Raw genomic sequence first — 57,671 nt, 5'->3', positions numbered from 1 at the left:
ATAGATCAGCATGATCAATAATATAAAGTTTGTGATTTCCCCCGGCAACTTCTTTAAATAGTACGTTTTTCTTCGTCCGATCAAGATTATACAGCCAGTAATCCATAATAATGATTCCTGCAAGCTGTTTGCGATTGATGACATTCGGAGAAGTTAGTTCATGAGCATTTTGGCAATTTGGGATATACTCAGTTGCGAACTGTGTGTTTGTCTCTTCAACAAGCTCTCCATCGGTAAGCTCACTAAAATAGGTTTGCGGGATTTGTACAAAGCGGCTTGGTGGAATTGGAAGTTGTAGATAGCGTGCAATGGAATAGCCAACCCATTCATTAAACAACACCTTTTCTTGGCCTTCCTTTAAAAATTTCACGATGTACTGTTTTCCATTATCAAATGAAAAGAGATGGGCGTTATTCGATTTTCCTTCAAATAATTGATGATACTTAGTTGGTTGGATGCTCATCACCCCCAGTCAATTCCCGAAGTAATCTTACATAGCTTTTCGCACATTTTTCGATGGAGAAGCTTAATTCTACACGTTCGCGGGCATTAGTGGATAATGTTTGATAATACTCAGGTGCATCGATAATTTGATAGATTTTTTTCGCTGCATCTTGTGCATTTTCTTCAATATACAACAATCCTGTCTTCCCATCCTCGACAATTTCAGGAATGGATGAGATGCCTGGAGCGACAACCGGTACACCACAGGCCATTGATTCAATAAAGGTATTTCCGAACGACTCTCCCTTTGTCGTGGCTATTGTGCATCCTTCTGATTGTCGAATCTTTGAGTACATATGTGGCATTTCTTGATAAGCAACCACCGGATACCATTTTATGATATCTGTTAATCCGTGATCTTTCCAATAAGTCTCAAATTCATCTCTTTGTGCACTATTGGCTCCACCAATAATCCAAATTTCAATATCATTCCGTTCACTTTTGATTCGATGTGCAATCTCCATTAAGAGTTTCCAGTTTTTTCGACCATCTAATCTGCCGATATAGGCAACTACCTTTTTCCCTTTTGGAATAATAGGTTCCTTTTCTAAGTGGGTTTCTTCGGGATTAAGTGGTTTGAAAAACTCTGTATCAATTCCGTTATAGATCACCTCATAAGGTGCATTTGAATCGATTAGAATGGATGCGAGACGCTTTTGGTGATGAGAGGGAACGATCATTCGGTCTGGCGTGACCTCGTCAAAATCAGGAAGATGACGAGTTAGCTTAAGAATTTCTGGAGTACGGGCCTCCAGTATCAGAGGCCCCTTATAGTTTGCTTTTCGAATCCATTTATAGCCCTTTTTCGTGTCACAAATAATAATCACGTCATATTTGTTTTTTTGAATAATATCCACAATTTCTTTTTTATCATTTGTTAGATAGACGGTCGCAACATCGTCCATGATGTGCATCCCACCAAGGTCTTTCACATACATAAAATCCGTTTCGATTCCATATTTTTTAAAATAAACGGCTCGATTTCGCCAGCCTGCGTTCACGCCCCCAACAGTTAATAAACGCCATATCACTAAAACCTTCAAGTTTAGCCTCCTTTCTGTACATTTTTTTATTTATATAACTACACTATTTCTTTTGTTTTTTCTTTTTAGAAGATGATGTGTAAATCCTTGTTTTCTTCTTATCTTCCTTATTGGATAAGGAACTTCCCTTTTTGTCCTTCTTATCCTTTCCATAAATATATTCCCGTTCAAGCTCTTTTGCATTTGCCTTAACATGTTCAATGTCTACTCCTCGTGCTGTTAAAGCCTTAATCCATTGCTCTTTGTGAACCTTTCTTACAAGATCTTCAACTTTTGAATCCCACTCTTTTTTGCCTGTTAATAGTATTTTTTCTTCTTTTTTGAGTTTCTTAAGCTTAAAATTTTCTTTAGAAAAGTATTTCTCATGTAATACTGTTGCGTATTTTTCCATCTGGATATATTTCTGCCACTCATCATAAAGTGTGGGGGCCAATTCTTTTACATGTTCTAAAAACATTTCTTGATATTGATTTCCTAAGCTATTTAGTAGTTTTCTGGGATATGGATAGACCCGATTTCTCCACACCGTTGTACCCACATCAAGAACCTTTAGATTTCCATCCTCTTGCACAAAAATATGGCGTTTATGATGATCAATTCTTTCAAGTCCAATTTCCTTATAGGTGGTTAATAAATGAATTAACTTTACAGATAAGTTTTTTGTTAATGGTTGGGATTGTAAATACTCCCGTAGATCGATTCCATAAACCATTTCCATGGCAATATATTTTGCTCCACTACAGAATACCTTTGGGAAAAGATCTGTGTGTTGGCCAAGGTTTAGTGCGTATAGCTCTCGCGAACAAACATCTTCTTCCCCATATACCTTAACACAGACACCCTCATTCACTTGAAATACAGCTCCATGTACACCCTTTCCAATCATTTCAAGTGCTGTATTATTATGGACTGTAACTTCCGCGTTTTCGTGTGCTTGAACAGTAATGCTATTTACATAATTCTCTATTTCCATACAGTCGACTATATGATTCAATTCGATTTCACCTCGTAACGTTTTACGTTGTATTTTATCAAGAATCCTTAATATAGATTTTTATTGAAAAAGACTATCAATATATCATATTCCTAGGATTTCAGCTCGTGTAGGACATATTAATTAGAAAACCCAAATTTTTACGGTACTTTTTAAAAAGCCTCAGTATAATAATTCAGTTCCGTTTACTTTTTGCTTCAAAAAAAACGAAGGCATCGAATTGATACTTTCGTTTTTTTTGTTATGCCTCTTGGGCAATTTAGTAGAATTATTCACGTCTGCTTATTTGATCTAAGACACTTTGAATATCGCTAATGCTAGCGTTTGGGCCAATTGTAATGTTCAAGTCACTCATTTTTATATCCATACCCAATACCTGAATGGATACGCCACCTGGTGCATTCAAATTCAATACATTCTCTGTATTTGAGCGTACTTGATTTAAACTGTTATTATTGTTTTTAGATGATTCACTTTTCCCCATATTCTCACCTCTTTACAGTTCCTAATTCCTACTATATGGAAAATGTCTATCTTCTGTATGGACAGGAGTGTAATTTTAGGAAAATGTGTATTTTACCTAGAAGACTAATTTAATAGTCTCGTAACACAGGTTTCGATGATGGCAGCAAGACCAGCGATTGCGAAAATAACAATAAGCGGTTCTGAAAGGGGGGTATAAAATACGTAAAGAAGATAAAGAAAGCCCGTTGCCCAAATTCCGGTACACCAATAACAACTCAAGAGCTCACCAATCCATCTTCTTAACCCGGTTCCTTTAAGCTGAATATATTCTTCAACAGTTCCATCTGGTAGCTCTTCCTCAATCATCTCGTGAAATGGTCGCCGAATAAATTCTGTAATTTTATCAAACACTAATAATCTTGTCAGGCGAAAACTGGCTAAGCCAAGTAGAATAAACTCAAAAACTGTCAAATGTATCTCCTCCTTTTCAGGTAGAACCGCGATTCAAAACTTATAGAATACCTATATTAATAAAATATGGTCATCATGTTGATTGCATGATGACCATTTTAGGTTATGGCTTTCCAATACCTTCATAATTAAATCCGAATTTGACAAGTTCTTGTTTATTTAGAACATTTCTTCCATCAAAAACGTATGGTTGCTTGACAGTACTTTTCACCTTTTCCCAGTCTAATTTTAAATACTCTTCCCAATCTGTAATTAGTAACACTGCATCCACTCCGGCTACTGCATCAAGTACGTCCTTACACTGCTTCACATAGGGATTAGAGAGTGTCACGATTGGATCATGTACCTTCACGGAACAGCCTTTACTTGTCAGTTCATCAAGTATAACCAAGCTAGGTGATTCCCTTGTATCATCGGTCCCCGGTTTAAAGGCTAATCCCAAAACCGCAATACTTTTATTATCCAAACCGCCTATTACTTTTTCAACCTTTTCCAAAAAGTAAAATGGTTGTGATTGGTTAATCGCTTTCACTTCTTCTAGAATGGATAAATCCATACCCTCTGCCTTTGCTATCGTAATTAACGCACTGACATCCTTAGGAAAGCATGAACCACCATACCCAATTCCCGCTTTCAGGAAATGTGGTCCAATCCGGTGATCGAGACCGATTCCTTTAGATATTTCGTCAATATCCACCTGCATGTTATCACAAAGCCTTGCAAGCTGATTGATAAAAGAAATTTTCAATGCAAGAAAGGAATTCGAAGCATATTTAATGAGTTCTGCTGCACTTGGGGTTGTTTCGATAAATGGAGAGTTTTCCGCTGCATATAATTGTCTCATCATTTCAAGGGCCTTTTTACTAGAACTTCCAATTACCACTCGATCGGGGTGAAGGGCGTCATAGACGGCCGACCCTTCTCTTAAAAATTCAGGATTTGATACAACATCAAACGGGACCTTTCCATTTTCAGCTTCAATGACTGTTGTTACTTTACTTGCTGTTCCAACTGGAACTGTGCTTTTATTGATAACGACCTTATATTTGTTCATATAGGTCCCGATCATTTTTGCTACTGAATATACTGCATTAAGATTTGCACTGCCATCCTCGTTCTTAGGTGTTCCTACACAAATAAAAATAAGGTCATTCTGCTCTATTGCCGTTTTGACATCTGTTGTAAATGAAATATTCTTTTCGGTAAGATGTTTCTTTAATAATTCGGGCAACCCTTTCTCATAAAAATGAAGCCTTCCCGCCGACAATGCCTCTACTTTTTTATCATCAATATCTAAGCCTGTTACAATGTGGCCTTTTTCACATAATACTAAGCCGGTTGTGGTTCCAACATAACCTGTTCCAATTACCAAAACATTCACGTTACTCCCCCTGCTCCCCATGCTTTAATGTATATATCTTTTGTACAAGCTTTATATATTCAGCTTCCTTTGCAATATCAAAACGCTCACTTGCAATCTCAAGGCCATAGGCGGGCTCTGATTGGAGCATGAGCTTTATAGCGTCTGTTAACTGAACTTCCGAACCAACACCTGGTTTGATTTTTTCTAAGCATGAAAAAATGTTAGGCTTTAAAATATATCTTCCTGTTACAGCTAGGTTAGATGGTGGATTATTTTGCGGTTTTTCAACAATATCATAAATTTTATATAGGCGCCCTTTTTCTCTTTTCTCTACCTTAACAATCCCATAACTATTTAGGTGCTTATCAGCAACCTTTTGCAAGGCAATAACATTTTTTTCATAATTTTTATAAAAGTCTATTAACTCTTCTAATGGATTTTCTTTGTTAGAAAGATAGATTTCATCCGGAAGTAAAATGGCAAACGGATCATTACCAACAAATTCCTTTGCTAAGGATACAGCATCCCCTAATCCCTTCGGATAAAGCTGCCTCGTATAATAAATTTTCACCTTTGGAAGTTTCAATGCGTCGAGAAGATGTTCTTTATTTTGCTGTTCTAAAAATGCTTCTAATTCTAAGGATCGATCATAATAATCAACAATTAAGTTTTTTGTACGTGAGACAATCATGAGGATTTGCTCTATACCCGCATTCACAGCTTCTTCAACAATATAGTCAATCGCTGGGCGCCCTCCGATAGGGAGCATTTCTTTAGGAAGTACTTTCGTCATTGGCAATCCCCGTGTACCAAACCCTGCGGCAGGAATAATAGCCTTTTTAATCATTTAGTTGTCTCCCCCCTTCTGTTATTATTCAATTTATTCACGAGTTGTCTTAGAGGAAGTTGTCCAGCTTAGAAAGGGCGAGTAAATGGGTAAATGCATAAGTGGTTTTATTGACAAAAAAACCACGGAATAAGTTCCGTGGTTTAAGATTTAGCCTATTTACTCATTTTTTGGAATAAAGAATCTGTCCGAATCCGCTTAGGCGGTTTAATAAAAAACAAGACAAGAATGGCTGCAAAGGCTGAAATACCTGCGACAGAAAAAAACAAAACATCATGGGAAAGCTTCATTAAAATAGCAAAAACAGGTGGTCCGACAGCAACACCAATAAACCGCGCACTACTATAAATTGAAGTAATTGTACCTCTTTCATCTTTTTCAGTACCATGCGTGATCAATGCGTCTAGGCTTGGAAGTGCAATCCCAATTCCAATGCCACAGAAAACAAGACCAACGAGGAAAACATATAAGTTTTCCGTATAACAAATCGCAAAGACAGCTGCAGTGTCAAGTAAAAATCCAAAGAAGACAATCCATTTTATCGCATTTTTATCATCGCCAAGTTTCTTTCCCGTGATAAATGAGGCGAGGCAAAGAGCTCCAAGTGGAATAGCCAAGATGAGTCCCTTAATAACCCCGTCGATTCCGTATTTATCTTCTAAGATCGATGAAAGGAAAAAAAGCATTCCAAACAGAATATACATACAGATTGCACCGACGATAAATATACAGATCAGCCAACGACCTTCTTCTTTTAATGTTCGCTTTATTTTTTTTAGAAAATATTTAAATTCAGAGGTGTCAACCTCGTTATCCTTTGGCGTATGCACCATAAATTGAATCAATAGGATTGAAATCAAACAAAAAATCGGAAAAGCAAAAAAAGGCATATACCAAATCGTAGCTGCTAAAATGGCACCTAAAATAGGGCTGAGAACCTTTCCAAATGTATTAGATGTTTCGATTAATCCAAGTCCTGTATTCACATCTTTCTCACTTTTACACATATCCCCTACTAATGGTAAAACAATCGGAGAAGCACCCGCAGCTCCGACTCCTTGTAAAAGTCTCCCTATTAAAATTAGGATATAAGGACTTTCAAAAAGCCATGAGGCAAGACCTGCTATTAATCCTCCAATTGCCGCAATGATCAAACTTGGAATAATCACTTTTTTCCTACCAATTCGATCAGAAAGGAAGCCAGCAATCGGGATTAAAATAATGGCAACAACAGAATAAATCGTAATAATCAAGCTGGATTGAAATGATGAAATTTCGAGTTCCTTTTCCATCATTGGTAATACTGGAATCAGCATAGAATTGCCCAAGGTCATGACTAATGGGATGGATGCAAGGGAGAGCACGCCCCATTTTTCTTTTTTACGCATTCTCCTATCTCCTTCGGAATTCTAAATAGGTTATATTACAATTAACTTATCCTTAAACACCTATAACTATGCAAAGAAGAAGAGTATCCTTAAAGGATTTCCCTATCAATTCCTATATCGTATTAGATTTAATTCATTGGGAATTATAAATGTGAGTAAAAACTTCGGATTCATTTCCAGTTTATTTAATGGTTCAATCGTTAACAATTCTGTCACCCAAAGGTCGATTACAACGGAAAAGAAGCAGTCTCTAACTGCCCCTTTGAATTGCTGTTACTCATTTTTCAATCCTTGGCTAATTCCTTTCGGTTTGCAGCCGTTGGTGGTTTTTCTAACCATTCATTTTTTATCATGATGTTTCGTCCATCTTCTGAGAATTTCATAACTTCTGTTAGTAGCCGCGAATAATCAACAATCAAATCGCTTCTTTGGCTCTCCGATATAGATACCCCATAATTCCCTATGCCTGCATATTCCATCAAGCTAAAGTGAAAAAGCATCAGTCTATCAGAAAATGGAGCTTCGGTTGAATCGGTTACCCCTTGATCAATTGTCATCGGCACTGGCAAAGAATTATTCGTTAAATAATCACCAAAAACTTTTATATATGCTTATTTGCAATTTCTTTTCCCCTCAAAATATAGTCACGAACCTTTTTCGAACCAGCACTTGCTATTAGAAAAAGGAATGGCAGTCCGTCCCCCTTATATTCCTTATCCGAAAGAAATTGAATATATTCAAAAACAATATTTTGTTTTAGAGGGACTTGGGAATGGCCGCCCTCCAACAGGCATAGAAATTGCGAATCTATATGGTAATATACAAACGAACCAGTTAGGAGCTGGATTAGCTACTGCTTTTAGCCTTTGTAAAAAATAGTGGCACATCAAAAAAAAGCATCCAGAGCGCTAAAACAGCCCTAAACTCATCATTTTCCATATGAATACGAAAAAGGCTTTGCAACTAATCACAGCAAAATATCTTATATTACATAAAACCACGAGTGGAAAATAACAATCTAGTTGCCCATTGTTATAACAACTTCCAACCCTGTCGGTTTTTCAAATGGTAATTTATATTGTTTAAAAACCAACTTAAGTTCAGAAGGATCGTCGGGTAAGGCTGGTGATACTATGAATGTAAAAGATTCATGCCCCCTGGAGCCCCCACCACCCTCGTTGCGACAATCATAATCAATCGCTGTGCCTTCTATCGAAAGATTAAAGAGATTAGGTTCATGAAGCCTTCTCGGCATATCATCATCAGTATCCTCCCTATCAATATTAAAATGAACGATGCTGGCATTTTCATATTGACGTACGAAAGTTACCGAATAAAACACATCATCTAATTCAAATGATTTTAAAATTGGGATATTCCTAAGGAATCCTTGTGGCTCCACAACAGGTCTAAAAATTTCTTCATTTAGGAAATGGGCAAAAACACTATTTAAAAAGTCATCATAAAAATTATATTTTTCTGCCCAGCTAGAAATTAATTTTTTTGTTGGAAAACCAGGATTATTATTAGAAAGCACTTTCCGTTGTTGCATTAATTTACATATTTGTTCATCGATTTCTTCAATTCGTTTATCATAGTGATCTGTTGGTGGTTCAAATGGTAGTCTTTTCATTTTAAGCCTCCTTGGTAATTTTATTTGAATTCAAAACTTATCTTTTACCTAACTGCACCGGGTTTCTGCACAAGTCAATTTTAACATGTTTTTCCAAATTTAATACTATACATTTAATTGTTATTATAAGCTGAAAATACTCTTGATTTATTATATTTCGGGAGGAATACAAATGAAATATATTGTTGTCGCTATAATTAGTGTTCTTGCTGTTGTATGTAGTTCCTTTTCAACAAGTGCCGCTTCAATAAAGGAACTGCCGGTAACCCAAACCTCTGGCCACTGGAAAGTAACCCTTGGAAAAGCTGAGACGGATCAAGTAAAAGAGGAGAAGGATGTTTTCAACCTATATAGTATTGATATTAAAAATGTCGGCGAAAAGGTATATGATCTAACTTTCGAAGTATATCGTGATGAGCCAAACTCCAAGACGATGCTTGGTTTAAGTTATGTTTCGTCATCAGACCAGGACTTCTATCATCATACAAACCAACCGGTTTCGATAGAAGCAAAGCAAATTGAAGTCATCGTTACCTGGATAGAAAAACCGTATGAACAGTTAACTGATGGTAAAAAAGTAGTTGGACAGAAATATAAAGAATCATTTATATTTTACCAAGAATAGAAACAAAGCCCCTTTATTGGGGCCTTTCGATCTTATAACAAACTGTTAATCTATCTAGCTCTGTTGGGTCATTACATATTTCAACCTATCCTTTAATCCATAAATTCTGATTGATCAGTAGGCTCCCAATTCCATAGTTCTACTTCACCTAATTGTTCCCCTTGAATAAATGATTCCTCTTTTAGTTTTAATAATTCTTTAACAGGACCTGTTACAACAGCACCATATACGGTAAAACCTTCCTCTTGTAAATATTGATATTTTTCCTTTAAATGCCCAAGACCCAGGAACCGCTCATAATAACTTTCTGCCTTCCCTAGGAGTTCTTCCATGTTATCTAACATTAACTGTTTACTTTCCTTTACTGAACTTTCATCTAACCTGTTGATCCTTAGCGTTTGATGAAAATTTTCGTCATGATCAATTCCACCTGTTAACCCAATTACATCTGAAACCATAATCAAATTATTACTACCGCTCCAACCGTATGGCTCGAAATTTACAAATTCCCCTGTGTATAAGGGCATCCACAAAATATGAATATCAAATTCCCGTAAATTCGCAATTAGTTTTTCTGATTCCATAAAACTATCAGTGGAAAATGCTAACTCTCCAACTGTGCCTTCAGGTAACATCTCTAATGGTTCCCACACATGAGGTGATGTATTAGCGTCTAGCTTCCTATTTGTACGTGGGTCTTCAGGGAGAGAAAAGGAAAATTCACTTAATTGTTGTAGACCGGGATGTGAATAGGTAATATTGGAATAATGACTGGAGAGACGCTTTGTTACTTCTGCCTCACCGATAACAAGGTCCTTAATCCCTACCTTTTTAAGTAAATTATAGGACAATCGCTTTGTACCGAATGAAGTCATTTCCTCTTCCTTAATATCGAAGTCCCCACGTACATTTGGAACAGTCCACTCAAGTGCAAGACTTGAATAATACATAGCTTCCTTTCCCACATCCATTTTATCAGCAATTATATTTACAAATATCATATAGATAGCATATATGAACAACACCACTAGCAATATACGGATAATCCGGAACGCTAAGGTGAACCTTGACTTTTTTAATATTCGTTTTTCTAAATCCTTATTCCACCCTGTCATATTCCCACCCTTTCTTTTTAGCAAGAAACGACAAACGCTTTCTTGCTCGATAAAGTGTTACTTTCACTTGTTCTTCTGTAAGTTGTAATGCTTCCATTATTTCTTGATAACTAAATTCCTCAAACTCACGTAAATAAAGGATTGACCTATATTGTTCGGGCAAAAAGGATAACAAATCCTCCAGTTGCTTATGTTGTTCTTGCTTTAATAGAGTTTCTTCCGGTATCCCATACGGACTAACCATTTCTTCTTTCGATGAGAAAATGGATAAAAAAGGAATATACTTCCGTCGATTTTGCTTTCGCCATTCATCCAAATATGCGTTCCGTGCTACCTTAAACAGCCAAGCACGTGCTTCTTCCCCATCATATTTATGTAAAGATATAGTTGCACGAACGAAGGTTTCTTGCGTTAAATCCTCTGCAAGCTGTGCCGATCCACTTAATTTTAAAAGGTAAAAATAAAGAGGCTTTGCATACTGTTTATATAAATTTGATAATTTTAATTGATTTAGCATCTGACCCCCCTCTTTATCCTTACACTATTTACACGTTTACCTCTTGATAATGTTACAGTATTTTTATAAAATTTTAACAAAAATATATTTAACCTGCGATATTTTCCATTTAGAGGAAATTCACCTTTTAATAAAATGATTTTACAGGATCGGAGAGAGAAACTATGTTAGAGGTAAAAACCATCGAACCAGAAATGACCTATCATTTAAGACAAACTGTTTTACGTCCAAATCAATCAATTGATGAATCCAAGTATGATACAGACCATGGGGACTATGCATTTCATATTGGTGCATTTTATCAAGAAGTCCTAATAAGCGTTGCATCCTTTATTCGAGATAGAAATCCGGATTTCCCTATTGAAAGTCAGTATCGTTTAAGGCAAATGGCAACCCTTGAAGAATTTCGGAAGTTGGGAGCAGGAAGAGCAGTTGTTACCTACGCAGAAAATATTATCAAAGAAAGGGGGATTTACTTTTTATGGTGTAAAGGCAGAACAAATGTACAAGAATATTATAGTAAGTTAGGTTTTAAAGCACATGGTGAAGTTTTTGATTATCCGCCAATTGGTCCACATATCGTGATGTACAAAAAAATTACATAACTATCGTTCTACTATCTAGAATGGCGATTGGATCCTTTTATTTATATACACTTTGTTATTTTAAAGTATTTTTTACATTCTCAACTTATATCTTTTGCACACTGAAGGAGAGACAAATGGAAACTATTACTCAAATTTCTTATAAAGTTAATGAACCAATTAAAGCGGAAGAACTCTCAAATATATTCAAAACATCTGGAATAAAAAGACCGACTGATGATTTGAAGCGACTTCAACGAATGATCGAAAATTCTAATCCTCTGATTACCGCTTGGGATAATGGCCAACTAATTGGTGTTGCTAGAGCTATTACCGATTATAGTTATTGTTGTTATCTATCCGATTTAGCCGTTAATAAGAATTATCAAAATAACGGCATAGGTAAAGAAATGGTAAGATTACTACAAGAACACATCGGCGAAGAAGTTGCCTTACTTCTTTTGTCTTCGCCAATTGCAATGGAATACTATCCTAAGATTGGTTTCGAAAAAATAGAAAATGGTTTTAAGATTCCAAGGAAAAACTAGCAACTCAGGAGTGGCGTTTAAGTCACTTCTTTTTTGCTTACTCCTCTTTACTAAATAAAATCTCTCGTATTCAAGAAAAGATTTTTCGCCAAAGACCCCTTATTTTTCGCAGCAGAAAATAAAAGATTTGGTGTCTTCAGCTGCATGTTTAAACTCCCAATCCCCATACACTTGGATATTCGAAAATCCTGCTTGTTGCAATGACTCATAGAATTCTTCCTGTGTTCGGAATTTTAATTGCATTTTTTCATGAATTATTGTTTCGTTTGTATCTGTATTTTTCACAGTTTCATAAAACGTGTAAATACCTTCTACAAACCCCTCGTATTCTGTCCAAATTTCAAGTCGCTCACCAGTCTTCTGATTTTTAGCAATATCAGGCGTCATATCTTTTTCCCATTGTTCCCGCACTCTTGCTAATGGGTTGCGTGTATCAAAAATAAAATATCCTCCGGGTTTTAATGCTAGATATGCGTCAGAAATGACAGATTGCCAACTTTTATCTGTAAGGAATACTTGTGCAACATTTGCGGTCATTATAATAGTATCAAACGTATTTGTATGTAAATTTGAACTATCGCCTACAAGCCAAGTCAAGTCGCCAGGATACTCTTTATTTTTCGCATATTCAATTGCTTCTACATTCGGGTCGATAGCAGTAATACGATAGCCCACTTTCGCAAAATGAGAAGTCAATCTGCCTGTTCCACAGCCCAAATCAGCTATTTTTTTAATAGAGCTAAAAAGAATTCATCGTCTTTACCCCATTGATTAATTTGGTCATATACTAACGGAATCATTAATTTACCTACTTTCTATATCCTAAAAAATTAAAAGAATGAATGGGCTGGCTATCTTTAGTAGTGTAATAATCAAACGCTTCTCTTTTTGCTGCGTCTTCTGGGGTTTCCCCATTCTCGACACCTCCACCAGGAAAAACATAATATGCTGAACCATGCCTAATCCTCTGAATTAATCCAACCTTACCATTTTCAATTATTACATCCGAGCCTCTATTTCTCATATTCCTTCCCTTCTCTACATTCAAGCTTTTTTGAAATCTAGCCCCACCACATTACACAGACAAATACTGACCATAGAGATACAAATATCCCTAACATGCCAAAAATTAATATGTAGAAAGGAATAAATTTATCATCCATTTTTTCAAACTTGATCATCAAATATGCTATTAAAGGGGTAACGAAGTAAATGAGGATACTACTAACCGTAAACGCGGTTAAGTAATACACAGCATTATTGGTATTAGTTATGTTTTCCAAAAAATAGGCAAGTGATTGCCCGTATATACCAAATGTCGTAGCAATAATTATTAAAATCCAAATAACATAATGACCTTTATACAATGCCGACTCCCCCATAATAACCACAAGTTAATTCATTATTAGTGTAATATTACACTAATAATAACAAATAACTCCACAATTGGAAATAGTCTTTTTTAAACTAGCCATCACCATTACTTTAGATGAACGTAAAAAAGACCGCTAATCCAACGGTCTCATAATCTACTAAAAAGCATTATTTTTTTATCCCTTCTGAATTTCAATATTTTTGCTAACAATACATATACAAGTAAAATTGAAAAGTAGGAAGATAAATTCATTAAAGGTAACAGTAAATTGAAAATAGTTAAAGTTGTAATAAAGTAGAACACAAAACTAAACATCAAAATACTGATTACCAGTATAAGATTGTATTTGAAAAACACCCATAATTTGTTGGTGATAATAGAAAGTATACCCATAACAACAAACAAAATTATTGAAGAGATTTCAATTCTCTCTGACCATTTTCCATATTGCATAATACTTTCTATATTTTCTGGAGTTAATGTGTCTGCTTTTGCCATCCAGACATCAGACATTTTTATTCTATAGTTCATTAATAATACATAAGCAGTATAAATAACTAACATTAAGATTAAGTAGATGTGGAAATTTCTATTGACCTTACTTCCAGTTAATTTTTGAATTAAACCCAAGTGAAGCCCCCCTTTTTCCCATTATTGACCATATCTGTTTAATTTTATAATAACATTATTCAATTTTCTGTCAATTATCTTTATTATTCATATCTGTTGAAAAGCAACAATCTTTTAGAAAATATCCTTATTGAAGTAAAAGGAGGTTTACAAGAGAACGAGGTTTCATGGGGCCTTTCATATCCTTACCGCAGTTTAACACCGTAGTGCCTCATCGATTTTGGTATTCCTTTTAACTCAAGGACCCCACTATAAATTAAATGCCGAATTCTATACTCTAAAAAGAAAGCATTGATCGATTCGTTCGTCCCTGAAAGGATTTCTCCAATCACCATTCCCGCCTTGATAAAGTCCTTACTTTCCTGCCCATGATGCAACATTTCAATGGTTTTTATGATCAGTGGATCATAGTTATTTTCATTAACTTCTGCTATTTCATGGTCCCTCCATAGACGCAGGACTTCCTTCGATTGTGACAAGGATATCCATTCCTTATGATATTGATTTATATCCTGATCAGATAAAGATTGGGACTTGCTGTTTTTTTCGTAAAGCCATCTTAAATCTTCAGGTTCGATGTGTCCTGTATGGAGTACCGTTTGACCATTCAAGTTAGGCGCTATATATCTTTCATATAGTTCGGTGGAGTTGATAAGATAAATAACATTTGTTTTATTCCGCAATAAATATAGAAGGAACCTCAGCCCAATTTGTTCATCGGCATTATTGCCATACCAAATGTATATAGGATTTTGCCCGGGAATATCTTCTATCTCGCGCAATGCATTGGCAAATTTATTTTCATATTCATAATCATCCCCTTCATAATTGATATGTTCATATAACCATTCATTTCGAAGCGTTTGTCCCACTTTTTCATCTAACTTCCACAATGGTCCAATCGAAAGGGAGTCAGGTAATCCAATCACAACCTTGGGTCTTTCAAGTCCAACTCTTAAGATTCCTGCTGCTGATTCCGAGGAAACAAGATGTACCGTACTAGTTTTATAACCTGCCTCATCAAAGCCTGCTGAAAAAGTATGTAATTGGCGATATTTTTGTATGTATTTATTAATTTTTTCGACCATGAGGGTCATATCGCTTTGCTGCATAAGATAACCTTTTCCTTCAAGTGGAGCGCTATTTTCATGGGTAAATGTCTCAAACTCATCTTCATGATTTAATTCAAACGTTTGCAACTCCCCACTTTCAATCCAATCCGAAACAGTTAAATAATGATTTGTTTCCATTTTATATACGAACACGACATTAGGTTCCATCAAAAAATAGATAAACGGATAATTAACTTTAGTCTTTATTGCAGCCAGCCCCTTTGAAATCCACTTAGAACAACCAGTATTAAGGCCATCCAAGCAATTGAATTTAATCCAAACAATAAGGTTACTAGTGAAGCACAAAAATGAAGAGTATATCAAAATCTTTCTCATATTCTTTTCAACTTTCACCGAAAACCTCGAACTGATTACTCCACCAAATATCAATCCAAGAAAGAATGCGGTATTAATATAGCCCCACCATGCCTCTGTAACATGTAGCACTTCATTTACAAATCCATAAAGAATAGCTGCCACCCATACTACATTTGCAATAGCTTCAATAAAAAAGATGACATGTATACTGCGAAAGATAGGATTTTTCCAAATTGTATGCCAGCCTTCTTTTAAAGCTTCTCCTGTACTCTGCTTCTCATTTTTAACCCGGAAAGGCGTTTCGTCTACAATTCCTTGCATAACTATTGTAGATATTACAAACAAGGCAAAGGTTAACCAAACATTATTCTACCCCTTTATTATCAGTTTTTAAAATTTTGATAAAAAGGGAATTTTACAATGGACAAGCCCCCTACTTTTTAATTTACTCATAGATATCTAATTCTTTACTAATTCGAAGTTACTTTTAACAAAAGGTTCCAACTCTCTGGGTAGTTATGAAAAGGGAATATTCCAAGCCAATTCGCTATAAGCCATATTAACATTTCAATGATTTCATTGTATCAAATCATCTTCACTACTTGCACCTTTCATCTCCATAAAAAAGAAGTATAGCCAACTTTCTTAATTGAAAGTTGGCTCTGCCCGAAATTAAAGTTAAGGGAAATGCATTGTTTTCCATGGTAAGCTCAATCAAGTAATAATTCCGTCTTCTAAGTTTCTCCACAGATGATGGGCTTCCCTAGCTATATGTTCCAACAAATCAGGTGGAGATGTTGTGGCAATTGCACATCTTTTGATAAGGTCATCCAGTTCTAATTTAAATTCTTCCAGACTTCAGTCTCATAATGGCTAATTTCCCTGTCAAAAAATCGACCATGATCAAAATCATTCTGGCCACTAAAAATTTTATTATCTATGCAAGTTGCCGCGGAAACCCTCTTGGGTTAAAATAAAATTGATTTAATTAGCATCAGATACTAAAACCAGGTATAATAAATAGAGAAGAATTAATTATTGATGCAGTCATGGAGGTAACAATGGAAGATTTAATTCAATTAGATGGAAAAAATATTGTTGTTATGGGCGTAGCCAATGAAAGAAGTATTGCGTGGGGGGTTGCTGAATCACTATATAAAGCTGGAGCAAAAGTTATCTATACTTATCGTCTAGATCGTTCACGCGAAAAGCTTGAAAAACTATTAGAGAAATACAACTACCCGGCTGAAATGATTGTTAGATGTGATGTAAACAGTGATGAAAGCATTTCACAAGCATTTACTGATATCGGTGAAAAAGTAGGGACAATTCACGGACTAGTACACTCTGTTGCATTCGCCAATGCAGATGACCTAAAAGGTGATTTTATTGATACATCACGTGATGGGTATGCATTTGCACAGGATACAAGTGCCTATTCATTAGTAGCTGCCGCAAAAGCTGCTCGTCCATATTTAGCAGATGATGCTTCTATCATCACAATGTCTTACCTAGGTGCTGTGAGAGCTCTTCCTGGTTACAATGTAATGGGAATCGCGAAAGCATCGCTTGAAGCATGTGTCAGATACCTTACATTTGACCTTGGAAAAGATGGTGTTAGAATCAATGCGATTTCAGCTGGTCCAATCCGTACATTAGCTGCCAAGGGTGTACCAGGCTTCAATGACATTATGAAAATGATTGAAGAAAAAGCACCACTTAAGCGAAATGTCACAAAAGAAGATGTTGGTAACATGTCCGTAGCCATGCTAAGCAATCTTTCACGCGGAGTGACTGGCGAAGTGATTTACGTGGATTCAGGATATAATATTGTTGGCTAAACAAATGAGGGCGACCATTTAATTGGTTCGCCCTCTTACTTTTAGAATTCTAAATCCACCTTCAACTCATCCACATACTCCCTAGAGCCGGTCACAATTAATCGGTCACCTAGCAGAAGCTCTGTATCCCCATGTGGAACAATAGAATCTTTGCCTCTAAAGATTCGAACAAAGATGACATCTCCAGTAAACGGGAAATTCCGAAGCATAGTTCCATCATAAAGACCATTGTTCATTTCAATCTGATACAAGGAATTTTCCTGATTTGTCAGGATCGTCATAATACCTGGTGCCTCAATTAGCGCACGAAGTAATGTATTGGTAGACATTAATAACGAAAATACATCAATATTTTGTTCCTTGAGTTCCTCGCCAAGTTCACCCGATTCAATCCGTGCGATAACACGATCAACACCACTTTCCTTCGCGAATCTTGCAATTTCAGCATTTTGTTCATCAGACCCGGTTGTAATAACTAGAATATCCACATCAAACACATTCGAACTTTGAAGACTTTCGATTGAATAATCTTCGAGCCCGACAATATCAAACACTGAATCAGAATGTTTTTTATCAATTTTATCCTGCGTCGTATGATAAATCGTCGTATCATACAGTTTGGAGTTCAACTCTCGAATCACAGGTAATGACATTTGGTTTGCACCAATAAAGGCGACGCGAATAACAGGCTCTTCGTCCAACTGCTTTGGAAAAAGCTTTTTAAACCCAATTGGTGAAACAATACTGGCAATAACCGCAACTAAGATTAATGCACCCGACATTCTATCATCAATGATTCCCATTTTCTCCCCAACAGTTGCTGCTGCAATGACCAGAGACAATGTTGATGTTAACAAAGCACCGGCTCCAATTGTCGTTCGCCAATCATACCAGCGCTTAATATATAGGATTGGAAGCATTTTTGAAATCGCTAAAGCAATAAATAATAATGGGATGAGCAATAAGATTTTTGGATCTTGGAAAAGCGCCCATAGATCGAGCTCAACCCCAATCATTACAAAAAAGATCGGAATTAAAAATCCATAACCAAATGAATCAAGCTGTTGCACCATTTCATGATTTGGTGACAATAATGAGACTAATACACCGGCCAAAAACGCACCTAAAATATTCTCTGCACCAATTGTTTCAGAAAGAGCAACTAAAATCATGATGAGTGCAAAAATCGCTCTTGTTCCAATTTGAACGGTTCCCTTTGACATTGTTTCAAGAAAGGAACGATTCTGAAACCTCTTTCCTACTAAATATAGGAGTACCCCTGCACCAAATAAGATTAACAAGAGCCACATATTGCTCTCTCCGCCTCCGTAAATAGAGGCAAAAACAGCAAGTAAAATCATGGTAACAAGGTCAGCCACTACTGCAATTAGCAGGATAATCTGACCAATATTTGTTTTCATGATTTGGGCATCCTTAAGGGTCGGTACAACAACCCCTAAAGAAATTGTTGATATAATTAATGTCATTAAGAAGGCATTATCCGTAAATCCTGTCCAAACAAAAAGATAGGATAATAGAAGTGATAAAATAAAAATTCCTGCAAATACAATTAAGGAAACGAGAAAAGTACTTGGAGCCTTTTTACCACTTGGCAGGGTTTGTTTCTTTTTGCCTCCTGCAAAAGCAGAAAAGTCAATTTCAACCCCACTTAAAAACATTAAAAAAATGAATCCTAATGTCGATAATGTTTCAAGCCACATATCAGGTTCAACCACGTCAAACCCACTTTTTCCAATAATGATTCCCATGATAATTTCTGCTACAACAACAGGGATTACCCGAAGTTTAAATCTATGTAATAACAGTGGTGTCAAGAAGGCCACCACCATCACTACGACTAATGATGTTAATGAAGCACCATGTTCCATGTTTTACCCCCAATATAATAAATTTTTAAACAAGATAGCCCATAAAAAAGGTGGCTAATCCAAAATAAATTAAAATACTAATAATGTCATTAATTGTCGTAATAAAAGGTCCGGACGCAACTGCAGGGTCTACCTTTAACCGATGCATAAGTAACGGTACAACTGCACCAGCAAGCGTTGCTACAATCAGCGTAATTAAAATTGAAAAACCAACTAATAATCCTAGAAAAAAATCACCTTTCCAAAAATAAACAACGAACATTATTACCGTTCCACAAACAGCCCCAGTTATTACACCTGTCCCGGCTTCTCTCAGAATTAACAGCCATTTATTTTCTTCTTCATCCTCACCAATCGCAATTCGACGAACAGCCACAGCCAATGCCTGTGTTCCAGTATTCCCAGCCATACCTGCAATTAACGGAATAAAAACAGCTAAAATGGCAACTTGATCTAAAGTTGCTTCAAATCGTCCAATAAGGCTTGCTGTCATCATTCCAAGGAAAGATAAAATAATCAACCATGGCAATCTCTTTTTAGCAGATGTAAAAATACTTTTATCAGCAGAATCCACATCTGAAATACCCGCAAGTTTTGAGTAATCATCAGATGCCTCTTCATCAATAACATCAATAATGTCATCTACGGTTATGATCCCTAATAAGTGATTTTGAAAATCGATAACCGGAACTGCTAAGAAATTATAATCCTTCATCCTCCGGGCGACCTCTTCTTGATCTTCGCTAACAGACACAGATACAACACGGTCATTCATAATTTCATGGATCATTGTATCGTCATCACTTATGAGCAAATCACGAATTGAAATGACACCAACAAGCCGTTTCTCTTCATCTATTACATACACGTAATAAATTGTTTCAGCACGTGGAGCTTCCTTTTTTAAGATGTACATAGCTGATTTCACAGTTTGATTGGCGTGTATTGCAATAAATTCGGTAGTCATAATACTACCGGCTGTATATTCCTCATAATGAAGAAGCTGTTTAATTTCACCTGCTGCTTCATCATCCATAATGGTCAAATAACTTGCGACCTGCTCTTTACCTAATTCATTCAATACGTCAACTGCATCGTCCGCATACATTTGTGAAAGCATATCCGCGACAAAAGTTGGGTCCATCTCTGATAAAAGCTCTTCATATTCATTCTCATCGATCTCAAGGTTTTCAAAGACCTCTGCCATTTCTGTTGGTGATAAAAAAAGATATACGCGCATTCTAGCATCTTTCGGTAACTTTGCATAGAATTTTGATCTTTCATATGGGTGAATTTCTAAGAAAACAGCGCGGAATTCGTCGATATTCTCATTTTGAAGAGCCTCCAGCAATTGCTCAGTTTCTAATTGTTGTTGTTCTTTTTCGTTTACTTCATGTTGTAACATGTTCTTCCCCCCCTTACAACTGAAAAACAAAATATTAACATACATTTGGCAAAAATGTAACATACGACCATTTACTTTTTGTGGGAATTTGTATATCATTAAATTTTTAGTTTGCACGATATAATGATTTGCAATCACTCTAAAATAAGCTAAGATAGAATTGGCTCATGAAAAATGCGCTAGGGCGTACATGGAGCTGAACTTTATCTTTTAAAATACAGGATATTGTATAATACCCTGATTTCTATGATATAAAACTCGTGTGAGATTAGAAAGGATTTTTATCCATGAATAAAGACAATACTCCACAAAAAATTGATTATACATTGTTGTTTATTTTATTTCTAATGGCCATCGTTAGTGCCATCGCAATCCAAAGTGCACAGCCTTTTTTGCCAGAAAAGCTTAAAAATATAAATTTCGCAGCCCAACAACTTCAATGGTATGTGATTGGAATTGTCGCCATCATCGGAACAATGGTTATTGATTTTGACCGTTTCAAAATGATTTCCTGGTATTTATATGGATTCGGGATGGTATTATTATTTGGGCTTTTTGTTGAAAAATATATTGTTGACATTCCCTTTGCCTCAAAAGTAAAAGGGGCAACAAGCTGGTACAACTTTGGTTTCGCAAGCTTTCAACCATCTGAGCTAATGAAGATTATTATCATTATTGTATTAAGTAAGATTATTGCGGATCATCGTGAAAATTATCCGATTAATACGGTTAAGGACGACCTTCTTCTCATAGGAAAAATTTTACTAGCGTCTGCCCCACCGATTGGTTTTTTAGTGTTACAGCCGGATATGGGGATGACCATGGTCTTTATGTCAATCATTGCAACAATGATTCTTGTTGCAGGTATTAAATGGAGAATTATTTTTGCAGGCGTATTTTCAGCTGTTTTTGTAATCTCATTAGGTGTTTTCCTATACTTCAACTTTCCAGACTTTTTCTTTAAGTACATTATAGAGGACTACCAGATGAGCCGTTTTTATGGATGGCTCGCTCCTTTTGCTACTGCTAGTAACGAAGGGCATCAGTTGGTTCGCTCCCTTCTCGCCATCGGGTCTGGTCAGTTACACGGCAAAGGTTTTCAGGAATCCGAGGTTTCCATTCCTGAAGGACACACCGATTTTATTTTTGCCGTGGTTGCCGAACAATTTGGATTCATTGGAACAAGTATTATTATTTCCTTATTCTTCTTATTAATCTATCGAATGATTCATATTGCACTCGAAAGTCATGATCCATATGGAAGTTATTTATGTGCGGGTGTAATCGGAATGATCACTTTCCAAGTATTCCAAAACGTTGGGATGACAGTCGGAATTCTACCAATCACTGGCCTTCCACTACCGTTCATTAGCTATGGAGGTAGTTCCCTTGCCACTTATATGATTGCTATTGGAATTGTATTAAATGTTCGTTCGAGAACAAAGAAATTTATGTTCGACTAAAACTAGAAATAAAATCACGTTATTCTTCTTATAATAGTTGGAGGAGTGACGTGATTTTTTTGTAGAGAGGTGCTATTGATGAAAATAGATGTAATCGGTGACATTCATGGTTGTTATCTGGAGTTTAAACAATTAACGACGAAACTTGGGTATTCGTGGGATACTGGGATTCCACTACATAATGACCGACTCCTCGCTTTTGTGGGAGACTTAACAGATCGTGGTCCAGAATCATTAAAGGTAATTGATACTGTGTACAGGCTCGTCGTTCAGGAGAAACAAGCCTATTATGTACCAGGGAATCACTGTAATAAGCTATATCGATTTTTTCTTGGGAATAAAGTCCAAGCTACACATGGATTGGAAACAACCGTGGCTGAATTTGAAGCTTTAGATAAAAAGAAACAAGAATCGGTGCGAAGTCAGTTTATTGAGTTGTATGAAATGGCCCCTCTTTATGAAAGATTGGATGATGGAAAATTGGTCATTGCCCATGCAGGCATTCGTGAGGATTATATTGGGCGCAATGATAAAAAGGTAAAAACCTTTGTGTTATATGGGGATATTACAGGCAAAAGCAACCCTGATGGAACACCGGAAAGACGTGATTGGGCAAAGCTTTACAAGGGTACATCATGGATTGTATATGGACACACGCCAGTAAAGGAACCACGATGGGTCAATCATACAGTGAATATTGATACCGGTTGCGTGTTTGGAGGAAGCTTAACAGCTTTAAAGTATCCGGAGATGGAGACTGTCTCAGTACCTTCGACAATGCCGCTTGTATCGGAGAAGTTTCGGGAAATTGGGTAAGTGGTATGAACTAATATCTGAGTGACATCATCTTCCTCATTTCTGGATTTTCGTGTCACTCCACATTGATTCGAAGGACAACAACTTCCTAATTTCTGGATTTCGATGGCGCTCCAAGTCAATTCGAGGGACACCATTTTCCAATTTCTGGAGTTTGATGGCACTCCAAGTCAATTCGAGGGACATCATTTTCCAATTTCTGGAGTTTGATGGCACTCCAAGTCAATCCGAGGGACACTATTTTCCAATTTCTGGAGTTTGATGGCACTCCAAGTCAATCCGAGGGACATCACTCTCCTAATTTCTGGATTTCGATGGCACTCCAAGTCAATTCGAGGGACACCACTTTCCAATTTCTGGAGTTTGATGGCACTCCAAGTCAATCCGAGGGACTTCACTCTCCTAATTTCTGGATTTTGATGGCACTCCAAGTTCGAGGGACTTCACTCTCCTAATTTTTGGATTTTGATGGCACTCCAAGTCAATTCGAGAGACATCACTCTCCTAATTTCTGGATTTCGATGGCACTCCAAGTCAGTTCGAGGGACACTAACATCCTAATATCTGGATTCGGATGCACTTCCAGGCCGATTCAAGTTACTCAAAAAACCTAATAGAAAGAAATAATGCAACCCCATGAATGCAACCCAACACAAAAGCGACCTCACAAGGTCGCTTTTTCCAATAACTCTCTCATATCTTCCGGCAATTCTGCATAAAAGACTACCTCTTTTTGATACATGGGATGCCAGAAACATAACTCTTGGCAATGAAGTGCCTGTCTTCCAATCTCAACAAGTAATCCCCCATACAAATCATCACCTACAATCGGATGACCTATATGTGAAACATGAACGCGAATCTGGTGGGTTCTCCCAGTCTCTAGCTGAAGCTGTACATGTGTGCAATTTCGAAACTTCTCAATGACCTTAAAATGAGTAACCGCCCTCTGTCCATCCTCGCGCACCTCGCGTTCAATAATGCTATCATCCTTCCGCCCAATTGGGGCATCAATCGTACCAGAATCCATTTCTAGTCCACCATGTACCACGGCTTCGTATGTCCTTTTCAATCTTCCAGCCTTTTGTTGTTCTGATAAGAGATGGTGGATATGACGATGCTTAGCAACGAGCAGCAACCCAGATGTGTCACGATCCAGGCGATTGACTAAATGAACCGTCACATCAAGACCTGTTGATTGGTAATAATACAAGAGCGCATTCGCTAAGCTTCCAGTCGGGCTCTCCCTGGATGGAATTGATTGCTGATATGGTGCTTTGTTCACAACCAATACATATGGATCCTCGTACACAATCTGTAAAGGCAGATTCTCTGGCTTTAACTCTAGGGAAGGTTTTTCAGGTGGAAACACCACTTTCAGAACCTCGCCTTCGATTAAACGATGGCGAACCGTAACAGAACGACCATTTATAAAAATCCCGCCACCTGCGAACTTGATATCCGTAAGAGCCGTTTTTGATATACTCTGCTCCTTTAAAAACTCTCTAACTAGTTTTCCAGTATCTTGTGAAGATACCTTCCATTCCAAAGTAAAAGCATCCACGGTCCTATATCCCTTCCATTTGTCTAGCTATGGCTCGCAGCGATTAGCAAGACTTCACATTTCAACTAATCCGAAATAAACGAATCACGAACCCTTTTCCAAAATGGGAAAGGCCGAAAACGAGCAAAGCGTACTTTTTCAGGAGCTACGCGACATTGAATGGATTTAACATCCTTGTGTAAAAGCGTTAAATGGTCAATGGTAATGTGGAAATCAACATCATTCACTGGTTTCATGACAATCGTATGATGGTTCGGTAATATTAAAGGTGAGCCGACCGTACGAAAGACACGATTATTAATTGAAGCCATTTCTGCAACCTGAATTGCCTCAATCGATGGATGTAAAATCGCGCCACCGAGCGCTTTATTATATGCAGTACTTCCTGATGGTGTCGAAATACATAGTCCATCCCCACGAAATGTTTCAAAAAGCTGTCCCTTGATTTCAAGGTCCATTACAAGTGAGCCCTCTACACTTTTAACCGTACATTCATTTAAAGCAAGATATCTCGATTCCCGTCCCCCGTTGATATAGCGAATATACACCTCAAGTAATGGATACTCAACAACCTGATAAGGGGTTTTGGCAATGGCGATGACGAGTTTCTCTATTTCTTCTGGAACCCAATCTGCATAAAATCCAAGATGGCCTGTGTGGATACCAACAAAAGCTGTTTTATCTAATCGGCTGCGGTAGCGGTGAAAGGCATATAAAAGTGTTCCATCTCCTCCGACAGTTACGACAATATCTGGTTGATCCTCGTCATATGTGAGCCCGAAGTCCATTAAATATGTTCTTATCTTTTGCATTAATGTATTCGAGTTCGAGTCACCTCTCGAAGTTACAGCAAATTTCATATTTTACACCCTATCTATTAAGATTTAGCAGAATCCTTGTTATCCGTTTTTCGAGAAAAAATAGCTTGTGCTTCTTGGATTTCGCCACGTATTTTCGACATCTCCTCGTCAAGAAGAAAAGCAGCCTCGGCCGCACGCTGCAAGCGACGCTCAATTTCTTCAGGAAATCTGCCTTTATATTTGTAGTTCAAAGAATGTTCGATTGTTGCCCAAAAGTTCATTGCAAGTGTGCGAACCTGTATTTCTACTAAAATTTTCTTCTCACCATCAATGGTTTGAACTGGATACTGAATCACAAGATGATACGAGCGGTATCCACTTTCTTTCTTTTGTGTAATATAGTTACGTTCTTCAATAATTTCTAAATCATTTCGCATCCGTAATAATTCAACAACCAGCTTGATATCATCGACAAATTGACACATCATTCGCAAGCCTGCGATGTCTTGCATCTCTTCCTCGATTTTATCGAGCTGAATGTTTTTCTTCATTGCTTTATCCAAAATACTAGGAATGGGCTTTACTCTTCCTGTTACAAATTCAATTGGGGAATGGGTACCTTGCATTTCGAATTGAGTTCTCATTCCTTTAAGCTTTATTTTCAGCTCATCAACAGCTTGCTTGTAAGGAGCCAAAAAAAGATCCCAGTCTTTACTCATGATCGTCCCCCGTTTTTCTAAACTTAGGATAAAAATGTCTTCTCGACAAGTTCGACCATATCATCTCCATAGTTGGCATTACCTTCAATGTTTTGTAAAAGGTACTCCAATTCAGGAATGACATCAATTAGTTCGAGTTCGTTGTCTTCAAGGTGTAAAATAACTTTTTGATTTTCAGTGATAACACTTTTTAATGATGGCCAGACAGCTGATGGCAAACTTACATATATAAATTCCTGCTCATTTTCAAGCTTATAAATGAATGCTAATGAATCGGAATCAACCAGCATTTGACCTGTAGCACTCAATCCAGCCGTGTCAAAATCTGTATGCTCCGCCTTAAGCTCTAACCTGCCGTTAGAATAATTAAATTGACTAATTTCGATATGCTTCTGCATCAGTAATCTCCTTTTCTCATTTCCAAATCCACACCTATTTTATCATATGTACATCAATTCGTTAAAGAAACTGTAACCAATTCTTAAAAAAGGCACACCTCATGATATAATAAAAACAAATTGTTGAAAAGGACGATGACGATGTCACAAGAGCTTGAAATTGAATTTAAAAATTTGCTAGAAGAAAACGAATATCATCGATTACTATCAGCATTCTCAATTGACGATGAGAAAAGAGTAACCCAAGAAAATTTTTATTTTGATACAGCTCAGTTTTCCTTAAAAAACCTGGGGGCTGCCCTCCGTATTCGGGAAAAGAATGGAACATATACACTCACATTAAAACAGCCCACCCGCCGTGGATTACTAGAGACGCATCAAGTTATAACAGAAGAAGAAGCCAAGCAAATGCTTGCTGGTGGTCCTATCATCGATGGTGAAGTTTCTACCATTTTAAATACACTCTCTATTAACCCAATGGATGTTACATTTTTTGGGTCTCTAAAAACGAAAAGAGCTGAATTTGAATATAAAAATGGCTTACTCGTCCTGGATAAGAGTTACTATTTAAACAAATGCGATTTCGAGGTAGAATATGAAGTAACAGATGAAGTAATCGGAAAAGACATTTTTGAAGAATTACTCCAACAACACCATATACCCGTTCGCAAAACAGACAATAAAATTCGCAGATTTTATGATCAAAAAAAACATCTTCTACTAGGAGAGGAACACAGTTGAAAATAGATTTTAAAGTATTGATGGAACTTCAAGCGTTACGAAATGTGTCAACATCCAATTCACCGACAAATAGTAATGATGGATCCATTTTTAAGGACATGCTGTTACAGCTGATATCAAATTCATCTAGTGCACCAACGGAAAGTATTCGTTCGAAGGTTGATCTTTCATCTTTATATAACAACAAGCATTATATGCCTTTAACGATATCGAATCTTCAATCCGCGGCTGTATCCAGCAGCTTTGATGACTTGATACAACAGGCGGCACAAAAACATAATGTGGATCCACGTTTAATTAGCTCTGTGATTAAGCACGAGTCCAATTTCAATCCAAATGCGCAAAGCCATGCCGGAGCCACTGGTCTTATGCAGTTAATGCCTACAACTGCACGTGGATTGGGAGTAACTGATATCACAGATCCAGCCCAAAACATTGAAGCAGGTACGAAATATCTTCGTAATATGCTAGACCGCTATAACGGAAATGTATCACTTGCCTTAGCTGCTTATAATGCTGGACCTGGAAATGTTGATAAATTTGGGGGAATTCCACCCTTTAAAGAAACACAAAACTATGTAAGAAAAGTAACAGAAACCTATCTCGGATAATGAAAAGTTCTCCTGCCCCCCAATAACTGACTCCGATTCAGGGTGCAAAACAATAAATCACAATACGTTTTTAGCGTGAATTCACTTACGAATTCACGCTTTAATTTTCTTGTTATAGTAACGTTATTCTTGTCAGAAGATACCTCAACTTCGGACATCACCGCGTTGTTTTGGCTTTCCCTTGTCTGAAGATGCCTCGACTTCGGACACAACCGCGATGTTTTGGCTTTCCCTTGTCTGAAGATGCCTCGACTTCGGACACAACCGCGATGTTTTGGCTTTCCCTTGTCCGAATATTTACTGATTTTGCCTCTCTAAAGCGTTTGACTATGATTTTTACTGTGATTTAACCTTAGAAACCCTTTGCATTTTAATATGTTAATTAGTCTGTTTGCACCCAAAACGGAACCTGTTAACACCCCAGGGAGAGCTTTTTATTTCGAGCATTTATTTCGATACCATAAATTTCATTTCTCTAAAAAGTGCGCTTTATTTGAGTTAAATCTCGTCCATTGATAAAATGTTAATACATTCAACATTTGATATACACTCCTCGCGGGTAGAAAGGGGGTAAGGTCTTGAAACAAACTGATCAAATGGGATTCAAACATTCATCTGGTAACCGACCGTTGGAAATCTATATGTTTGTTGATCCACTCTGTCCTGATTGTTGGGCATTGGAACCCATTTTAAAAAAGCTGACAATTGAATATGGAAAGTATTTTACGATTCGCCATATTTTAAGTGGCCGCCTTGCTTCCTTGAATATTCAAAAGAGGAAAAAACCAGCTGACATGGCGCAAGTGTGGGAACGCACTGCTAGTCGATCAGGAATGTCGTGCGACGGAACCCTATGGCTTGAAAATCCAATTTCTGCTCCTCATTCTGTTTCCATTGCGATTAAAGCTGCAGAACTACAAGGCAAAAAAGCAGGAATTCGTTTTTTACGAAAGCTTCAAGAAAACCTTTTCCTTGAAAAACGGGATATTTCAGATGCGGATGTACTTTATGCATGTGCAGATGAGGTTGGTCTGGATGTTAACGAATTTAAAAGCGATCTTCATTCATCAAGTGCTGCAAAAGCATTCCAATGCGATTTAAAAATCACATCTGAAATGGACGTTGAGGAAATTCCGACACTTGTTTTCTTTAATGAGAACATTGAAGAGGAAGGTCTAAAAATCACTGGCTGCTATCCATATGAAATGTATGTTCATATTATTTACGATATGCTCGGTGAAAGAATAGAACCCACGCCTCCACCGCCATTGGAGGATTTCTTAAAATATTTTAAATTCGTTGCTTCAAAAGAAATTTCCGTTCTGTACGATTTGCCTATACCAGAAGTGGAACGCGAAATGAAAAAGCTCATTTTAAAGCAAAAAGTTGAACAAGTTCCCGTGAAATACGGAACGTTTTGGAGATATATAGAATAAAAACGCAAGCGCATTGGGGTGAACGTCTATTAAATACTGCCACGTCCTGTGGCAAACATAGACGTCAGCACTTCCTGTGCAAGCGCTAGAGCTAGATATATAGAATAACGAAAAAGACTTGGAATCCAATTGAATCCAAGCCTTTTTACTATATATATCAATAAAGGGGATGGGAGAAATTTCACTTCAAACAAAGGGGTGTTGTTTGTGTGATTACTTCTTGATTACATAATAGCAAGGTTGATAACCATTTTCAACTATTTGTACATTTTTTCACAAAGTTGTCAAATTCCTATTCTTAAAATGGATGCTTGGACATAAGTATAATGTATAGAAACAACACGGTAAAAATTCATTCATTTGTATGGAGGATATAAAGATGAGGAAAATCGGACTGATTATTGGAACCTTCATGATCATCATCACTTTTGGACTAAATATATTGGGATTAATGAAATTAATACCCCTTTATATCACAACCCCTCTTTTATTTCTTTCATTACTTGTCACATTCGTTATTTATAATAATCGAAATCGTTTCAAGGGGTTTCGTTGATAGCAAAGGGCATCCAAATTGGATGCCCCCTCTTATTTTAATTACTTATTTAATAATTTTTCCATTTCTGTTAGTTTTGCTTCGAATACTTTACATGCTTCTTTAATTGGATCTGCAGAAGTCATGTCCACACCTGCATTTTTCAGTACTTCAATTGGGTAGTTAGAGCTTCCCGCTTTTAGGAAGTTGTTAATATAACGGTCAACAGCAGGCTTGCCCTCTTCTAAGATTTGCTTACTCAATGCTGTAGCAGCACTAAAACCTGTTGCATACTGGTACACATAATAATTGTAATAGAAATGTGGAATACGTGACCATTCTAAACCAATTTCCTCATCTACGACAATATTTGGACCAAAGTATTTTTTGTTAAGGTCATAATACATTTCGGTAAACAAATCAGGTGTTAACGCAACCCCCTCTTGTGCTTTCATATGAATCATATGTTCAAATTCAGCAAACATGGTCTGACGGAATACAGTTCCTCTAAAGCCCTCTAACTGGTGATTTAAAATATATAATCTCTTTTGGTCATCATCAAGAGTTTTTAATAAATAGTCCCCTAAGAGTGCTTCATTACAAGTAGACGCCACTTCGGCAACAAAGATAGAATAATTTCCATACGTATATGGCTGATTATTTCTTGTATAGTAGCTATGAACGGAGTGTCCAAATTCATGTGCTAATGTAAATAGATTGTTGACATTGTCCTGCCAGTTCATAAGAATATAAGGATTTGTACCATAGGTTCCTGATGAATATGCACCACTTCGTTTTCCTTTGTTCTCGTGAATGTCCACCCAACGGTTTTCAAAGCCTTCTCTTAAAACATTTAAATAATCCTCACCTAATGGCGCAAGCCCTTTTAGGATATAATCCTTTGCTTCCTCATAGGGAACCTCCATTTTTACATCTTTTACAAGTGGCGTATAGAGATCATACATATGAAGCTCATCCACACCAAGTGCCTTTTTGCGAAGGTCAACATAGCGATGTAACAATGGTAAATGTTCATTGATGGTATTCACAAGATTATCATAAACGGTTTCAGGAATATTATTGCTGCTCAGAGCTGCTTCGCGAGCAGACTTATAATTACGAACACGCGCATTAAAGTTATCCTTTTTAACAGTTCCACTTAACGTGCTGCCAAACGTATTTTTAAATTTGCCATATGTGTCATAGACAGACTTAAATGCTTCTTCTCTGACGCGTCGGTCTGAACTTTCAAGGAAGTTAATATAACGACCATGCGTAATTTCAACCTCTTCCCCGTTCTCATCTTTGATGGTCGGGAAAGTTAAATCAGCGTTGTTTAGCATTCCAAAGGTATTGCTTGAAGAATCCATTACCTCATAGGCTTGTGCAAGCAATGCTTCTTCTTTTGCAGATAAAACATGCGGGCGTTCACGGTTGATATCGTTTAATGCATGCTCGTAGACCTTCAATTCTTCCTTTTCGGATAGGAAAGATTTAATTGTTTCCTCATCGATTGTTAGGATTTCAGGCACGATGAAAGAAAGTGCACTACCTACTTGTGTATATAGATTTGTTGCACGATCATATAAGCCTTGATATAACGAATTTGATGTATCTTGGTCATTACGCATATGTGCATATGTATAAAGTTTACCCATTCGTAAAGAAATGGCATCCTGATAAGCTAAAGCCTCAAAAAGCTTATCCGCAGATTCACCAAGCTTTCCCTGGAATTCTTCAATTCCTGAAATCATCTCTTTTACTTCAGTAAATTCCTTTTCCCACTCAGCATCTGAAGCAAAAATATCTTCTAATCTCCATGTATCCTGTTCGGCAATTTCATTGCGATTCGGGAGTTTCTTTACATTTGATTGTTCCGCCATTTTATAAAACCTCCTATTTCCTATTACACTAAAAAGTATTCGATACTTTATTGATTATCTCCTTTTTTATTCAAAAAGTTCAAGTTTTTTGAATTCAACCTTCACTTAGATCTCTACCAATATTAGGATGTACCAATCCAATTTCTTCATGCTTTCCAACACTTGCCAGCATTTTTTCGTCCATCATACTCGCTTCATCTAAGCTTGTTGGAATTGTAAAATCCTTTATTTTTTCATATTTGGTTTTAGACATTTTTTTTAGATTTCCTGCTTTCACCAATACATGTAGGTACTCCTCAACCGCAAGTGAATATTGTGTATGAAACACCAAAGGCAACTGTCTAATTTCAATCTCTTTTGAAGCAATTCGATTTGAAATAACCTCCATTATGGATGAAAAAAAGAAAGGATCCCCTTTCCTAAGGCGAAGCAAAAGATCAAGCAAAATCCACATTTGCCAAATCATCGAAGGTGTGTGAAACCAGTAACCTGATCGTACAGGTAATCCCACTTCACCTGGTAAATGGGCAGGCGGGATTCTGTTTTGATAAAGCGTGGTCAAAAATGAGGACAACTGGGTAGAGTTATAAAAGGAGTAGCTTGCTCTCCACTTTTGTTTTTTTCTAGCCCATATAGGATGCAAAGTAAAAATACGATTGTCCGGATTCAATAGTTCTGAAAAGGATATTTCTTTTTCTTTATAAAAATACATCGAGCAAAAAGCTTCGGCTGTTGTAAATGGTTGAAGATTAGAGAGTTTAACAAATGTAGACGTATCTGGGCAGTAATAAAGGATGCTAGGGTGGACAGGTTGGTTGAAGGAGGTGGCAAAAAGCCATTGAAATGGTGAAAGTTTTACAGAATGGGTAGACACCCGCTTAAACCATTTTGCACCCAAAATCCAAATAGGTACAATACCTTCCGTCTTATAAGAATGGGATCTCTTTTTAAATAAGGAATAATCAAGTTGAGAGCATTGGTACTCAATTGCGAAGCGTGTATAAGGTGTGGTGACCAAGAGGTCTGGACGTTGTGAGATTTCCGGTAAAAATGGTTCGAGCTTGACATCATACCCTTGGGCTTGGAACCATTGGAAGAGCTGTCGTTTCCCCTCAAGGTGATACTCAGACTCTGGTTCTGTTTTAACCGTACATTCTACTCCTTTTAAATGTGCAAAATGGTGGGTCTTTTTCAAGCCCGCCTTCAGTTGGACTTTGCTTTGGCAAGCCGGACAATAAAATAGCTCATGGCTGCGAAGCTCAAGCAAATCGGAACGTTTCCATTTTTCCACGAGTGATATGTATGTACCGTTTTCACGTAATGCAACAAACACGGCATCATCTCCTTTTTCAATTAGTTTGCTTCTTTAAAATAGCATAGAAAATCTGGTTGTACAATTTAAAAATTATGAACATTTTTCCAAAAAAAAAAGCCGATTCCAAAAATGGAATTCGACTTAGATTATAGCGAGAAATATTTAACCAATTCATTTAATGCATTCTCATGGATAATCTTTTTACCATACTCTTCAATTCTATGAATCGACATTGCCGACTCTTGCCCATATTCCAACACAATGCTAAGCATATCTTCAAGTTGATCTTCAGTGTAGATTTCCTCGTTGAAATCGATAAATAAGTAGTACTTATTTTCGAAGGTGTACAAGGAATTGCTTAATCCTTCAAGCTGGATACGATGTGCTAGTGAAATGACATCCTCAAAATCTTGGAACCGAATTAAAAATTGGAAGGTTTCTTCCTCAAATTCTTCAATAAAGTCTTTGTCCTCGTATTTTGAATGAAATTGTTGATCAAGTAAAGATTCAATCTTCTCATCAACTGGAATTTTATCGTCACCCACAGGAAGTTCATATTTATTCCCATCTTTTGAAAGCTGTGCTCGTGTCACAAGAACTTCTAACCCTTTTTCTAACGCCTGGACTTGGATCCATAGTGGACCATCAATCGTGAATTCTTCTTCCTGATGAATTTCATCCATCATTTCCCAAAAGAGCTCTTCGCTTCGCTCACGGTTATACCAAATTTCTTCACGTTCAAACCCGCGCTGTTCTATGTCATTATATGAAATATAGAATTTCACTGTATATTCGTTGATACGTTCGATTTCCATTACAGAACCTCTCCCTTCTTGCTCAGATTTTGAAGGGACGTTATACCCCCGAGCCAGATGCTCTTTTATTCACTTTTCCCATAAATGTTGTAGAATAACCTACAGATAAGAAAAAAGTCTATATCTTGTACTTTTATTTTATGTTAAAAGATATGAGAATGGAAATAAAAAAGGTTAATTTTTAAAAAACAGTTGTTTTGCCCGGTTTTTCATGCAATATGAGCATGAATTTAGGTTAAGTCATTTCAGTAGCTTCTGTTTTATGTACCATTATAATATGAAACGCGTCAGAAAACGAGTAAAATGTCCTAATAAACAAAAAAACTTCTACGTTTTAACAGTAGAAGTTTCTAGATGTTAGTTTACTAAGCGTTGTGCTTCTTTTAGTTGGAAGGTACGAACCTTTCTTGGTAAGAACCTACGGATTTCGTCCTCATTATATCCTACCTGTAATCTCTTCTCATCAATGATAATTGGTCGACGAAGAAGACCAGGATTTTCTTGAATTAACTTGTATAAATCCTGAAGAGGCATTGTCTCCAGATTTACATTCAATTTTTGGAAAACTTTGGAACGAGTTGAAATAATCTCGTCTGTTCCATCTTCCGTCATACGTAAAATTTCTTTGATCTCCTCGATTGAAAGAGAATCTGAAATAATATTTCTTTCTTGATATGGAATTTGATTTTCCTCTAACCATGACTTCGCTTTACGGCAAGAAGTACAGCTTGGAGAAGTATAAAGAGTAACCATTAACCTTATCACTCCCTTAAAAAGTAGATTATTACTTAACAATCAGCATGATTGGTCATGGATGTATATACTAAATTAAAATTAGTTTAATTAAGTAATTTCTTTAATTATTATACCTCAAATTTTCTGAGAAAGATAGACAATTTTAAAGAAAACTTTTAAATCAGTAAGACCTTGATACACCTATAGTTCTAAATAGAAAAACAATAGGAGTAATCAGTTCCCAATGCTTAAAAAATCACACATCTTTTAAGATGTCCCGATTATCATTATTGTCGTTAAATGATAATACTTGATTAACATCCTGGTAAGATTCCCCATAAAATTCTTTATCTTTATATTTGTGAATTTCTTCATATGTTTTTTTCATGGCTTCATAAATAAGTTCTTCAGATTGATTTGTTGGAGACCAGTATAATATTTCCATCTGGTTTTGTTCATTTGTTGCCAATGATTTGCGCTCGTAACCAATTGAGGTAGCATGTTCAAAACCTTCCCGTTTATAGAACTTTAGTCTTTTCTCGGTATCTGAGTCTTCATAGTTCACAGGTTCGACTTCAAGGATAATTGGCTTACCCTTTTTCTTTAATTTTTCGATGAGTTTATGTCCTAACCCTTGTCCTCGGGATTCTTTTGAAACAAAAAGGTAATCAATAAAAATAAATCTATCTAACTCAGCATACATCAGAACATGGTAAGGACCCTCATCTTTGTAGTAAATATCTCCTTTTTCCTTCAATAAAGTTTCCATATGTTCTTTTGATTTCATTTCTTCAATTGGAAAATACTGATTTAGTTTCTCGTACCAGTTCATACAACTACTCCTTGTATTTTTTATTGGACATCCTTAGTGTATGCAAATGAAAAGAGATTGTTCTCCTTTTTCATTATTCCCTCTTTTAATCATACTTCACTTGGAATAGAATAGAAGTAGGAATACGTTTTCATTTGAGGGGGATATTCATGGCAAGCTACATAATGGATTTAGGTCTAATTGCTGTTTTGGTCATTGGAATTACTGCTTTAATGGGTGTTATGGCAAATGGTGTTGGAGAACGAGTTTTTGGCGGTAAGGCTGGATCAGATATCGTCAATCGTGATTCCCGTGTGAAGACTGGTTGGAAAAACGTAGGTGGACGAAAAAAATAACAAACTATAGGCTGGTCCCAAAGGTGATGGGACCGGCCAGTTTTTTTCTATGGTGTGTAATCCACACCCTTTGTATAGGTGTTTGCAGCGTTCCAAAGTAAGAATTCATGAATACCTTGGTCTTGCAACCCTTTTATTTGTGCTTCTATTTCATCCTTGCCGTATACCGTATAATTTCCTTTTCCAAGCCAACTTGCAGTAAAGTCCTGTAGCCAGGGTCTTGAAATAGGTCTATTTTCAATTTGGCCCAGTTTGTGGTTTTCAACTTTTGCATATTCTGAAACTAAACGATATGGTTCTAAGTCAGGGCGTGCAATACCAAAATAGGATGTCCAGTGACTCGGGTAAATCATGGAAGAAATGACATCGACATTCTCAGATATCTTGGAGAAATTTTGACCAATTCCTGGTGCTTCAGGCAATGTTGCTGTATATCCAAAAATATCAACTGAAACCTTAATATGATATGGATCTAATTTTTCTTTTGCATATGCTACGAAATCCGTGACAGCAGCCACACGTTTTTGTACATTATCTATATTCGCCTTCTCATATTCCCCCATGCCATAGGTTAAGGAACCATCTCGTTTCTCAAATCCTTCTGGAAAACGAACATAGTCAAATTGAATCTCTTGGAATCCAAGCTTTGCCGCTTCAATTGCAATCCCGACATTGTGATCCCAAACTTCTTTTAAAAATGGGTTCACGAATGCTTCCCCTCGTCCATTTGTCCAAACCTTATCGCCTACTTTAAAGGATAAATCGGGTCTTTGCTTTGCTAATACAGAATCTTTAAATACGACAACCCTGGCGATTGGATAGATTTGCTTCTCCTCAAGCTTTTTAAGTAAGGCAGTCGGATCTCTAATATAATCCTTACTTATCCCTTGATATTTCGAGCCCTTTGGTGGGACGTAAGTCAAATATCCGAAATCGTCCTTAACATCAATGACCATCGCATTTAGATCCGTTTCATCAATAAATTGGACAAGTCGTGGAAAACGGTCTCCACCCGCTGAATGTGCTGATACATAAATACCTCTAATAGCATCAGGATATTCGAATTGATAGCCTGAATTAAATTCAAACCGGTTCACCAGCTCTGGGATTTCTTTTTTAGTTATAACCGATTTACTCATAGAATGAGATTCCATCGTCAATATTTTATTTTCTGCAAATCCTGTATCTTTTACATAAAACACACCGAATCCAATTAAAGCGATAACTAATAGAAAAGAGATAAATTTTTTCATACTTTCCTCCTTCCTTCCACTCTTTACTTCCAGTTTATATGAATTTTTCAGAAAGTCCTACAAAATTAGACAATCTTTTCATAATTTTAATATTTATTCAATTGTATGAACTAGGTTGTCTTTATATTATATTCTTCTAAGAAACCCTTCTGATATTAATGGTAAATCTAATCAAAATAAAAAATGGCCCATTAGGCCATTTAGCTGTACTTTGCTTTATATTCTTTGTATTCTTTTTCCGAGCAGGCGACTAGATGTCCTGGTCTAATTTCACGGAGTTTTACCTCTTCATTTTCTGAGTATCCATGTTCTTTTGGATCGTAAATCAGTCTTTTACGATTTCGTTCATAATCTGGATCAGGCAGCGGAATTGCTGATAACAATGATTTTGTATATGGATGTATCGGGTTTGAATATAAATCGTTCGCATCTGCAAGCTCAACGATTTTCCCGAAATACATCACTCCTATTCGGTCACTTATATATTTGACCATTGACAAATCATGTGCAATAAACAAGTACGTCAATCCTTTTTCTTTTTGGAGCCTCTTCATCAGATTAACAACCTGTGCTTGAATCGAAACGTCTAAGGCTGAGATGGGCTCATCTGCAATAATAAAGTCTGGTTTAACTGCAAGTGCACGTGCAATTCCAATCCGCTGCCGCTGCCCTCCTGAGAATTCATGTGGATACCGATTTGCATGCTCACGGTTTAGCCCAACAGTTTCCAATAGTGAATAAACCTGTTCCATTCGCTCATTATTATTTTTAGCAAGCCCATGAATATCAATACCTTCAGCCACAATATCCGCTACAGTCATTCTCGGATTTAAGGAAGCGTATGGATCTTGGAAGATCATTTGCATTTTCCGGTTAAACTTTTTCAACTCTTTTTTCGACTTTTTCCCATGAACATTTTCACCGTTAAAAATAACCTCTCCACCGGTAGCGTTATATAAACGGATAATGGTCCTTCCCGTGGTTGACTTTCCGCAGCCTGACTCTCCCACAAGACCTAGTGTTTCTCCCTTGTAAATATCAAAGGTAATCCCATCCACCGCTTTGACCATATTTGGTTTTCCAACATTAAAATATTGCTTTAAATTTCTGATCTCAACTAGTTTTTGCTTTTCAGCCATTTCATTCATCATCCTTTCTGTGTTGCCTTTCGGATGAGAAGTTTTTCATTCGACGTTTTACAGCTTCAGGAGGCTCTACTTTAGGTGAATCAGGGTGAAGGAGCCATGTTGCTGCATAATGAGTATCCGTAACCTTAAACATTGGGGGTTCCATTTCATAATCAATTTTCATCGCGAAACGATTTCTTGGCGCAAACGCATCCCCTTTCGGAGGATTTGTAAGGTCTGGCGGTGACCCCGGAATAGCCATAAGCTCGGTTTGATTATCACTATCTAGACTTGGCATTGACGACAATAATCCCCATGTATAGGGATGTTTTGGGTTATAAAAAATTTCATCAACCGTCCCATATTCAACGATTTTCCCAGCATACATTACGGCAACTCGATCTGCGACATTGGCAACGACGCCTAAATCATGGGTGATAAAAATAATCGATGTTTCCAACTTCTTTTGGAGGTCCTTCATTAATTCCAAAATTTGCGCCTGGATCGTTACGTCCAAAGCCGTGGTTGGTTCGTCAGCAATCAATAATTTTGGGCTGGAAGCCAATGCAATAGCAATCATCGCACGCTGTCTCATCCCCCCACTAAATTCATGGGGATACTGATTCACCCGCTTCTCTGGGCTTGGGATTCCAACTAGTCTTAGAAGCTCGATTGCACGATCTTTTGCGTTTCCCTTAGACATATTTTGATGCTTAATCAAAACCTCCATAATTTGCATGCCAACCCTCATCGTCGGGTTAAGGGAGGTCATAGGGTCCTGAAAGATCATACCAATATCTTTTCCGCGAATCTTCTCCATTTCCTTATTGGTTTTTGGAACAAGATCCTCACCATCAAAAAGGATTTGACCTTTTGTAATTTTTCCAGGTGGCATTGGAATAAGCTTCATAATTGTTTGAGAGGTTACACTTTTACCTGACCCTGATTCCCCAACTATGGCAAGTGTTTCACCCTTATATAAATCAAAATTCACACCGCGGACTGCTTTTACTTCACCCGCATAGGTTTGAAAAGAGACTTCAAGGTCTTTTACTTCTAATAATTTTTCCATTCACTCACTCCCTTACTTGCGCAGCCTTGGGTCTAATGCATCTCGCATTCCATCGCCTATTACGTTGAAAGCAAAGATCGTGATACAGATTAACGTAGCCGGGAAAAACAAACGCCATGGATAATATTCAAAAGCCGGCAAGCCTTCTGAGGCCATTGTTCCCCAGCTGGCAAGTGGAACTTGTACACCTAAGCCAAGATAACTTAGAAAGGATTCAGTAAAAATTGCATTTGGAATCGTCAACGTCATCGTAACTAGAATGGGCCCCATGGAATTCGGAATCAAGTGCTTAAACATAATGCGCTTAACGTCAGCCCCTAAGGTTTGAGCCGCAAGAACATATTCCTGGTACTTTAACTGCAAGACTTGTCCTCTCACAATCCGCGCCATATTGATCCAACCGGTTATCGTCATCGCAAGAATCATAGTACCGAGCCCTTGTTCAAGAATTACCATGAGTAGAATCACTAATAACAAATAAGGTACCCCGTACAAAATATCTGCTAATCTCATCATAAATTCATCGACTTTTCCCCCCATATAGCCGGATATACCGCCCCATAAAACCCCAATTACTAGGTCAATAACAGCAGCTGCAAGTCCAATAAATAAAGAGATTCGCGCCCCTTGCCATGTTCTTGTAAAGACATCTCTTCCAAGTTCATCTGTTCCAAACCAATGCACGCTAGATGGTGCCTCATTGGCATGGGCAAGATCTGTTGTTCGATAATCAAATTCATTCATCATTGGCCCAAAAATCGCCATAATGAGTAAAAGGATTAATAATACGACTCCTGCTAATGAGAGTTTATTTTTCTTAAATCTTGAAGTGACATCCTTCCAAAAGGATAAACTTGGTTTCGAAATTTTTTCGGCTTCATTCTCATTTATAGTTGCGGGCGTAAACATTTCCTTAGGAATATTCTGCATACGTTACTCCCCTTTCTTTGCTCCAGATAACTTGATACGAGGATCAATAAATCCGTACAAAATATCGACAAGGAGAACAGAAATCAAGAGTAAGATACTATAAAAAACTGTGACTCCCATTATGACGGTATAATCACGGTTTGTGATACTCGTTACAAATTCGTCCCCTAATCCAGGTATTCCAAAGATTTTTTCAATCACAAAGCTTCCTGTTAAGATTCCAGCTGTTAATGGCCCCATGTAGGAGACTACAGGTAGCATTGCATTACGTATCGTATGCTTTATCGTAATCGTCCATTGAGCCAATCCTTTAGCACGAGCTGTTTTTATGTAATCATTGGCCAATACCTCGAGCATACTTGAACGTGTTAATCTTGCAATAAAGGCCATTGGTGAAGAGGCTAGAGCAATGGCAGGTAAAATCGTATGCATAAACGATTCCCATCTTGCAACTGGAAAAAGGTCTAGTTTTATAGCGAATACATATTGCAATACTGTTGCTAAAATGAAACTTGGAACAGAAATACCTAATACGGCAACAATCATCGCTGAATAATCCTGCCATTTGTTATGATAAAGGGCTGCAATCACACCTAAAACAACGCCAAATGCAATAGCCAATAAAATCGACTCAATCCCCAAGAAAAGGGAAATTGGAAATCCATTATTGATAATTTCATTTACTGTCATAGCTTTATATTTAAAGGATGGACCAAAATCCCATCTAGCCACATCATATAAATAATCAAAATACTGTTTATATAAGGGTTGATCCAAACCATAATGCGCATTTAGAGCCGCTTCAATTTCTGGAGGGACATCTTTCTCTTTCGTAAATGGACCACCTGGAGCCGCCTGCATTAAGAAAAATGTGGCCGTCACAATCAAGATGAGAGAAACGATCATGTAGATTAATCTCTTAATGATATACTTTGCCACTTCGTACACCTCCCATTGAATCACTTTTGATCTGTTCAAAAAGTAAGGTATATAGGTCAACTATATACCTTACTTTTATGTTTTATTTGAGAGGACCTATTTTGAATTATTCAAAATACGCCCACTTATATTGAACATCTCCTAATGGAGAAATAACCACACCTTTTAAATTCTCATTCTGAACCCAGTTGTTCGTATAGAAATAAATAGGTGCAATCGGCATTTCTCCGATGACCACTTGCTCAGCTTCTTTTAGTAAACCCAGTCGCTTATCTTTATCTGTTTCTTTTGCTGCTTGAGCAAGCAGGTTATTAAACTTCTCGCTTGTCCACCCGGTATCATTATTTCCTTGTGGGACTGTAAAAATTTCAAGGAAGTTTACAGGATCATTAAAATCAGCCAACCAGCCAGCACGACCAATTTGGAAATTACCTTGGTCAATATTATCAAGATACACGTTCCACTCAGCGTTATTAAGGGTTACATTGACCCCTAAATTCTTTCTCCACATATCTTGAACCGCTTGTGCAACTTTTTGGTGTCCTTCTGAAGTATTATAGGAAAGAGCAATCTCAGGAAGTTCAGATACATCTGCTAATCCAAGCTCATCTAATGCTTTTTGTAAATGTTCCTTTGCAGCATCCACGTCATTGTCTTTAAAATAGCCCTTTTCATTTTCCTTAAGAATTGCCGATGGAACTAAGGCCATTGCTGGTATTTGCCCACCTTGCGTAATATTTTCAACAATCGCTTTTCGATCGATTGCGTAAGATAAAGCTTTTCGAAGATTTTCATTCTGAAACGGTTCCTTATTAATATTAAACTTGTACCAATAGGTGCCAGCAATAGCGCTCTTTTGTAACGTACCTTCTTTGTCTAATGTGGGAATAACATCTGTCGGCAATGCTGATGTTGGAGCACCAGCCCAGTCCAACTCTCCTTTTTTGAAGCTTTGATATTCAGTATTTGGATCATTAATCATATCCATTGTGATTTTCTCAAGCTTGACTGAATCAGCATCCCAATAGTCTTTATTTTTATTGAGAGTAATACTTGCTGACTTATCTGCAATGACAAACGGTCCATTGGAAACATAGGATTCATCCACTCGATTTGCCCAATCCGGATTATCCTTTGCAATCTTACTATTTACGGGAAAATACGTATAAAAGGCCGTTAATTCTAAGAAATAAGCAGTTGGATTGACCAATTTTACCTCAAGTGTTTTATCATCAATTGCCTTAATACCAACACTGTCCATTTTTTCGATTGAAATATCTGGCGTGTTATAAGCGTCTTTTGCACCCTCAATATAATTGTATATTTGTGATGCATAATCTGATTGGTTTCCAGGCACCAATACCCATTTCCATGCATATTCAAAATCATGGGCTGTTACAGGATCGCCATTAGACCATTTAGCATCACGAAGCGTAAAAGTATACGTTTTGCCATCCTCAGAAACATCAATTTTTTCAGCCATCGCTTCTTCTGGTTCTCCATTTTTATTAATGCGAGTTAATCCTTCAAAAGCATGGGTCAATACGACCCCGGATGTTGAATCCGTTGCTAAGCCTGGATGTAATGTTGGAGGCTCTGAACTAATATTGATTCTTAGTTCTTGCTTTGTACCTTCGCCCTCAGCTCCGCCACCTTCTTTGTTCCCATTATCAAATGTGCCACAGGCTGAAAGTACGATCGTACTTGCAAAAAGTATACTTAATATCAACGACATTTTTTTCAAATAGATGACCTCCTAAATATGTAGTTTCCTTTTTTTGTTACCAAAGATATACGCTACTTATGTTGTTTCAAAACTGTTTAACTTATGCGTATGAGGCTTATATGTTTTCCATCGTTTTTTTGCTCCACTACTTGCAATTCGACATGAAAAGATTATAATAAAAATAATACGAATAACGGGCTATGAAGAAGAGTAGTACATATGATGACCATTATGAGGGAAATTCCTCTACCAGAGAGTCTGTGGTTGGTGTGAACAGGCAATGGAACATATGGAATGGACTTTTGAGCATCTTTGCTGAAAATTAGTAGTAGGCTTAGACGTGTTCCTTACGTTACAAGGATACGAGAGATTTTACTCAGTCGTTTGGGTAAAATAACTAGGGTGGCAACGCGGTAACCATTCGTCCCTAACATTTAATTGTTAGGTGCGGGTGGTTTTTTATTTTTGACTTAAACTACTCTTTATCATCCATATTTTAAAAGGAGCGAAACAAATGCAAACTATTTTTTCAGGGATTCAACCAAGTGGATCTGTAACATTAGGAAACTATATCGGGGCAATGAAACAATTTATTGAATTGCAAAATGAATATAATTGCTTCTATTGTATTGTGGACCAACACGCGATTACCGTACCACAAGACGCAAAAAAACTGCGCGAAAATATTAGAAGCTTAGCCGCACTTTATCTCGCAATAGGGCTTGACCCAGAAAAAGCAACACTATTCATTCAGTCAGAGGTTCCAGCACATGCTCAAGCAGGCTGGATGTTACAATGTGTCTCCTATATCGGGGAACTTGAGAGAATGACTCAATTTAAAGATAAATCACAAGGGAAAGAAGCCGTTGTCGCTGGATTATTAACATACCCACCTTTAATGGCTGGAGATATTCTTCTATATAATGCTGACCTTGTTCCTGTCGGTGAAGACCAAAAGCAACATATTGAATTAACTCGTGATCTCGCGGAAAGATTCAACAAAAAATATCGCGAAATCTTCACAATTCCAGATGCAAGGATACCTAAAGAAGGCGCAAGAATAATGTCGTTACAAGATCCTACAAAAAAAATGAGTAAGTCAGATCCAAATCCAAAAAGCTACATAGCCTTACTTGATGACCCGAAACAAATCGAGAAAAAAATCAAAAGTGCTGTAACCGATTCAGAGGGAATTGTGAAATTTGATAAGGAAAATAAACCGGGTATTTCTAACCTTCTTACCATTTATTCGAATTTCAGCAACAAATCCATTGAAGAAATCGAAACTTTTTATGAAGGTAAAGGTTACGGAGACTTTAAAGCCGACCTTGCTGAGGTTGTATTAAACGAAATTCGTCCCATTCAAGAAAGATATTACGACTTTCTAAATTCACCAAAATTAGACGAAATCCTTGACGCTGGTGCTGAAAAAGCCAATAAAGTAGCAAGTAAAACCGTCAAAAAAATGGAAAATGCCATGGGATTAGGAAGAAAAAGAAAATAATGAATACGAAAAAAAGGATTTGTTCCCGGACAAATCCTTTTTCTAATTAATTTTCATGCATTTACACTTTTGATTCATGTTCAATTTCCCAAAGCTTCTCAAAAAAAGGTTGGCCTTTAATTAGATTTTCGCATAATTGAACGTGCTTGCTTGTCCATCCATTTCTGGTTTCTTCATAGAGGTTTTGCCATACTTCTTCAAATTGCATTTCCTGAATTTCTTGATACCTCGAAGGATTCCATTCCGTATACCAATACCTAATCTCCGCTACATTTTTGGTGGAAGCTAACTGATCTAAAGCCATAAATAAAAGCTGCTTTAATTGCCTTTCCTTACGGGTTAGGCCCGCCATTTCAATTGGTGATGGAGACAAAATATGATATTCCTTTTCCATTGTGCTATCCTTACTATCAAAGGTATAAGGAATTGCTTCATGACCATTCACCATTTCATAAACGAGCTGTTCTTGCCGTGGAATCAATCGGCTTTTCCGAATCGGGATGTTATAGCCTATTGTGTCGATCGCCATAATCCCTTGGCCATCTGTTACAACAAAACAATAATCGAGTTGAATCCGTTCGTGATTTTTACGAACATACGCTTTTTGGTGAACATCCATAAGAAGTTGTTGTGGTAATTCCATTAAATCATTTTCAATGTAGTTAAACAACGGAGACTCAATTTTTAGCAAAGGTACCTGGTCTAACAGTTCAACACTATCTTCCTTGCGCCATTCATGGAAGTGACAAACGTTGTAACCATTTTCTTCACCTTCAAACCAATTTACCCAAATATCATGAAGAAACAACATTTTTTACCCCTCACTTCAAAGCTGTTTGTCAACAGTATAGGCAGATTGAGGAAGTTTTATTCCAAAATATTCTTGTATTGTTAGAAAATACGTGCACATGCTTATTCCTTTTTTGGAGGCTTTGCTGGAAAATAAATACTAATCCAAATCATCACTAAGCCCACTACAATTAGATAGCATTCGATTTTTTTACTAATGAATTGGAAGTATTCCAAAAAAGATAGACCTGTCGTAGTTAAATTTAAATAAGCAATGGTAGAAATTCCTCCATAAACCGCTAATACATACCCAACTAAAAAGAAAAAAGCCCTAACCATCTGTAAACCATACAATAAGAAAGTGATAATAATGGATTCTCAATTAAATCACCTGCTCGTCCTAATTTCTTACTATAATCTATGGTACGAGCTTGAAAAAGATGTCTAATGTAGAGTTATGTTCAAAAGAAAAAGCCAAGATCGCATCTTGGCTATTTTTTACTCATTTATTTTTGGATCCAATGCATCTCGTAGGCCATCACCTACAAAGTTAAAGCAAAGTACTGTAATTAATATCATTAACCCTGGTGCAGTTGGAACCCACCACTGGTTAAGCATGATTGTAATACTCTGCGCACCTTGAAGCATATTCCCCCAGCTTGGTGTTGGCGGCATAATACCTAATCCAAGGTAACTAAGAGCAGACTCTGCTAAGATAACTCCCCCAACGGCTAAGGTAGCCGCAACGATAATTGGCCCCATTGCATTAGGCAGAATTTCTCTAAAGATAATCGTAAAGCTTCTTGTACCAATTGTCTTTGAAGCCAATACAAACTCTCGACTTCGTAGGGATAAAAACTCACCGCGTACTAATCTGGCTGTCGTCATCCACCCTGTAAGGGCAAAAATAATGATTAACTTATCTACACCTGGCTTAAAAAGTGTAACAAGTGTGATTAACAAGAAAATTTGTGGAATTGATAACATGATATCTACAAATCTCATGACCAATGCATCAACAATACCACCAAAATATCCTGCTATAGCTCCAAGGGCTGTACCAATCGTGATTGCACCCGCAACTGAAGCAAAACCAACTAATAATGAAATTCTAGCCCCAAACAATAATCGTGTTAAGATATCTCGACCAAATGTATCTGTACCTAAAAGGTGTTCCTTACTTGGGTCTGCAAGTCTCTTAAACAAGTCTTGTTTATCCGGGTCATGTGGTGTTAATAATGGTGCAAATACTGCTGATAAAATAATCAGAATCAATAAGACTGCACCGATGACTGCAAGCTTATTTTTAAAAAACTTTCGTACCATGATTTTCGTTAATGTATCTGCTTTTGAAGATAAACCTTGTAACTCTATATCGTTTCCATGTGCTAAATTCGGTTGTGCCATCTTGCTTCCCCCCTTTTAGTATTCGATTCTCGGATCAAAGATAGCGTACAGAATATCGGCTATAAGATTTCCTGCTACTACTAAGACGGAGGAAATTACTGTTATTGCCATTACAATCGGATAGTCACGTTGGAATGCTGAATCAACGAATAATTTACCGAGGCCTGGCCATCCAAATACAGATTCAACAATAACTGAACCACCAATAAAGCTTGGTATCATAATTCCAAATATTGTAATAACTGGAATTAGCCCATTTCGCAATCCATGCTTTGCAATAACCTTGCCTTCTCTAAAACCTTTTGCCCTTGCAGTCCTCATATAGTCTTGATTAACAACCTCTATCATACTTGAACGAGTATATCTCGTTAAGCTCGCCATATCTGCTGTGGCTAAAACAAAGGCCGGTAAGATTAAATGGTGAATGCGATCCCAAATGCTGAAAGGAGCATTTAGTGTAGATGTACCCGAAGCCGGGAACCAGTGTAAATGAACTGAGAACACCATAATTAACACTAAACCAAACCAGAAATTTGGAATAGCAAGTCCTAAAAATGACGAAACGGTAACAGTATAGTCTACCTTAGAATACGGTCGTACAGCTGAAATTACACCAAAAGGTACTGCAATTGCGATGGCTAATATCGTAGATACTCCCATCAACAACAAGGTGTTCGGCAATCGATTCCAAATCAATTCAGAAACATCTCTTCCTTTATTAATAACGGAATCTCCAAAGTCACCTTGGAGCATATTGCCTAACCATTTAAAATACTGTATATGGACTGGGTCATTGAAGCCATATTTCTCCATAACCACTTCTCTATCTGCTGGACTAATATTAGGATCCATCATAAGTGCAGTCGGGTCACCTGGGGCCATATGCATGATCGCAAATGAGACGATGGTAATTCCTAATAATAGGGGAATAGCCATTAATGTTCGACGGATGATATAAGAGACCATAGCTATTTCTCCTTCACTTTTTAATAAATTCATATTCTATGTTCGATCTAGATACAGGTATCCAGTTATTTTCAGTATTTAAAAAGAAGGAAGGGAAAATTTACCCTTCCCTCTGCAACTATCATGTTTGTCTTTTATTATTCAGCAGTTTGTAACCACCATTTGTGTGCATTAAATAATTGATTTTTCGCATGGAACTCATAACCTTGTAATTCTTCTGGCATTGCACGGTACTCAATTGGGTAATACAAGAATGTGTAAGCTTGGTCTTCAACAAGAATTTGATATAGATCTTTGTGAATTTCTACGTAACGATCTCTATCAGTTGTTTGTCTTGCTTCTTCCATTAACTTGTCAGCTTCTTCGTTTTTATACCATACGAAGTTTAAGCCTTCAGCTGCTTGTGAAGAGTGGAAGATATCATATTGGTCAGGGAATGTTGATAGTGACCAACCAAGAATCATAGCCTCATAATCCCAGTTTGGAGCAGAGATAGCTTCAATAAACGCAGACCATTCAACGATTTCTGGTTTAGCTTCAACACCAATTTCTTTAAATTGTTGTTGTAACACTACAGCAATGTCTTCACGGACTTTGTTACCTTGGTTTGTTTTGATAGAGAATGACATTTCTTCGCCATCTTTATCTACGATACCGTTACCGTTTGTATCTTTCCAACCAGCTTCTTCAAGTAATTGTTTTGCTTTTTCTAAATCATATTCAAACTTTGGAACATCATCATTGTATGTCCACATTAATGGGCTATCAGGAGCATCAGCAGGTTGACCTGCACCATTCATAATGCTTTCAACAATTGCTTCTTTATTTACAGCGTGAGTGAACGCTTGACGAACTTTTTTATCTTGGAATCTTTTATCCTGTTGATTGAATGCAAGGAATGTATAAGATAATGCTAGATCTTCTTCAATCTTAACACCATCAATTGCTTTTACAGTATCAATCTCTGTACCAGGGAATGCATTGTACATATCAATTTCCCCAGCTTGTAATGCTGCGATTAATGCATTAGCATCTGCAACATACTTAGTTGTGATTGTATCTAAGTATGGACGACCTTCAAAGTAATCTTCATTAGCTTCTACCTTTACGTACTCACCATCTTTCCATTCTACAAATTTGAATGGACCAGTACCAATAGGATTTTTCGTATTAAATTCATTTTCATGTAATGTAGCAGGATCAACATCACCTAAGATGTGCTCAGGTAGTGGACCATATGATCCCAATGTAGTTGGATAGAAAGTTACATCTACTTTATTCAAAGTAAACTTAACAGTGTAATCATCAATTTTTTCAATTTTTTCTAAGCTTTCGAAGTTTGATTTACGCTCAGAAACTACATCTGGATTTTTCATCATGCTGTATGCAAATACTAAATCGTCGGCATTCATTTCTTCACCATCATGCCATTTTACGCCTTCTCTTAACTTAACAGTATAAACTAATCCATCATCTGAAACGTCAATCTTTTCAGCTAAGTCTAACTCAGTTTCAAGATTTTTATTTGTTTTAACAAGTGCGTTATAGATTAACCCCTCAATATCACTTGAAGCTGTATCAGTTGAGAAATATGGGTTAAACAAAGTTGGGCTACCAGCAGAACCAATTACTAAATCTCCACCAGTTACAGGATCAGTGTTTTTTGGTTCTTCTTTTGGTGTTTCTTCTTTCGGTGTTTCTTCTTTTTCAGTGTCAGTACCAGCTTTTTCGCCACCGGAACAAGCTGCTAAGAAAAGTGACATTACAAGTGTTAGGACTAAAAATAGCCATAAGCTTTTTCTTAACTTCACGTTTTTTCCCCCTATCATTTTGTTAGAATTTTTAGTTTTTACTACTTAGAATGATCCCTCTTAGGTGGCATCTCCTCCCTTCAAAGAATCTATATATTTTCTGTGCAGCCACCTTTACTCAAAAAGGTGACATGCAACAAAATGCCCTTGTTTAACTTCTTTAAATTCCGGTACCAGTTGGCGGCAAATATCTGTTGCTGCTGGACATCTTGTGTGGAACACACAGCCGCTTGGTGGATTTGAAGGGCTTGGAAGCTCTCCTTTAAGAACAATTCGTTCTCTTTTAATTGCCCCTACTTTTTTAGGGACTGGAACCGCTGATAATAATGCTTGTGTATATGGATGAAGTGGCTCAGCATATAAATCTTCTTTATTTGCTAATTCCATCATTCTACCTAAATACATAACTCCCACTCTATCACTTATATGTCTTACAACACTTAAGTCATGCGAGATAAAAATATACGTTAAGCCAAATTCTTCTTGAAGATCTTCCATTAAGTTTATTACTTGTGCTTGAATTGAAACGTCAAGTGCCGAAACAGGTTCATCAGCGATAATCAATTCAGGATTTAAAGCAAGTGCTCTTGCAATCCCGATTCTTTGACGCTGTCCTCCCGAGAATTCATGAGGATATCTATTGATATATGATGCGTTCAATCCAACTGTTTCCATTAATTCTTTTACTTTTTCTTCACGTTCTTTTGCCGTGTATAATTTATGTGTAATTAATGGTTCTTTGATGATTGAACGTAATGTTTTTCTAGGATTAAGGGTTGCGAAAGGATCCTGAAATACCATTTGAATGTCTCTTCTAACTGATTTCCTAAGTTCGCTTTCAGACATATGTGTGATGTCTTTACCCTTAAAGATGATTTTCCCATCGGTTGGTTCGTACAATCTGATTATGGTTCTTCCAGTTGTAGACTTTCCACATCCTGATTCCCCAACTAGTCCAATTGTTTCCCCTTTTTTAATTTGTAGGCTAATGCCGTCAACCGCCTTAACATTACCTACATTTCGCTGCAGAAGACCTGCTTTGATGGGGAAATATTTTTTTACATCTTGTAGCTCAAGTATGATATTACTATTTTCCTGTGATGAACCGACCGTCTTATCTAAATTTGTTGTAGTCATGCTTTAGCCCCCTCATCTTCATATAGGAAACAGCGAACTGCTCGGTCTTTACCCATTTGCTTTAACTGAGGAGCTTCTGCAAAACAGCGGTCAAATGCTTTTGTACACCGCGGAGCAAACCTGCATCCTTTTGGCATATTTTCTGGTGAAGGTACGTTTCCTTCTATAGATTGAAGGCGTTCAATCTCTCCTTCTATTGCAGGTATTGAGTTCATCAGTCCAACAGTGTATGGATGTAATGGTTCATCAAATAACTCATCTACCGGTGATTGCTCAACAACTTGCCCGCCATACATAACTACGATATTATCAGCAACCTCTGACACTACTCCCAAATCATGTGTAATTAAAAGAATGGAAGTATCAAATTTGCGACTAAGATCCTTCATTAAGTCAAGAATTTGAGCTTGGATTGTAACATCGAGTGCAGTGGTAGGTTCATCCGCAATTAGAAGCTTTGGATTACAGCTCATGGCAATCGCGATCATAACCCTCTGGCGCATACCACCCGAAAGACGATGTGGGTAATCATTTATTAATTCCGCAGCCCTTGAGAACCCTACCAATTCCAACATTTCAATTGCCTTTTTTGTTGCTTCTACTTTGGACAATTTTTGGTGATACATCAAAACCTCTATGATTTGTTCACCAACAGTAAGAACAGGGTTAAGAGAAGTCATTGGTTCTTGGAAAATCATTGACACTTCATTTCCGCGGACCTTACACATTTCAGCTTCTGATAAATCAACAAGATTTCTACCATCAAGAATGATTTCACCTTCAACGATTTTTCCAGCTGGGCTAGGTACGAGTTTCATAATTGAAAGTGAGGTAATACTTTTACCTGATCCTGACTCACCAACTATAGCTAAGGTTTCACCTTTTTTTATTTTCAAATCAACGCCATCTACGGCAGGTATTACTGTTTTCTTTTTATAGAAATATGTTTTAAGATTTTTTACTTCTAGTAATGTAGCCATAAATTAGGTTCACCTTCCTTATCGGAACTATATATAAGTTCACTCATTATTCAAAATATAATATATTTACAGAAATATCAACCAAATTTTCTAGCATTCTCTTGTTTTATCAAACTAAGGCTTTAAAGCGAGAAAGGTACTAAATTATCTGACAAAAGAATCACCTAAATTTTATTACAAAAAGATTACAAAAACAAGTCAATTTTTAAAATAGAGTTAATTTACATTAAAGAGTGAAAAATCCATTTTCTCTTAATCTATTTAAAATTCTATTAAAACTATGTCAAAATTGCAAGATAATTTTTATTATTGTCATTATTTTTTCTTGAATCATTTGATTTAATAGGGTTTACAAACGAAACATTTGTAATAACCTTTTGTAAAAATGAGGTTTTTTTGTTTTCTCGATATAATACTTTATCGCAAAAAAGCGTTGAATCAGTAAAATTTTTGACAAAAAAAAGATCCATCACACTTTGTGATAGATCTGCTAACGGTTGGATTTTGGATTTAGTGCATCCTTTAACCCTTCGCCTATGAAATTAATTGATAAAATCGTTAATGTAATGGCTATTGCTGGAGGAGCCCACATCCAAGTAATATTACGTAAAACATCGGCATCCCTAGCTTCTGCTAACATATTCCCCCAGCTTGGTGTATTCGTTGGTACCCCAAAGCCTAGAAAACTTAGACCTGATTCAGCAACAATCATAACTGCCAAGATTAACGTCGCTTGTACGATGATTGTGGAGGAAACGTTTGGCAATAGATGTTTAATGATGATTTTCGATGGCCTTGTCCCTATCGATTTTGCAGCAAGAATATATTCATTTTCTTTTTCTGCTAAAACTTTACTTCGAACAATACGGGCAACCCCACCCCAACTCAGTAAGCTCATCACAATAATCAGAGTCCATGCTCCCGTTACCTTGCCGGTAAGAATACTGTTTAAAACAATAACAAAGATCATGAATGGGAATACTAAAACAAAGTCTGTAAAACGCATTAACATTTGGTCTATTTTCCCACCATTATAGCCTGCTACAGAACCAACTATTGTTCCGATTAAAGTAATAAAGAGGGTACACGAAAATCCGATCATCAAAGATGTTCTCGCACCGTGTAACATTCTAGCAAATACGTCACGTCCATTTGTATCTGTACCAAGCCAGTTCTCACCTGAAGGCTCTTTCCTCATGTTCATGAAATCAACACGAACAATATCTTGCTTATTAAATATCGGTCCAAAAATAGCAACCAACACAATACAGATTAGAAAAACTAAACTGATCATAGCTAGTTTGTTTTTCATGAATTTCCTTCTGGCTATCGCCCAAGGAGAAAGGCTTTTTGTTTCATTTTTTGGTGAATTTACATTTGTATTCGTAACTACTTCCATTTATTCTCCTCCTTAATCCAATCGAATGCGCGGATCCACAATTCCATACAGTAAATCTGCGATAAGATTTCCGAAAAGTGTTAAAAATGAAAGTAACATTGTGATCGTCATCATAACAGCATAATCCCTTGTATTAACGGATTCTAAGAAAAGTTGTCCGATTCCTGGATATGTGAAAATAGTTTCAGTTATAACCGCACCACCTATTAAGGTAGCAATATCGAATCCTAAAAATGTTACTAACGGAATAATAGAATTACGTAGAATGTGCTTATTATAGATTGTTGATTCTTTTGTTCCTTTTGCCCTTGCTGTTCTTACAAAGTCTTTTCGACTATTTTCGATAATATCATTTCGTAAGAATTGCGTGTATGAAGCAGTACCCATTAATCCTAAAACGAGTGCTGGTAACATCACATGGTGAAATTTACTTGCATAATATTGAAACGTTCCTTCATCGAGTCCAACTTCAACTGATCCACTGAATGGGAACCAATTAAGCTGAAACGAAAAGAAATAGATTGCCACAATACCCGCAACAAACGATGGAACAGCTAATCCTATATAGTTATAACTTGCAATCAGATTATCTCCAAGTTTATACGGTTTTCGTCCTGCATACATTCCCATTAAGAATGAAAAAATGTACGTAAAAAATAAAGATACAAGTGCTAAAAATAAGGTGTTTGGAATTTTTTGAGCGATTAGCTTTGAAACATCCATTTTATGTGTAGTAGATTTGCCAAAATCACCCTGTGCGAAATCAGTTACCCATCTCCAATACTGTACATAGATTGGGTCGTTATAGCCCAATTTTTCTCGCATTTCTTCAATGTATTTTGGATCAGTATTTGATGGATCAATTTCTCCTCCAAACGGGTCACCCGGCATTATTTTCGCCAAGGAAAAAACCACAATTGAGGCAAGGAGTAATAATGGAATCATGCCTAGTATTCTTCTAATTGAGTATTGGAGCATGTTAATTTCTCCTTAATCTAAAAAATTCATACTTAAAATTGAAGTTCAAAAAGCCACAAGTCGTGACTTTTTGAACTCTACTAACCTATGATCAGTCAGTTACATACCACTTATGAACATTGTCTTGGAATCCAACAGCATTTACATGTACACCTTGTAGGCGATCATTAATTCCATAAAGGTCCATGTTCTCCCATAATGGAAGTGCTGGCAATTCTTCGTTGAACAGTTTTTGCCACTCAACATAAACTTGTCCACGGTATTCTTTATCAAACGCTTTTTCACTTAAACCTTCATCAAGAAGTCTTTGGCTATCTTCATTTACCCAACGACCATAGTTCCACTCAGCATCATTTGCCCATAGACCAGATGGATCTGGGTCAGAACCAGTTCCCCAAGAACCGAAGAATGCTTCTAATTCTTTATCGTCGTTGTCTTTCATTTCATTGTATAGGTTGAACTCAATTAGACTACCAGTAGCTAATTCAGTTTTGACACCGATATCATTCCAGCTTTGGATGATTGCTTGTGAACGACCTTCAAATGTTGCATTTCCTGCATAGTGACCAAATTTGATAGTGAATGGCTTACCTTCTGGATCTTCTACAAATCCATCACCATCTACATCTTTGTAACCAGCAGAAGCTAATAATTCTTTTGCTTTTTCTTGATTAAATTCATATTGGTTTAGTTCTGAATCATCAGCAGCCATCCAGAAAGCTGAAGGAATAACTGTATTGAATACTTTCCCTTTACCAGATAAGAAACCATCAATCATTGCTTGACGATCAATTGCATATAATAAAGCTTGACGTAATTCTTTAGACTTAAACTTATCAAAATCTGCTACGTTCGTACGTGTAGCTTGATCACGATGACCAAAACGAAGACCGATATAAGAGTATACAGTTCCAGTAGCTTCTTCTACGCGAACATGATCCATTTTTTCTAATTCTTTAACAGAAGCAGGAGCAATGTTCATAATGTCAATTTCGCCATTTTGGAACGCACCGTTTGCTAATGAAGGATCAATAACTTTGATAACTACTCCATCAAGAAGTGGTTTTCCTTCCCAATAATCATCAAAACGTTCTAATTCAACATATTCACCAGGTACAACTTTTTTCACTTTGAATGGTCCAAGACCTACTGGGTTTAGACGAACTTGATCAGATTCTCCAAGTTCAGCAACAGGAACGCCTTCATAATGTTTCTTAGGCATTGGATCTGACCAAAGATTTTCTAAGTTGTTGATTTTTACTTCTTTAAAAGTGACTGCAACTGTGTATTTATCAATTACATTAACACCTTCAATATGGTCTGCTTTTCCTTCTTTTTTCTCAGTAGCACCTTTGATTCCTTCAACATAGTTGAAACGTGAACCATCATAATCTGGGTCTGCGATTGTTTCAAGAGCAAATGCATAGTCATCAGCTGTTAACTCTTCCCCATTGTGCCATTTAACGCCTTCTTTAAATTTAAAAGTATACGTTAATTTGTCATCGCTGATTGTCCATTCAGCAAGATTAGGTACATATTCAAGGTCATCATTTACTTTGTAAATACTACCACCAGTAAAACCTAGAATTTGTGCATCAATAACACTTCTATAATATGCAGATTCAAAAACACCTTCAGGAGCTTGGTCAACTGCTAAAGTGATTGTTCCGCCTTCTTTTGGTTCAGCTGTTTCTGAGCCAGTGTTTTCATTTTCTTTTTCAGCTTTTTCTTCATTGCCACCGCATGCTGCTAGAAATAATGACATAACTAGCAAAAGTACGATTGTCCACAATGCTGACTTTTTCATGTAGGTTTTCCCCCTTTAAGTATGTTGGTAAAAATTTTCTGCCATTTATTTGTGTAAATGACAAGCCACCTTATGTCCTGGCTTCACCTCCTTTAATTGTGGTTTAACTTTAGAACATTCCTCCATTGCCATTGGACATCTTGGATGGAATGGGCAACCACTTGGTGGATTTGCTGGACTTGGAACATCACCTTGAAGAACAATTCTTTCCTTTTTCTTTCTTGGATCAGGCTCCGGAATCGCAGAAATCAATGCCTGTGTATATGGATGAAGTGGTTCAGCATATAAGTCATCCTTTTCTGCAATTTCAACAATACCACCCAGATACATAACTCCAATTCTGTCACTCATGTGTTTTACAACACTTAAGTCATGAGCGATGAAAAGAAATGTCAATCCGAACTCTTCTTGTAATTCTTTTAATAAATTTAATACTTGCGATTGAACCGATACATCAAGCGCTGAAACGGGTTCATCTGCGATAATTAATTTTGGCTTAAGCGCTAAAGCACGCGCAATTCCGATTCTTTGACGTTGTCCCCCGGAGAACTCATGAGCGTATTTATAAAAAGCATCTTCAGGAAGGCCAACCCTTTTTAATAAATCTATTACTTCATTTTTTAATGCTTTTAGTGATTTTCCAGTGTAGTTCATGATTGGTTCCGCTACGATATCCCCAACCATCTGCATTGGATTTAGTGATGCGTATGGATCTTGGAACACCATTTGGAAATCCTTTCTGATATCCCTCAAGCGTTTTCCCTTTAGGTTCGTAATATCTTCACCATCTAAAAGAATCTGACCCTCTGTTGGTTCAAGTAAGCGAAGAATGGTTCTTCCGGTTGTAGATTTCCCACATCCTGATTCACCAACAAGACCTAAAGTTTCACCATGTTTAATTTCAAATGAAACACCATCAACCGCTTTTACATTTCCGATGGTCTTTCTCATAAACCCACCTTTGATTGGATAGTAGGTTTTTAGATTTTTAACTTCTAATATAAGATTGTCTTTTTTCTCTAGTGTTGGATTAGTCATTCTTATTTCACCTCTTCTACAGGTCGACTACTCTTATACAATAGACAGGAAACATCATGTCCATCTTCAACTTCCGCTAATACCGGTGTAATGGTCTTACATTCAGGCATTGCTGCTGGGCAGCGGTCAGCAAAACGGCAACCCGTTTTAGGCATATTTTTTAAGGATGGTACAATTCCTTCAATCGAACCTAATGTTTCAACTTCCTCATGAAGTTTTGGAATAGATTCCATCAAGAGTTTTGTATATGGATGTTTTGGATTATAGAAAAGTGTATCAACATCTGTTCTTTCAACAATTTTACCCGCGTACATGACAATTACTTCATCACACATCTCCGCTACAACACCAAGGTCATGTGTAATTAAAATAACTGACATATCATTCTTTTCTTGAATCGTTTTTAAGAGTTCGAGTATTTGCGCCTGAACTGTAACATCAAGAGCGGTTGTCGGCTCGTCAGCGATTAATAGTTTTGGTTGACATGCAATAGCCATTGCAATCATTACACGCTGCCTCATCCCACCAGATAGCTGGTGAGGATATTCATCTACAATACTATCAGGACGAGAAATTCCCACTTGAGTTAGAAGTTCAATACTTATTTTTCTTGCTCTTTGCTTTGAGATATTTTGGTGGTTTAATAGAACCTCATCTAATTGAAACCCAATTGTGAAAACTGGATTAAGAGCTGTCATTGGTTCCTGGAAGATCATTGAAATGTCTTTCCCACGAATTTTATTCATTTCAGTTTCTGTTAGATGTTCAATATTATTTCCTTGAAAAACTACTTCTCCGTCGGTAATTTCTCCGATTCCTATAGGTAATAGTTTCATAACGGACATTGACATTACACTTTTTCCACAGCCGGATTCTCCAACAATTCCGACAATTTGACGCGGATTAACTTTAAAAGAAACATCATCCACTGCATGATAGATTTCTCCATCTATGTTAAACCCTGTTTTTAATCCCTTTACCTCTAGCAAAGGTGCCCCATTATTTGGCTGTTGCATAAAAACACCCCAAATTCTTCTAGATTAGCCACATTTATTTCGTAAATAAAATAATATTACTATAATGTTAAAATTGCAAGACAATTTTATATATTTAAAGATGAAAATGGAAGAATCCTTGTTATAT

At 37.0% G+C, this 57,671-nt stretch carries 57 protein-coding genes, 1 pseudogene and 1 other annotated feature (1 of these 59 running past the window's edge); of the genes and pseudogenes, 13 read left to right on the top strand and 45 right to left on the bottom strand.

Annotated features, from left to right (window positions below; all coding sequences use genetic code 11):
- The 9 genes from E1I69_RS12815 to E1I69_RS24960 form a co-directional block, all read right to left on the bottom strand.
- Positions 1-463 carry the 5' portion of a HipA family kinase gene (locus E1I69_RS12815; protein WP_136379989.1) on the bottom strand. 314 nt of this gene lie to the left of the window's left edge, so only the first 463 of its 777 coding nucleotides appear in the window; its start codon is at positions 461-463; its stop codon lies off the left edge, out of view.
- Positions 444-1,547: a glycosyltransferase family 4 protein gene (locus E1I69_RS12810; RefSeq protein WP_136379988.1), complete on the bottom strand. Its 1,104-nt coding sequence runs from the start codon at positions 1,545-1,547 to the stop codon at positions 444-446. Before E1I69_RS12810 ends, E1I69_RS12815 begins: the two co-directional genes overlap by 20 nt.
- A 43-nt stretch (positions 1,548-1,590) precedes the next feature.
- A complete protein-coding gene (locus tag E1I69_RS12805; protein WP_136379987.1) occupies positions 1,591-2,541 on the bottom strand; it encodes a hypothetical protein in 951 nt (316 codons plus the stop codon).
- A gap of 268 nt (positions 2,542-2,809) precedes the next feature.
- A complete protein-coding gene (locus E1I69_RS12800) occupies positions 2,810-3,025 on the bottom strand; it encodes a hypothetical protein (RefSeq protein WP_136379986.1) in 216 nt (71 codons plus the stop codon).
- Between the two features lie 104 nt (positions 3,026-3,129).
- Positions 3,130-3,477: a DUF1360 domain-containing protein gene (locus E1I69_RS12795; RefSeq protein ID WP_136379985.1), complete on the bottom strand. Its 348-nt coding sequence runs from the start codon at positions 3,475-3,477 to the stop codon at positions 3,130-3,132.
- A 103-nt stretch (positions 3,478-3,580) separates the two neighbouring features.
- On the bottom strand, positions 3,581-4,858 hold the full coding sequence (locus E1I69_RS12790; RefSeq protein ID WP_207308546.1) for a UDP-glucose dehydrogenase family protein: 1,278 nt from the start codon (positions 4,856-4,858) through the stop codon (positions 3,581-3,583).
- Position 4,859: 1 nt separating this feature from the next.
- Positions 4,860-5,687: a UTP--glucose-1-phosphate uridylyltransferase gene (locus tag E1I69_RS12785; protein WP_136379983.1), complete on the bottom strand. Its 828-nt coding sequence runs from the start codon at positions 5,685-5,687 to the stop codon at positions 4,860-4,862.
- A gap of 155 nt (positions 5,688-5,842) precedes the next feature.
- Positions 5,843-7,075, bottom strand: coding sequence for an MFS transporter (locus E1I69_RS12780; protein ID WP_136379982.1), 1,233 nt, complete (start codon positions 7,073-7,075; stop codon positions 5,843-5,845).
- A 284-nt stretch (positions 7,076-7,359) separates the two neighbouring features.
- Entirely contained in the window at positions 7,360-7,638 is a 279-nt protein-coding gene (locus tag E1I69_RS24960) for a DUF3231 family protein (RefSeq protein WP_242634590.1), read from the bottom strand.
- Between the two features lie 124 nt (positions 7,639-7,762).
- Here E1I69_RS24960 and E1I69_RS24955 point away from each other — a divergent pair, with 124 nt between their 5' ends.
- A complete protein-coding gene (locus E1I69_RS24955; RefSeq protein WP_242634589.1) occupies positions 7,763-7,954 on the top strand; it encodes a hypothetical protein in 192 nt (63 codons plus the stop codon).
- Positions 7,955-8,093: 139 nt separating this feature from the next.
- Here the strand turns inward: E1I69_RS24955 and E1I69_RS12770 are convergent, their stop codons facing one another.
- The gene (locus E1I69_RS12770) at positions 8,094-8,708 is read right to left on the bottom strand and encodes a hypothetical protein (protein ID WP_136379981.1); all 615 of its coding nucleotides are present in this window, start codon (positions 8,706-8,708) and stop codon (positions 8,094-8,096) included.
- Positions 8,709-8,880: 172 nt separating this feature from the next.
- Here E1I69_RS12770 and E1I69_RS12765 point away from each other — a divergent pair, with 172 nt between their 5' ends.
- Complete coding sequence (locus E1I69_RS12765) at positions 8,881-9,333, top strand: hypothetical protein (protein ID WP_136379980.1); 453 nt, start codon at positions 8,881-8,883, stop codon at positions 9,331-9,333.
- 92 nt (positions 9,334-9,425) lie between these two features.
- Here the strand turns inward: E1I69_RS12765 and E1I69_RS12760 are convergent, their stop codons facing one another.
- Together E1I69_RS12760 and E1I69_RS12755 are read right to left on the bottom strand one after the other, a co-directional pair.
- Positions 9,426-10,448: an anti-sigma factor gene (locus E1I69_RS12760; protein WP_136379979.1), complete on the bottom strand. Its 1,023-nt coding sequence runs from the start codon at positions 10,446-10,448 to the stop codon at positions 9,426-9,428.
- Positions 10,432-10,965, bottom strand: coding sequence for a sigma-70 family RNA polymerase sigma factor (locus E1I69_RS12755; RefSeq protein WP_136379978.1), 534 nt, complete (start codon positions 10,963-10,965; stop codon positions 10,432-10,434). The genes E1I69_RS12760 and E1I69_RS12755 overlap by 17 nt, the downstream gene beginning before the upstream one ends.
- A 164-nt stretch (positions 10,966-11,129) precedes the next feature.
- On the opposite strand from E1I69_RS12755, the gene E1I69_RS12750 reads away from it, so the two are divergent.
- The gene (locus E1I69_RS12750; RefSeq protein WP_136379977.1) at positions 11,130-11,570 is read left to right on the top strand and encodes a GNAT family N-acetyltransferase; all 441 of its coding nucleotides are present in this window, start codon (positions 11,130-11,132) and stop codon (positions 11,568-11,570) included.
- 116 nt (positions 11,571-11,686) lie between these two features.
- Complete coding sequence (locus E1I69_RS12745) at positions 11,687-12,097, top strand: GNAT family N-acetyltransferase (protein ID WP_136379976.1); 411 nt, start codon at positions 11,687-11,689, stop codon at positions 12,095-12,097.
- A gap of 99 nt (positions 12,098-12,196) precedes the next feature.
- Here E1I69_RS12745 and E1I69_RS12740 read toward each other — a convergent pair whose 3' ends face one another.
- From E1I69_RS12740 to E1I69_RS25405, 5 genes and pseudogenes are all read right to left on the bottom strand, one after another.
- Positions 12,197-12,793, bottom strand: a complete 597-nt coding sequence (locus E1I69_RS12740) for a class I SAM-dependent methyltransferase (RefSeq protein WP_242634588.1) — start codon at positions 12,791-12,793, stop codon at positions 12,197-12,199.
- A 175-nt stretch (positions 12,794-12,968) separates the two neighbouring features.
- Positions 12,969-13,121 (bottom strand): annotated as a pseudogene (locus E1I69_RS12735) (NUDIX domain-containing protein); the annotation flags it as partial.
- 498 nt (positions 13,122-13,619) lie between these two features.
- Complete coding sequence (locus E1I69_RS12730) at positions 13,620-14,102, bottom strand: hypothetical protein (RefSeq protein ID WP_136379975.1); 483 nt, start codon at positions 14,100-14,102, stop codon at positions 13,620-13,622.
- Between the two features lie 185 nt (positions 14,103-14,287).
- Positions 14,288-15,877, bottom strand: a complete 1,590-nt coding sequence (locus tag E1I69_RS12725) for a DUF1835 domain-containing protein (RefSeq protein WP_242634587.1) — start codon at positions 15,875-15,877, stop codon at positions 14,288-14,290.
- Between the two features lie 369 nt (positions 15,878-16,246).
- Positions 16,247-16,387: a DUF2935 domain-containing protein gene (locus E1I69_RS25405; protein WP_347561815.1), complete on the bottom strand. Its 141-nt coding sequence runs from the start codon at positions 16,385-16,387 to the stop codon at positions 16,247-16,249.
- Between the two features lie 206 nt (positions 16,388-16,593).
- Here E1I69_RS25405 and fabI point away from each other — a divergent pair, with 206 nt between their 5' ends.
- Entirely contained in the window at positions 16,594-17,373 is a 780-nt protein-coding gene (gene fabI / locus E1I69_RS12715) for an enoyl-ACP reductase FabI (RefSeq protein WP_136379974.1), read from the top strand.
- Between the two features lie 41 nt (positions 17,374-17,414).
- Here the strand turns inward: fabI and E1I69_RS12710 are convergent, their stop codons facing one another.
- Positions 17,415-19,262 (bottom strand): monovalent cation:proton antiporter family protein, encoded by a 1,848-nt coding sequence (locus E1I69_RS12710; protein WP_136379973.1) that lies wholly within the window; start codon positions 19,260-19,262, stop codon positions 17,415-17,417.
- Positions 19,263-19,287: 25 nt separating this feature from the next.
- The gene (mgtE, locus tag E1I69_RS12705; RefSeq protein WP_136379972.1) at positions 19,288-20,667 is read right to left on the bottom strand and encodes a magnesium transporter; all 1,380 of its coding nucleotides are present in this window, start codon (positions 20,665-20,667) and stop codon (positions 19,288-19,290) included.
- Positions 20,668-20,954: 287 nt separating this feature from the next.
- On the opposite strand from mgtE, the gene E1I69_RS12700 reads away from it, so the two are divergent.
- On the top strand, positions 20,955-22,130 hold the full coding sequence (locus E1I69_RS12700; protein WP_136379971.1) for an FtsW/RodA/SpoVE family cell cycle protein: 1,176 nt from the start codon (positions 20,955-20,957) through the stop codon (positions 22,128-22,130).
- A 78-nt stretch (positions 22,131-22,208) separates the two neighbouring features.
- Entirely contained in the window at positions 22,209-22,946 is a 738-nt protein-coding gene (gene prpE, locus E1I69_RS12695; protein WP_136379970.1) for a bis(5'-nucleosyl)-tetraphosphatase PrpE, read from the top strand.
- A gap of 664 nt (positions 22,947-23,610) precedes the next feature.
- Here prpE and E1I69_RS12690 read toward each other — a convergent pair.
- From E1I69_RS12690 to E1I69_RS12675, 4 genes are all read right to left on the bottom strand, one after another.
- Positions 23,611-24,510: an RluA family pseudouridine synthase gene (locus E1I69_RS12690; RefSeq protein ID WP_136379969.1), complete on the bottom strand. Its 900-nt coding sequence runs from the start codon at positions 24,508-24,510 to the stop codon at positions 23,611-23,613.
- Between the two features lie 65 nt (positions 24,511-24,575).
- Positions 24,576-25,370: an NAD kinase gene (locus tag E1I69_RS12685; RefSeq protein WP_136379968.1), complete on the bottom strand. Its 795-nt coding sequence runs from the start codon at positions 25,368-25,370 to the stop codon at positions 24,576-24,578.
- Positions 25,371-25,387: 17 nt separating this feature from the next.
- Complete coding sequence (locus E1I69_RS12680) at positions 25,388-26,029, bottom strand: GTP pyrophosphokinase (RefSeq protein ID WP_136379967.1); 642 nt, start codon at positions 26,027-26,029, stop codon at positions 25,388-25,390.
- A gap of 23 nt (positions 26,030-26,052) precedes the next feature.
- Positions 26,053-26,427 carry a hypothetical protein gene (locus tag E1I69_RS12675; protein ID WP_136379966.1) on the bottom strand — a complete coding sequence of 125 codons (375 nt, stop codon included), beginning with the start codon at positions 26,425-26,427 and terminating at the stop codon, positions 26,053-26,055.
- A gap of 141 nt (positions 26,428-26,568) precedes the next feature.
- Here E1I69_RS12675 and E1I69_RS12670 point away from each other — a divergent pair, with 141 nt between their 5' ends.
- From E1I69_RS12670 to E1I69_RS24715, 4 genes are all read left to right on the top strand, one after another.
- Positions 26,569-27,168 (top strand): CYTH domain-containing protein, encoded by a 600-nt coding sequence (locus tag E1I69_RS12670; protein ID WP_136379965.1) that lies wholly within the window; start codon positions 26,569-26,571, stop codon positions 27,166-27,168.
- Complete coding sequence (locus E1I69_RS12665) at positions 27,165-27,779, top strand: lytic transglycosylase domain-containing protein (protein WP_136379964.1); 615 nt, start codon at positions 27,165-27,167, stop codon at positions 27,777-27,779. Before E1I69_RS12670 ends, E1I69_RS12665 begins: the two co-directional genes overlap by 4 nt.
- A 596-nt stretch (positions 27,780-28,375) precedes the next feature.
- Complete coding sequence (locus tag E1I69_RS12660) at positions 28,376-29,215, top strand: ClpXP adapter SpxH family protein (protein ID WP_153206449.1); 840 nt, start codon at positions 28,376-28,378, stop codon at positions 29,213-29,215.
- Between the two features lie 379 nt (positions 29,216-29,594).
- Complete coding sequence (locus E1I69_RS24715) at positions 29,595-29,771, top strand: hypothetical protein (protein ID WP_165439162.1); 177 nt, start codon at positions 29,595-29,597, stop codon at positions 29,769-29,771.
- 41 nt (positions 29,772-29,812) lie between these two features.
- Here E1I69_RS24715 and pepF read toward each other — a convergent pair whose 3' ends face one another.
- The 5 genes from pepF to E1I69_RS12635 form a co-directional block, all read right to left on the bottom strand.
- Positions 29,813-31,633 carry an oligoendopeptidase F gene (gene pepF / locus E1I69_RS12655; protein WP_136379962.1) on the bottom strand — a complete coding sequence of 607 codons (1,821 nt, stop codon included), beginning with the start codon at positions 31,631-31,633 and terminating at the stop codon, positions 29,813-29,815.
- A gap of 94 nt (positions 31,634-31,727) precedes the next feature.
- Positions 31,728-32,966 (bottom strand): competence protein CoiA, encoded by a 1,239-nt coding sequence (locus E1I69_RS12650; RefSeq protein ID WP_161974887.1) that lies wholly within the window; start codon positions 32,964-32,966, stop codon positions 31,728-31,730.
- Positions 32,967-33,094: 128 nt separating this feature from the next.
- Positions 33,095-33,763: an adaptor protein MecA gene (mecA, locus tag E1I69_RS12645; protein ID WP_136379960.1), complete on the bottom strand. Its 669-nt coding sequence runs from the start codon at positions 33,761-33,763 to the stop codon at positions 33,095-33,097.
- A 357-nt stretch (positions 33,764-34,120) separates the two neighbouring features.
- Complete coding sequence (gene spxA, locus E1I69_RS12640) at positions 34,121-34,516, bottom strand: transcriptional regulator SpxA (protein ID WP_099354197.1); 396 nt, start codon at positions 34,514-34,516, stop codon at positions 34,121-34,123.
- A 238-nt stretch (positions 34,517-34,754) separates the two neighbouring features.
- Positions 34,755-35,330 (bottom strand): GNAT family N-acetyltransferase, encoded by a 576-nt coding sequence (locus E1I69_RS12635; RefSeq protein ID WP_136379959.1) that lies wholly within the window; start codon positions 35,328-35,330, stop codon positions 34,755-34,757.
- 149 nt (positions 35,331-35,479) lie between these two features.
- Here E1I69_RS12635 and E1I69_RS12630 point away from each other — a divergent pair, with 149 nt between their 5' ends.
- A complete protein-coding gene (locus E1I69_RS12630; protein ID WP_136379958.1) occupies positions 35,480-35,665 on the top strand; it encodes a hypothetical protein in 186 nt (61 codons plus the stop codon).
- Positions 35,666-35,712: 47 nt separating this feature from the next.
- On the opposite strand, the gene E1I69_RS12625 is transcribed toward E1I69_RS12630, so the two are convergent.
- From E1I69_RS12625 to E1I69_RS12600, 6 genes are all read right to left on the bottom strand, one after another.
- Positions 35,713-36,918, bottom strand: coding sequence for a putative glycoside hydrolase (locus tag E1I69_RS12625; RefSeq protein ID WP_136379957.1), 1,206 nt, complete (start codon positions 36,916-36,918; stop codon positions 35,713-35,715).
- 200 nt (positions 36,919-37,118) lie between these two features.
- Positions 37,119-38,057, bottom strand: coding sequence for an ABC transporter ATP-binding protein (locus tag E1I69_RS12620; RefSeq protein WP_136379956.1), 939 nt, complete (start codon positions 38,055-38,057; stop codon positions 37,119-37,121).
- Position 38,058: 1 nt separating this feature from the next.
- Positions 38,059-39,117, bottom strand: a complete 1,059-nt coding sequence (locus tag E1I69_RS12615) for an ABC transporter ATP-binding protein (protein WP_136379955.1) — start codon at positions 39,115-39,117, stop codon at positions 38,059-38,061.
- A 12-nt stretch (positions 39,118-39,129) separates the two neighbouring features.
- On the bottom strand, positions 39,130-40,047 hold the full coding sequence (locus E1I69_RS12610) for an ABC transporter permease (protein WP_136379954.1): 918 nt from the start codon (positions 40,045-40,047) through the stop codon (positions 39,130-39,132).
- 3 nt (positions 40,048-40,050) lie between these two features.
- The gene (locus tag E1I69_RS12605) at positions 40,051-40,986 is read right to left on the bottom strand and encodes an ABC transporter permease (protein ID WP_136379953.1); all 936 of its coding nucleotides are present in this window, start codon (positions 40,984-40,986) and stop codon (positions 40,051-40,053) included.
- A gap of 106 nt (positions 40,987-41,092) precedes the next feature.
- Positions 41,093-42,721 carry a peptide ABC transporter substrate-binding protein gene (locus E1I69_RS12600; protein WP_136380003.1) on the bottom strand — a complete coding sequence of 543 codons (1,629 nt, stop codon included), beginning with the start codon at positions 42,719-42,721 and terminating at the stop codon, positions 41,093-41,095.
- A 182-nt stretch (positions 42,722-42,903) separates the two neighbouring features.
- Positions 42,904-43,144 (top strand) — a binding site (T-box leader).
- 82 nt (positions 43,145-43,226) lie between these two features.
- Between E1I69_RS12600 and trpS the strand changes: the two genes are divergently transcribed.
- Positions 43,227-44,216, top strand: a complete 990-nt coding sequence (trpS, locus tag E1I69_RS12595) for a tryptophan--tRNA ligase (protein WP_136379952.1) — start codon at positions 43,227-43,229, stop codon at positions 44,214-44,216.
- A gap of 61 nt (positions 44,217-44,277) precedes the next feature.
- On the opposite strand, the gene E1I69_RS12590 is transcribed toward trpS, so the two are convergent.
- The 11 genes from E1I69_RS12590 to E1I69_RS12535 form a co-directional block, all read right to left on the bottom strand.
- Complete coding sequence (locus E1I69_RS12590) at positions 44,278-45,027, bottom strand: YjbA family protein (protein WP_136379951.1); 750 nt, start codon at positions 45,025-45,027, stop codon at positions 44,278-44,280.
- A 476-nt stretch (positions 45,028-45,503) separates the two neighbouring features.
- Positions 45,504-46,412, bottom strand: coding sequence for an oligopeptide ABC transporter permease (opp4C, locus tag E1I69_RS12580; RefSeq protein WP_136379950.1), 909 nt, complete (start codon positions 46,410-46,412; stop codon positions 45,504-45,506).
- A gap of 15 nt (positions 46,413-46,427) precedes the next feature.
- Positions 46,428-47,378, bottom strand: coding sequence for an ABC transporter permease (locus E1I69_RS12575; RefSeq protein ID WP_136379949.1), 951 nt, complete (start codon positions 47,376-47,378; stop codon positions 46,428-46,430).
- 137 nt (positions 47,379-47,515) lie between these two features.
- A complete protein-coding gene (locus tag E1I69_RS12570; protein WP_136379948.1) occupies positions 47,516-49,189 on the bottom strand; it encodes a peptide-binding protein in 1,674 nt (557 codons plus the stop codon).
- Positions 49,190-49,303: 114 nt separating this feature from the next.
- On the bottom strand, positions 49,304-50,326 hold the full coding sequence (locus E1I69_RS12565; protein ID WP_136379947.1) for an ABC transporter ATP-binding protein: 1,023 nt from the start codon (positions 50,324-50,326) through the stop codon (positions 49,304-49,306).
- Complete coding sequence (locus tag E1I69_RS12560; RefSeq protein WP_136379946.1) at positions 50,323-51,306, bottom strand: ABC transporter ATP-binding protein; 984 nt, start codon at positions 51,304-51,306, stop codon at positions 50,323-50,325. Before E1I69_RS12560 ends, E1I69_RS12565 begins: the two co-directional genes overlap by 4 nt.
- Before the next feature lie 490 nt (positions 51,307-51,796).
- Positions 51,797-52,705: an oligopeptide ABC transporter permease gene (gene opp4C / locus E1I69_RS12555; RefSeq protein WP_136379945.1), complete on the bottom strand. Its 909-nt coding sequence runs from the start codon at positions 52,703-52,705 to the stop codon at positions 51,797-51,799.
- A gap of 12 nt (positions 52,706-52,717) precedes the next feature.
- Positions 52,718-53,683 carry an oligopeptide ABC transporter permease gene (opp4B, locus tag E1I69_RS12550; RefSeq protein WP_136379944.1) on the bottom strand — a complete coding sequence of 322 codons (966 nt, stop codon included), beginning with the start codon at positions 53,681-53,683 and terminating at the stop codon, positions 52,718-52,720.
- A 91-nt stretch (positions 53,684-53,774) separates the two neighbouring features.
- The gene (gene opp4A / locus E1I69_RS12545) at positions 53,775-55,490 is read right to left on the bottom strand and encodes an oligopeptide ABC transporter substrate-binding protein (protein WP_136379943.1); all 1,716 of its coding nucleotides are present in this window, start codon (positions 55,488-55,490) and stop codon (positions 53,775-53,777) included.
- Positions 55,491-55,535: 45 nt separating this feature from the next.
- Complete coding sequence (locus E1I69_RS12540) at positions 55,536-56,528, bottom strand: ABC transporter ATP-binding protein (protein WP_136379942.1); 993 nt, start codon at positions 56,526-56,528, stop codon at positions 55,536-55,538.
- Between the two features lie 2 nt (positions 56,529-56,530).
- The gene (locus tag E1I69_RS12535) at positions 56,531-57,544 is read right to left on the bottom strand and encodes an ABC transporter ATP-binding protein (protein ID WP_136379941.1); all 1,014 of its coding nucleotides are present in this window, start codon (positions 57,542-57,544) and stop codon (positions 56,531-56,533) included.
- Positions 57,545-57,671 lie beyond the last annotated feature (127 nt).

It is taken from the genome of Bacillus timonensis (assembly GCF_004799755.1).
Taxonomy (GTDB): domain Bacteria; phylum Bacillota; class Bacilli; order Bacillales; family Bacillaceae_L; genus Ferdinandcohnia; species Ferdinandcohnia timonensis_A.
This window is presented reverse-complemented; position numbering and strand designations above follow the sequence as displayed.

What these genes read in the sequence shown, in the direction of transcription:
- E1I69_RS12800 (WP_136379986.1), bottom strand. Translation starts at nt 3,025, where the DNA reads ATGGGGAAAAGTGAATCATCTAAAAACAATAATAACAGTTTAAATCAA.
- E1I69_RS12785 (WP_136379983.1), bottom strand. Translation starts at nt 5,687, where the DNA reads ATGATTAAAAAGGCTATTATTCCTGCCGCAGGGTTTGGTACACGGGGA.
- E1I69_RS12780 (WP_136379982.1), bottom strand. Translation starts at nt 7,075, where the DNA reads ATGCGTAAAAAAGAAAAATGGGGCGTGCTCTCCCTTGCATCCATCCCA.
- E1I69_RS24955 (WP_242634589.1), top strand. Translation starts at nt 7,763, where the DNA reads ATGGCAGTCCGTCCCCCTTATATTCCTTATCCGAAAGAAATTGAATAT.
- E1I69_RS12770 (WP_136379981.1), bottom strand. Translation starts at nt 8,708, where the DNA reads ATGAAAAGACTACCATTTGAACCACCAACAGATCACTATGATAAACGA.
- E1I69_RS12765 (WP_136379980.1), top strand. Translation starts at nt 8,881, where the DNA reads ATGAAATATATTGTTGTCGCTATAATTAGTGTTCTTGCTGTTGTATGT.
- E1I69_RS12760 (WP_136379979.1), bottom strand. Translation starts at nt 10,448, where the DNA reads ATGACAGGGTGGAATAAGGATTTAGAAAAACGAATATTAAAAAAGTCA.
- E1I69_RS12755 (WP_136379978.1), bottom strand. Translation starts at nt 10,965, where the DNA reads ATGCTAAATCAATTAAAATTATCAAATTTATATAAACAGTATGCAAAG.
- E1I69_RS12750 (WP_136379977.1), top strand. Translation starts at nt 11,130, where the DNA reads ATGTTAGAGGTAAAAACCATCGAACCAGAAATGACCTATCATTTAAGA.
- E1I69_RS12745 (WP_136379976.1), top strand. Translation starts at nt 11,687, where the DNA reads ATGGAAACTATTACTCAAATTTCTTATAAAGTTAATGAACCAATTAAA.
- fabI (WP_136379974.1), top strand. Translation starts at nt 16,594, where the DNA reads ATGGAAGATTTAATTCAATTAGATGGAAAAAATATTGTTGTTATGGGC.
- E1I69_RS12710 (WP_136379973.1), bottom strand. Translation starts at nt 19,262, where the DNA reads ATGGAACATGGTGCTTCATTAACATCATTAGTCGTAGTGATGGTGGTG.
- mgtE (WP_136379972.1), bottom strand. Translation starts at nt 20,667, where the DNA reads ATGTTACAACATGAAGTAAACGAAAAAGAACAACAACAATTAGAAACT.
- E1I69_RS12700 (WP_136379971.1), top strand. Translation starts at nt 20,955, where the DNA reads ATGAATAAAGACAATACTCCACAAAAAATTGATTATACATTGTTGTTT.
- prpE (WP_136379970.1), top strand. Translation starts at nt 22,209, where the DNA reads ATGAAAATAGATGTAATCGGTGACATTCATGGTTGTTATCTGGAGTTT.
- E1I69_RS12685 (WP_136379968.1), bottom strand. Translation starts at nt 25,370, where the DNA reads ATGAAATTTGCTGTAACTTCGAGAGGTGACTCGAACTCGAATACATTA.
- E1I69_RS12680 (WP_136379967.1), bottom strand. Translation starts at nt 26,029, where the DNA reads ATGAGTAAAGACTGGGATCTTTTTTTGGCTCCTTACAAGCAAGCTGTT.
- E1I69_RS12675 (WP_136379966.1), bottom strand. Translation starts at nt 26,427, where the DNA reads ATGCAGAAGCATATCGAAATTAGTCAATTTAATTATTCTAACGGCAGG.
- E1I69_RS12670 (WP_136379965.1), top strand. Translation starts at nt 26,569, where the DNA reads ATGTCACAAGAGCTTGAAATTGAATTTAAAAATTTGCTAGAAGAAAAC.
- E1I69_RS12660 (WP_153206449.1), top strand. Translation starts at nt 28,376, where the DNA reads ATGGGATTCAAACATTCATCTGGTAACCGACCGTTGGAAATCTATATG.
- E1I69_RS24715 (WP_165439162.1), top strand. Translation starts at nt 29,595, where the DNA reads ATGAGGAAAATCGGACTGATTATTGGAACCTTCATGATCATCATCACT.
- pepF (WP_136379962.1), bottom strand. Translation starts at nt 31,633, where the DNA reads ATGGCGGAACAATCAAATGTAAAGAAACTCCCGAATCGCAATGAAATT.
- mecA (WP_136379960.1), bottom strand. Translation starts at nt 33,763, where the DNA reads ATGGAAATCGAACGTATCAACGAATATACAGTGAAATTCTATATTTCA.
- spxA (WP_099354197.1), bottom strand. Translation starts at nt 34,516, where the DNA reads ATGGTTACTCTTTATACTTCTCCAAGCTGTACTTCTTGCCGTAAAGCG.
- E1I69_RS12635 (WP_136379959.1), bottom strand. Translation starts at nt 35,330, where the DNA reads ATGAACTGGTACGAGAAACTAAATCAGTATTTTCCAATTGAAGAAATG.
- E1I69_RS12630 (WP_136379958.1), top strand. Translation starts at nt 35,480, where the DNA reads ATGGCAAGCTACATAATGGATTTAGGTCTAATTGCTGTTTTGGTCATT.
- E1I69_RS12625 (WP_136379957.1), bottom strand. Translation starts at nt 36,918, where the DNA reads ATGAAAAAATTTATCTCTTTTCTATTAGTTATCGCTTTAATTGGATTC.
- E1I69_RS12620 (WP_136379956.1), bottom strand. Translation starts at nt 38,057, where the DNA reads ATGGCTGAAAAGCAAAAACTAGTTGAGATCAGAAATTTAAAGCAATAT.
- E1I69_RS12615 (WP_136379955.1), bottom strand. Translation starts at nt 39,117, where the DNA reads ATGGAAAAATTATTAGAAGTAAAAGACCTTGAAGTCTCTTTTCAAACC.
- E1I69_RS12610 (WP_136379954.1), bottom strand. Translation starts at nt 40,047, where the DNA reads ATGCAGAATATTCCTAAGGAAATGTTTACGCCCGCAACTATAAATGAG.
- E1I69_RS12600 (WP_136380003.1), bottom strand. Translation starts at nt 42,721, where the DNA reads ATGTCGTTGATATTAAGTATACTTTTTGCAAGTACGATCGTACTTTCA.
- trpS (WP_136379952.1), top strand. Translation starts at nt 43,227, where the DNA reads ATGCAAACTATTTTTTCAGGGATTCAACCAAGTGGATCTGTAACATTA.
- E1I69_RS12590 (WP_136379951.1), bottom strand. Translation starts at nt 45,027, where the DNA reads ATGTTGTTTCTTCATGATATTTGGGTAAATTGGTTTGAAGGTGAAGAA.
- opp4C (WP_136379950.1), bottom strand. Translation starts at nt 46,412, where the DNA reads ATGGCACAACCGAATTTAGCACATGGAAACGATATAGAGTTACAAGGT.
- E1I69_RS12575 (WP_136379949.1), bottom strand. Translation starts at nt 47,378, where the DNA reads ATGGTCTCTTATATCATCCGTCGAACATTAATGGCTATTCCCCTATTA.
- E1I69_RS12565 (WP_136379947.1), bottom strand. Translation starts at nt 50,326, where the DNA reads ATGACTACAACAAATTTAGATAAGACGGTCGGTTCATCACAGGAAAAT.
- E1I69_RS12560 (WP_136379946.1), bottom strand. Translation starts at nt 51,306, where the DNA reads ATGGCTACATTACTAGAAGTAAAAAATCTTAAAACATATTTCTATAAA.
- opp4C (WP_136379945.1), bottom strand. Translation starts at nt 52,705, where the DNA reads ATGGAAGTAGTTACGAATACAAATGTAAATTCACCAAAAAATGAAACA.
- opp4B (WP_136379944.1), bottom strand. Translation starts at nt 53,683, where the DNA reads ATGCTCCAATACTCAATTAGAAGAATACTAGGCATGATTCCATTATTA.
- opp4A (WP_136379943.1), bottom strand. Translation starts at nt 55,490, where the DNA reads ATGAAAAAGTCAGCATTGTGGACAATCGTACTTTTGCTAGTTATGTCA.
- E1I69_RS12540 (WP_136379942.1), bottom strand. Translation starts at nt 56,528, where the DNA reads ATGACTAATCCAACACTAGAGAAAAAAGACAATCTTATATTAGAAGTT.
- E1I69_RS12535 (WP_136379941.1), bottom strand. Translation starts at nt 57,544, where the DNA reads ATGCAACAGCCAAATAATGGGGCACCTTTGCTAGAGGTAAAGGGATTA.